General features: G+C 71.1%; 51 protein-coding genes and 3 rRNA genes (2 of these 54 running past the window's edge). 23 read left to right on the top strand and 31 right to left on the bottom strand.

Annotated elements, in window-relative coordinates; genetic code table 11:
• The 7 genes from K4G22_RS17125 to K4G22_RS17095 all read right to left on the bottom strand — a co-directional run.
• Window positions 1-119 carry the beginning of an ATP-binding protein gene (locus K4G22_RS17125; RefSeq protein WP_228081113.1) on the bottom strand. 439 nt of this gene lie to the left of the window's left edge, so only the first 119 of its 558 coding nucleotides appear in the window; the start codon lies at window positions 117-119; its stop codon lies off the left edge, out of view.
• Between the two features lie 400 nt (window positions 120-519).
• On the bottom strand, window positions 520-1908 hold the full coding sequence (locus K4G22_RS17120) for a dicarboxylate/amino acid:cation symporter (protein WP_425336709.1): 1389 nt from the start codon (window positions 1906-1908) through the stop codon (window positions 520-522).
• Between the two features lie 411 nt (window positions 1909-2319).
• Window positions 2320-2634: a DUF4229 domain-containing protein gene (locus K4G22_RS17115; protein ID WP_228081112.1), complete on the bottom strand. Its 315-nt coding sequence runs from the start codon at window positions 2632-2634 to the stop codon at window positions 2320-2322.
• A gap of 102 nt (window positions 2635-2736) precedes the next feature.
• Complete coding sequence (locus K4G22_RS17110; RefSeq protein ID WP_228081111.1) at window positions 2737-3312, bottom strand: GNAT family N-acetyltransferase; 576 nt, start codon at window positions 3310-3312, stop codon at window positions 2737-2739.
• 4 nt (window positions 3313-3316) lie between these two features.
• A complete protein-coding gene (mqnE, locus tag K4G22_RS17105) occupies window positions 3317-4483 on the bottom strand; it encodes an aminofutalosine synthase MqnE (RefSeq protein ID WP_228081110.1) in 1167 nt (388 codons plus the stop codon).
• Between the two features lie 54 nt (window positions 4484-4537).
• The gene (locus K4G22_RS17100; RefSeq protein WP_228081109.1) at window positions 4538-4999 is read right to left on the bottom strand and encodes an Lrp/AsnC family transcriptional regulator; all 462 of its coding nucleotides are present in this window, start codon (window positions 4997-4999) and stop codon (window positions 4538-4540) included.
• 68 nt (window positions 5000-5067) lie between these two features.
• Complete coding sequence (locus K4G22_RS17095) at window positions 5068-5760, bottom strand: UbiX family flavin prenyltransferase (protein ID WP_228081108.1); 693 nt, start codon at window positions 5758-5760, stop codon at window positions 5068-5070.
• Between the two features lie 181 nt (window positions 5761-5941).
• On the opposite strand from K4G22_RS17095, the gene K4G22_RS17090 reads away from it, so the two are divergent.
• From K4G22_RS17090 to K4G22_RS17080, 3 genes are read left to right on the top strand one after another with little or no spacing between them, the layout of a single operon-like run.
• Entirely contained in the window at window positions 5942-7165 is a 1224-nt protein-coding gene (locus K4G22_RS17090) for a hypothetical protein (protein WP_228081107.1), read from the top strand.
• Window positions 7166-7198: 33 nt separating this feature from the next.
• Window positions 7199-7852, top strand: a complete 654-nt coding sequence (locus K4G22_RS17085) for an O-methyltransferase (RefSeq protein ID WP_228081106.1) — start codon at window positions 7199-7201, stop codon at window positions 7850-7852.
• 50 nt (window positions 7853-7902) lie between these two features.
• Window positions 7903-8766 (top strand): Fpg/Nei family DNA glycosylase, encoded by an 864-nt coding sequence (locus K4G22_RS17080; RefSeq protein WP_228081105.1) that lies wholly within the window; start codon window positions 7903-7905, stop codon window positions 8764-8766.
• Between the two features lie 18 nt (window positions 8767-8784).
• On the opposite strand, the gene K4G22_RS17075 is transcribed toward K4G22_RS17080, so the two are convergent.
• On the bottom strand, window positions 8785-10305 hold the full coding sequence (locus tag K4G22_RS17075) for a protein kinase domain-containing protein (RefSeq protein WP_228081104.1): 1521 nt from the start codon (window positions 10303-10305) through the stop codon (window positions 8785-8787).
• Window positions 10306-10584: 279 nt separating this feature from the next.
• Between K4G22_RS17075 and K4G22_RS17070 the strand changes: the two genes are divergently transcribed.
• Window positions 10585-11601: a sigma-70 family RNA polymerase sigma factor gene (locus K4G22_RS17070; protein WP_228081103.1), complete on the top strand. Its 1017-nt coding sequence runs from the start codon at window positions 10585-10587 to the stop codon at window positions 11599-11601.
• Here the strand turns inward: K4G22_RS17070 and K4G22_RS17065 are convergent.
• Both K4G22_RS17065 and K4G22_RS17060 read right to left on the bottom strand, forming a co-directional pair.
• Window positions 11488-11829 carry an STAS domain-containing protein gene (locus K4G22_RS17065; RefSeq protein WP_228081102.1) on the bottom strand — a complete coding sequence of 114 codons (342 nt, stop codon included), beginning with the start codon at window positions 11827-11829 and terminating at the stop codon, window positions 11488-11490. The two genes, K4G22_RS17070 and K4G22_RS17065, sit on opposite strands and share 114 nt — an antisense overlap.
• Window positions 11830-11898: 69 nt before the next feature.
• Window positions 11899-12339, bottom strand: a complete 441-nt coding sequence (locus K4G22_RS17060; protein ID WP_228084119.1) for a GNAT family N-acetyltransferase — start codon at window positions 12337-12339, stop codon at window positions 11899-11901.
• 333 nt (window positions 12340-12672) lie between these two features.
• Here K4G22_RS17060 and K4G22_RS17055 point away from each other — a divergent pair, with 333 nt between their 5' ends.
• The 5 genes from K4G22_RS17055 (at window position 12673) to K4G22_RS17035 (ending at window position 19117) form a co-directional block, all read left to right on the top strand.
• Window positions 12673-13497 carry a DUF8175 domain-containg protein gene (locus K4G22_RS17055; RefSeq protein ID WP_228081101.1) on the top strand — a complete coding sequence of 275 codons (825 nt, stop codon included), beginning with the start codon at window positions 12673-12675 and terminating at the stop codon, window positions 13495-13497.
• The gene (locus K4G22_RS17050; protein WP_228081100.1) at window positions 13487-14776 is read left to right on the top strand and encodes a hypothetical protein; all 1290 of its coding nucleotides are present in this window, start codon (window positions 13487-13489) and stop codon (window positions 14774-14776) included. The genes K4G22_RS17055 and K4G22_RS17050 overlap by 11 nt, the downstream gene beginning before the upstream one ends.
• Window positions 14773-16326 (top strand): SCO6880 family protein, encoded by a 1554-nt coding sequence (locus K4G22_RS17045; RefSeq protein WP_228081099.1) that lies wholly within the window; start codon window positions 14773-14775, stop codon window positions 16324-16326. Before K4G22_RS17050 ends, K4G22_RS17045 begins: the two co-directional genes overlap by 4 nt.
• 139 nt (window positions 16327-16465) lie before the next feature.
• Window positions 16466-17875, top strand: a complete 1410-nt coding sequence (locus K4G22_RS17040; RefSeq protein ID WP_228081098.1) for an ATP-binding protein — start codon at window positions 16466-16468, stop codon at window positions 17873-17875.
• Between the two features lie 9 nt (window positions 17876-17884).
• Window positions 17885-19117, top strand: a complete 1233-nt coding sequence (locus K4G22_RS17035) for a hypothetical protein (RefSeq protein ID WP_228081097.1) — start codon at window positions 17885-17887, stop codon at window positions 19115-19117.
• On the opposite strand, the gene K4G22_RS17030 is transcribed toward K4G22_RS17035, so the two are convergent.
• The 4 genes from K4G22_RS17030 to K4G22_RS17015 form a co-directional block, all read right to left on the bottom strand.
• Window positions 19114-19611: a GNAT family N-acetyltransferase gene (locus K4G22_RS17030; protein WP_228081096.1), complete on the bottom strand. Its 498-nt coding sequence runs from the start codon at window positions 19609-19611 to the stop codon at window positions 19114-19116. The genes K4G22_RS17035 and K4G22_RS17030 overlap by 4 nt on opposite strands.
• Before the next feature lie 139 nt (window positions 19612-19750).
• Window positions 19751-19867: ribosomal RNA gene (gene rrf, locus K4G22_RS17025) — 5S ribosomal RNA — on the bottom strand.
• Between the two features lie 55 nt (window positions 19868-19922).
• Window positions 19923-23035: ribosomal RNA gene (locus K4G22_RS17020) — 23S ribosomal RNA — on the bottom strand.
• A gap of 305 nt (window positions 23036-23340) precedes the next feature.
• Window positions 23341-24882 (bottom strand): 16S ribosomal RNA (locus K4G22_RS17015).
• Together the 16S, 23S and 5S rRNA genes form the textbook arrangement of a ribosomal RNA operon.
• A 520-nt stretch (window positions 24883-25402) precedes the next feature.
• On the opposite strand from K4G22_RS17015, the gene K4G22_RS17010 reads away from it, so the two are divergent.
• The 6 genes from K4G22_RS17010 (at window position 25403) to K4G22_RS16985 (ending at window position 32091) form a co-directional block, all read left to right on the top strand.
• Window positions 25403-26212: an ABC transporter permease gene (locus K4G22_RS17010; protein WP_228081095.1), complete on the top strand. Its 810-nt coding sequence runs from the start codon at window positions 25403-25405 to the stop codon at window positions 26210-26212.
• A complete protein-coding gene (locus K4G22_RS17005; RefSeq protein ID WP_228081094.1) occupies window positions 26205-27008 on the top strand; it encodes an ABC transporter permease in 804 nt (267 codons plus the stop codon). The genes K4G22_RS17010 and K4G22_RS17005 overlap by 8 nt, the downstream gene beginning before the upstream one ends.
• A 70-nt stretch (window positions 27009-27078) precedes the next feature.
• Complete coding sequence (locus tag K4G22_RS17000; RefSeq protein ID WP_228081093.1) at window positions 27079-28077, top strand: ABC transporter ATP-binding protein; 999 nt, start codon at window positions 27079-27081, stop codon at window positions 28075-28077.
• A 101-nt stretch (window positions 28078-28178) separates the two neighbouring features.
• Window positions 28179-28979, top strand: a complete 801-nt coding sequence (locus tag K4G22_RS16995) for an ABC transporter ATP-binding protein (RefSeq protein WP_228081092.1) — start codon at window positions 28179-28181, stop codon at window positions 28977-28979.
• Window positions 28976-31531: an ABC transporter permease gene (locus K4G22_RS16990; protein ID WP_228081091.1), complete on the top strand. Its 2556-nt coding sequence runs from the start codon at window positions 28976-28978 to the stop codon at window positions 31529-31531. Before K4G22_RS16995 ends, K4G22_RS16990 begins: the two co-directional genes overlap by 4 nt.
• An 86-nt stretch (window positions 31532-31617) precedes the next feature.
• On the top strand, window positions 31618-32091 hold the full coding sequence (locus tag K4G22_RS16985; RefSeq protein WP_228081090.1) for a hypothetical protein: 474 nt from the start codon (window positions 31618-31620) through the stop codon (window positions 32089-32091).
• A gap of 870 nt (window positions 32092-32961) precedes the next feature.
• Here K4G22_RS16985 and proC read toward each other — a convergent pair.
• The 5 genes from proC to K4G22_RS16960 form a co-directional block, all read right to left on the bottom strand.
• Complete coding sequence (gene proC, locus K4G22_RS16980; RefSeq protein WP_228081089.1) at window positions 32962-33777, bottom strand: pyrroline-5-carboxylate reductase; 816 nt, start codon at window positions 33775-33777, stop codon at window positions 32962-32964.
• Window positions 33778-33892: 115 nt separating this feature from the next.
• Window positions 33893-34675 carry a class I SAM-dependent methyltransferase gene (locus K4G22_RS16975; protein ID WP_228081088.1) on the bottom strand — a complete coding sequence of 261 codons (783 nt, stop codon included), beginning with the start codon at window positions 34673-34675 and terminating at the stop codon, window positions 33893-33895.
• Window positions 34676-34878: 203 nt separating this feature from the next.
• Window positions 34879-35166 (bottom strand): hypothetical protein, encoded by a 288-nt coding sequence (locus K4G22_RS16970; RefSeq protein WP_228081087.1) that lies wholly within the window; start codon window positions 35164-35166, stop codon window positions 34879-34881.
• A complete protein-coding gene (locus K4G22_RS16965) occupies window positions 35163-35507 on the bottom strand; it encodes an ArsR/SmtB family transcription factor (protein WP_228084118.1) in 345 nt (114 codons plus the stop codon). The genes K4G22_RS16970 and K4G22_RS16965 overlap by 4 nt, the downstream gene beginning before the upstream one ends.
• A gap of 183 nt (window positions 35508-35690) precedes the next feature.
• The gene (locus tag K4G22_RS16960) at window positions 35691-36224 is read right to left on the bottom strand and encodes a hypothetical protein (RefSeq protein WP_228081086.1); all 534 of its coding nucleotides are present in this window, start codon (window positions 36222-36224) and stop codon (window positions 35691-35693) included.
• A 131-nt stretch (window positions 36225-36355) separates the two neighbouring features.
• On the opposite strand from K4G22_RS16960, the gene K4G22_RS16955 reads away from it, so the two are divergent.
• Window positions 36356-38533: a protein kinase domain-containing protein gene (locus K4G22_RS16955; protein ID WP_228081085.1), complete on the top strand. Its 2178-nt coding sequence runs from the start codon at window positions 36356-36358 to the stop codon at window positions 38531-38533.
• Between the two features lie 138 nt (window positions 38534-38671).
• On the opposite strand, the gene ilvD is transcribed toward K4G22_RS16955, so the two are convergent.
• Together ilvD and K4G22_RS16945 are read right to left on the bottom strand one after the other, a co-directional pair.
• Window positions 38672-40513 carry a dihydroxy-acid dehydratase gene (ilvD, locus tag K4G22_RS16950; RefSeq protein ID WP_228081084.1) on the bottom strand — a complete coding sequence of 614 codons (1842 nt, stop codon included), beginning with the start codon at window positions 40511-40513 and terminating at the stop codon, window positions 38672-38674.
• Window positions 40514-40629: 116 nt separating this feature from the next.
• Window positions 40630-41514 carry a DUF3109 family protein gene (locus tag K4G22_RS16945; protein WP_228081083.1) on the bottom strand — a complete coding sequence of 295 codons (885 nt, stop codon included), beginning with the start codon at window positions 41512-41514 and terminating at the stop codon, window positions 40630-40632.
• Window positions 41515-41551: 37 nt separating this feature from the next.
• Here K4G22_RS16945 and K4G22_RS16940 point away from each other — a divergent pair, with 37 nt between their 5' ends.
• Entirely contained in the window at window positions 41552-42484 is a 933-nt protein-coding gene (locus K4G22_RS16940; protein ID WP_228081082.1) for a Ppx/GppA phosphatase family protein, read from the top strand.
• 16 nt (window positions 42485-42500) lie between these two features.
• Here K4G22_RS16940 and K4G22_RS16935 read toward each other — a convergent pair whose 3' ends face one another.
• Both K4G22_RS16935 and K4G22_RS16930 read right to left on the bottom strand, forming a co-directional pair.
• Window positions 42501-43238 (bottom strand): ABC transporter permease, encoded by a 738-nt coding sequence (locus K4G22_RS16935; protein WP_228081081.1) that lies wholly within the window; start codon window positions 43236-43238, stop codon window positions 42501-42503.
• A gap of 2 nt (window positions 43239-43240) precedes the next feature.
• Window positions 43241-44083, bottom strand: coding sequence for an ABC transporter ATP-binding protein (locus K4G22_RS16930; protein WP_228081080.1), 843 nt, complete (start codon window positions 44081-44083; stop codon window positions 43241-43243).
• 73 nt (window positions 44084-44156) lie between these two features.
• On the opposite strand from K4G22_RS16930, the gene K4G22_RS16925 reads away from it, so the two are divergent.
• Both K4G22_RS16925 and K4G22_RS16920 read left to right on the top strand, forming a co-directional pair.
• Window positions 44157-44993: a sugar phosphate isomerase/epimerase family protein gene (locus tag K4G22_RS16925; RefSeq protein WP_425336708.1), complete on the top strand. Its 837-nt coding sequence runs from the start codon at window positions 44157-44159 to the stop codon at window positions 44991-44993.
• Complete coding sequence (locus K4G22_RS16920) at window positions 44990-45664, top strand: TetR/AcrR family transcriptional regulator (RefSeq protein WP_228081079.1); 675 nt, start codon at window positions 44990-44992, stop codon at window positions 45662-45664. Before K4G22_RS16925 ends, K4G22_RS16920 begins: the two co-directional genes overlap by 4 nt.
• A gap of 22 nt (window positions 45665-45686) precedes the next feature.
• Here K4G22_RS16920 and K4G22_RS16915 read toward each other — a convergent pair whose 3' ends face one another.
• Window positions 45687-47297 carry a BACON domain-containing protein gene (locus K4G22_RS16915; RefSeq protein ID WP_228081078.1) on the bottom strand — a complete coding sequence of 537 codons (1611 nt, stop codon included), beginning with the start codon at window positions 47295-47297 and terminating at the stop codon, window positions 45687-45689.
• A 139-nt stretch (window positions 47298-47436) separates the two neighbouring features.
• Here K4G22_RS16915 and radA point away from each other — a divergent pair, with 139 nt between their 5' ends.
• Both radA and disA read left to right on the top strand, forming a co-directional pair.
• On the top strand, window positions 47437-48834 hold the full coding sequence (radA, locus tag K4G22_RS16910) for a DNA repair protein RadA (RefSeq protein WP_228081077.1): 1398 nt from the start codon (window positions 47437-47439) through the stop codon (window positions 48832-48834).
• Window positions 48835-48879: 45 nt separating this feature from the next.
• Window positions 48880-50004, top strand: coding sequence for a DNA integrity scanning diadenylate cyclase DisA (gene disA, locus K4G22_RS16905; RefSeq protein WP_228081076.1), 1125 nt, complete (start codon window positions 48880-48882; stop codon window positions 50002-50004).
• 213 nt (window positions 50005-50217) lie between these two features.
• Here disA and K4G22_RS16900 read toward each other — a convergent pair whose 3' ends face one another.
• Window positions 50218-51018, bottom strand: coding sequence for a hypothetical protein (locus tag K4G22_RS16900; RefSeq protein ID WP_228081075.1), 801 nt, complete (start codon window positions 51016-51018; stop codon window positions 50218-50220).
• 133 nt (window positions 51019-51151) lie between these two features.
• On the opposite strand from K4G22_RS16900, the gene K4G22_RS16895 reads away from it, so the two are divergent.
• Complete coding sequence (locus K4G22_RS16895) at window positions 51152-52084, top strand: HhH-GPD family protein (RefSeq protein ID WP_228081073.1); 933 nt, start codon at window positions 51152-51154, stop codon at window positions 52082-52084.
• On the opposite strand, the gene K4G22_RS16890 is transcribed toward K4G22_RS16895, so the two are convergent.
• On the bottom strand, window positions 52060-52761 hold the full coding sequence (locus K4G22_RS16890; RefSeq protein WP_228081071.1) for an NADPH-dependent F420 reductase: 702 nt from the start codon (window positions 52759-52761) through the stop codon (window positions 52060-52062). The genes K4G22_RS16895 and K4G22_RS16890 overlap by 25 nt on opposite strands.
• 116 nt (window positions 52762-52877) lie before the next feature.
• Between K4G22_RS16890 and K4G22_RS16885 the strand changes: the two genes are divergently transcribed.
• On the top strand, window positions 52878-53261 hold the full coding sequence (locus tag K4G22_RS16885) for a winged helix-turn-helix transcriptional regulator (RefSeq protein WP_228081069.1): 384 nt from the start codon (window positions 52878-52880) through the stop codon (window positions 53259-53261).
• 186 nt (window positions 53262-53447) lie between these two features.
• Here the strand turns inward: K4G22_RS16885 and K4G22_RS16880 are convergent, their stop codons facing one another.
• The 5 genes from K4G22_RS16880 to K4G22_RS16860 form a co-directional block, all read right to left on the bottom strand.
• Window positions 53448-53897, bottom strand: a complete 450-nt coding sequence (locus K4G22_RS16880) for a GNAT family N-acetyltransferase (RefSeq protein WP_228081067.1) — start codon at window positions 53895-53897, stop codon at window positions 53448-53450.
• Window positions 53890-54750: an alpha/beta hydrolase family protein gene (locus tag K4G22_RS16875; RefSeq protein ID WP_228081065.1), complete on the bottom strand. Its 861-nt coding sequence runs from the start codon at window positions 54748-54750 to the stop codon at window positions 53890-53892. Before K4G22_RS16875 ends, K4G22_RS16880 begins: the two co-directional genes overlap by 8 nt.
• Window positions 54751-54850: 100 nt before the next feature.
• A complete protein-coding gene (locus tag K4G22_RS16870; protein ID WP_228081064.1) occupies window positions 54851-55435 on the bottom strand; it encodes a DNA-3-methyladenine glycosylase I in 585 nt (194 codons plus the stop codon).
• A 51-nt stretch (window positions 55436-55486) separates the two neighbouring features.
• Complete coding sequence (locus K4G22_RS16865) at window positions 55487-55708, bottom strand: hypothetical protein (protein ID WP_228081063.1); 222 nt, start codon at window positions 55706-55708, stop codon at window positions 55487-55489.
• A gap of 154 nt (window positions 55709-55862) precedes the next feature.
• Window positions 55863-56115, bottom strand: the final stretch of a protein-coding gene (locus K4G22_RS16860; RefSeq protein ID WP_228081062.1) for an ATP-dependent Clp protease ATP-binding subunit. The gene runs 2270 nt beyond the window's last position; the window shows 253 of its 2523 coding nt (coding positions 2271-2523); its start codon lies beyond the right edge, outside the window; its stop codon occupies window positions 55863-55865.

Raw genomic sequence — 56115 nt, 5'->3', positions numbered from 1 at the left:
ATCAGCGCGATCGACCGGAAGCGGTAGCCGCTGGACGGCACCCCCAGCTCCACCGGCTCCACCGGCTCCACCGGCATCGACAGCGCGATCAGTTGGGGCGGCCCTCCCAGGTCTCTCATGTCCGGCGACGTCATCGGTCTCCCCCTCCAGCGGCCGGCTCCGTGAACAGTCGTCGCCCACCGGCTCCGGGGAACCAGCGGGAATCAGCTAGTAACCAGTCAAGAGCCGACACACCCCTTTAGGGAACGAGCACAAGGGGGTTCACGCGCACATCGGGGGGGTTCACGTGATGCATGGGATGCGGGTGCGTGCTCCCCCGTGTCCCCCGTGTCGCGCTGTGCTTTTTTGAGGTTTCCCGGGGTTGCCCGAGGTCTCCCGAGGTCTCCCGAGGTTGCCCGGGGTGCCCCGGGGCTTTCCTGCCCGGGGCCGTGCCCCCCTGTGGGACCCAGGTGGCACGCCGAACGGCCCCGACCGGCAACGGATGTGCCGGCGGGGGCCGTTGGGTGAGGTGGTGCCGCGTCAGCCGGTCGGCTGTTTCGGCACGGGGGGCGCGGGGGGCGCGTCGGCCGCCGCGTCGTCGAGGTCGCTGATCTCGAAGCTGGTGGCCGAGTCGTACTTCTCCCGGTCCAGGATCCCCTCCTGCGAGGCGACGATCACCGGCACCACGGCCTGGCCCGCGACGTTGGCCGCGGTCCTGATCATGTCCAGGATCGGGTCGATCGCCAGCAGCAGGCCCACGCCCTCCAGCGGCAGGCCCAGCGTCGAGAGCGTCAGCGTGGTCATCACGGTGGCGCCGGTGAGGCCCGCCGTGGCGGCCGAACCGATCACCGAGACGAAGACGATCAGCAGATAGTCCTGCACATCGAGGCTCACGCCGAAGATCTCGGCCACGAAGATCGCCGCCAGCGCCGGGTAGATCGCGGCGCAGCCGTCCATCTTGGTGGTGGCGCCGAACGGCACCGCGAAGGACGCGTACTCCTTCGGCACACCGAGACGCTCGGTGACCTTCTGGGTCACGGGCAGGGTGCCGACCGAGGAGCGCGACACGAACGCCAGCTGGAGCGCGGGCCAGGCGCCCCGGAAGAAGCGCACCGGGTTGACTCCGCCGGCCCGGTAGAGCAGCGCCGGGTAGACGACGAAGATCACCAGCAGCGAGCCGACATAGACGCCGGCCGTGAAGGTCGCGTAGTCGCCGAGCAGATCCCAGCCGTAGTTGTTGACGGAGCGGCCGATCAGGCCCAGGGTGCCGAGCGGCGCCAGCCGGATGACCCACCAGAGCGCCTTCTGGAGCAGCGCCAGCGCGGTCTCGCCGAAGGTGATCAGCGGCGCGGCGCGCTCGCCGAGCTTCAGCGCGGCGATGCCGACCACGGCGGCGATGAACACGATCTGTAGCACGTTGAGTTCGGCGAACGGGGTGACCGGGTCCGAGGGGATGATGCCGGTCAGGAAGTCCAGCCAGGAGCCCTCACTCTGCGGCAACTCACCGTCGGCCGGGGTCAGCTCCGAGCCGGAGCCCGGGTTGGTGACCAGGCCGATGGTGATGCCGATGGCCACCGCGATCAGCGAGGTGATCAGGAACCAGAGCAGGGTGCGGGCCGCCAGCCTGGCCGCGTTGGAGACCTGCCGCAGGTTGGTGATGGAGACCGCGATGGCGAAGAACACCAGCGGCCCCACGGCCAGGCGCAGCAGCTGGACGAAGATGCCGCCGATCTCGTCGAGGGTCCGGCCGAGCCAGTCGACGGACCACTCGCGGGCCACCCAGCCCAGCACCAGCCCGAGGACCAGGCCGGCCAGGATCTGTGCCCAGAAGGGCGGCAGGGTTATGCGCCGCCGGCCGTCGGTGGCGGACCCGGGGGACCCCGAGGAATCGGGCGCGGGAGAGGAGGGGGAGGAAGGGGGGGAGGACACAGGAACGCTCCGGTCGGGGGTGAAGACGGGGGATCGAACAACGATCGTGCTCAGGGATGTCAGCCGCGCGGGAACACCACCCCGCGCCGAGGCGGGGAGTCGTCGGATCGCACGGGGGCGCCGAACAGTTCGGGGATGCGAGGTGTCAGCGACAGGCCGCGGTGAGACAGCGGCAGAGATCGATGTGCAGACGCGCGACAAGCGGAACGCTCACCAGGGGAGCGGGCGCGGCTGCGGTCTTCATGCGGAGCACGCTAGCACCCCTCCCCCCATACGTCATGGTCATGCACACTCCGGACTTCCCGCCGGCCGGCGGGTGCCCCTGGCCCGCAGGTGCCAACGCCCCACCGGGGAGGGCAATTCCCTGGTGGGGCGCGGTGGGGTGGGGTGAGAGGGATCACGTCCGCCGGGTCAGGCGGCGTCGTCCTCCATGTCCCGGTTGGCGTTGAGCCGGGCCTTGGCCCGCTCGACCCTGGGCACCAGCTGACGCGACATCTCGTCCCGCTGCCCGCGCAGCAGCACCAGGCTGAGCGGCGCCGAGACGACCAGCGAGAGCAGCACCAGCCACAGCGGGTTCGCCGTGCCGACGGACTCGGGCACCACCCCGACGTAGGCGAGCACCGCGAGCACCGCGAAGCAGCCGGCGAAGACGGCCAGCCGCAGCCCGGTGTAGCGCAGGGTCGCGGACCACGAGTGGCCGCTGGTCGTCGTGGTGGAGCCGGTCATGTCCTGTCCCCTGTCATCCTCGTGCTTCCTTCCGCCCTCGAAGCGGCGCGTCACCGGCCGGCGCCGGCCCTCGACTGTTCCTCGGCTGTTCCTCGACGATGGTCACCCCAGGGGAAGCCACAGCGTGACGTCGTCCCGGTAGTCGTTCTCGCCCACCCTGATCGCGTCCGGCACCCGGCCGACCTCCTGGTAGCCGCAGGAGGCGTAGAACGCCTCCAGGCCGAGACCGGAGCGGCACGTCAGCCGGATGCCCATGACGTCGGGGTCGATCGCCCGGGCCGCCGAGGCGGCGGCGGCCATCAACTCCCGCCCGGCGCCGCGCCCCTGCCAGTCCGGGTGCACCATCACGGTGCTCAGCCACAGCCAGTGGCCCATCAGCCGGTGGCTGTTGCGGCGCAGGAAGGCGGTGGCGACGGGGGTGCCCCGGTCGGTGACGCCGATCAGCAGCCGGGTGGTGCCCTCGGCCATCCCCACCAGATGCTGGCGCAGTGCCGGCCGCACCTCCTCGGGGGTGACCGTCGGCACGAAGCCGACCGCGCCGCCGGCGTTGACCACGTCCGCCCAGAGCGCGGCGACGGCCTCGGAGAGCGCCGCGGTGGGGGCCGGGTCCAGCACATAGCGGGGCCAGCCCTCGCGCGGACCGCCGCGGGCGGGGGCCCTGGCCACTGTCTCGGTCATGACCTCACACCCGCATCGGCTGGGGTGCGTCGCGCCGCCCCGGGTCCGGCCCGTCGTACTCGCGCACCACCTCGTAGCGGGTGTTGCGCTCCAGCGGGCGGAACCCGGCGTCCCTGATCAGCTCCAGCAGATCGTCCCTGGTGAGCTTGTCAGGGGTGCCGAAGTTGTCGGCGTCATGGGTGATCTTGTACTCGACGACCGAGCCGTCCATGTCGTCCGCCCCGTGCTGTAGGGCGAGTTGGGCGGTCTGCACGCCGTGCATCACCCAGAAGACCTTGACATGCGGCACGTTGTCGAAGAGCAGCCGGGAGACGGCGAAGGTGCGCAGCGCCTCGGCGCCCGAGGCCATGGTGGTCCTGGCCTGGAGCCGGTTGCGGATCTTGCCGTCCTTCATGTCCACGAAGTCGTGCTGGTAGCGCAGCGGGATGAAGACCTGGAAGCCGCCGGTCTCGTCCTGTAGTTCGCGCAGGCGCAGCACATGGTCGACGCGGTGCCTGGGCTCCTCGATATGCCCGTAGAGCATGGTGCAGGGGGTCTTGAGGCCCTTCGCGTGCGCCAGCCGGTGGATGCGCGACCAGTCCTCCCAGTGCGTCCGGTGGTCGACGATGTGCTGTCTGACCTCCCAGTCGAAGATCTCCGCGCCGCCGCCGGTCAGCGACTCAAGGCCGGCGTCGATCAGCTCGTCGAGGATCTCGGAGGCGGACAGCCCGGAGATCGTCTCGAAGTGGTGGATCTCGGTCGCGGTGAACGCCTTGAGGGAGACCTCGGCCGGCAGCGTCTCCTTCAGCGCGCGCAGCGATCTGGGGTAGTAGCGCCAGGGCAGGGTGGGGTGCAGGCCGTTGACGATATGCAGCTCGGTCAGCCCGTCGCCCTCCATCTCCTTGGCCAGCCGGACGGCCTCCTCGATGCGCATGGTGTAGGCGTCCTGCTCGCCCGGCTTGCGCTGGAACGAGCAGTAGGCGCAGGAGGCGGTGCAGACGTTGGTCATGTTGAGGTGGCGGTTGACGTTGAAGTAGACGACGTCGCCGTTCTTCCTGGTGCGCACCTCGTGGGCCAGCCCGCCGAGCCAGGCCAGGTCGTCGGCCTCGTAGAGAGCGATGCCGTCCTCCCGGGACAGCCGCTCCCCCGCTCTGACCTTCTCCTCCAGCTCCCGCTTGAGCCCCACGTCCATGCCCTGTGCCTCCTGGGTGCGGTCTCGTGTGTGCTGTGTGCCGTTCTCCCGAGGTTACGCCTCGCCGTCCTGCGGCAGCTCGCCGACCCTGTTCTCCCACTTGGTGGAGAGCACGATGGTGGAGCGGGTGCGCGACAGGCCCTTGGTGCGCGAGAGCCGCCGGATGGTGCGTTCGAGGCCCGCCACGTCGGGGGCCCTGACCTTCAACATGAAGGAGTCGTCGCCGGCGATGAACCAGCAGTCCTCGATCTCCGCCAGCTCCCGCAGCCGGCCGGCGACCTCCTCGTGGTCGACCGCGTCGGAGAGCTGGATGCCGATCAGCGCCGTGACGCCGAGGCCGAGCGACGCCGCGTCCACCGTGGCGCGATAGCCCGTGATCACCCCGGCCGCCTCCAGCCGGTTGATCCGGTCGGTGACGCTCGGGCCCGAGAGGCCGACCAGGCGGCCCAACTCGGCGTAGGAGGCTCGGCCGTTCTCGCGCAGCGCCTGAATCAGCTGCCTGTCCACCGCGTCCATCGTCGCAGAGCCTTCCTCGTCCCCAGGTCGATTACACAGATGAATCTAAGGCATACACCCCACCTGACCTAAGAGTGGCCGGCTGAGCGGGCCGCGCCGCCCAGCTCGCCCCGCCAGCGCCGATACAGGGAGTGCTCCACTCCGGCCGCGTCCAGCGCCCGCCCGGCGACGAAGTCCACCAGCTCCTGCAACACCACCGCGCCCGCGTAGAACGCGGGGGACGCCGGCAGCACCACGGCACCCGCCTCGTCCAACGCCACCAGCTGCCGCAGCGTCGGCCCGTTCAGCGGCGTCTCCCGCACCACCACCACCAGCGGCCGGCGCTCCTTGAGCGTCACCGCAGCGGCCCGCTGGAGCAGGTCCTTGGAGAGGCCGAGCGCCACCCCGGCCACCGAGGCGGTGGACGCCGGCACGATCAGCATCCCCCGCGCGGGATAGGAGCCCGACGAGGGCCCGGCCGCCAGATCCCCCGCCGACCAGTACCGCACCCGACCCAACTCCGGCGCGTAGGCGTCGCGTTCGCCCCCCGCGCCACGGGAGAGCCAGGCCGCGAGATCCGCCTCCCAGTGCCCGTCGCGGAAGGAGATGCCCGTCTCGTCCCGCAGCGTCAGCCGCGCCGCTCGGCTCACCACCAGATCGACGGACTCCCCCGCGGCCAACAACCCCCGCAGCACGGCCGCCGCATACGGCGTGCCCGAGGCCCCCGACACCCCCACGACCCAGGGCCGACGCCCGCCGTCGGCCGGCTCTCCGTCATCCATGCCCCGAGGCTAACCGGCCCCTCTGACAGCCGCCCGAGTTGGGGCATCTTGTCCTACAGGCAACGAGCTGCTTACCAGACGGTGACGCATCGGCCACAGACGGCGCCCCGCTGATCGTTCGGGAAACGGGGCATGGACACTGGATCCCAAGGCCACCCCGGTTGGTCTCGTCCTTGCCCCCGTGGACAGGAGTGCCGACATCAGTACCCGCACCCGCACCCGTGACAACCTGCGGCGACTGGCCGCCCTTGGCGGCGTAGCACTGCTCGCCACCGGGACCGCGGCCTGCCAGGTGGCCGAGAGCGCGGGCGCCGGCTTCGCCGTCTCCGACGCCAAGGACGAGCTCCTCTCCCGCGAGGCCGTCACCCTCAGCGCCTCCCTGGACGCCACTCCGGAGGAGGTGCGCGCCTATCTGGCCCGCTCGGCGGAGCTGGCCGCCGACGCGGGCGGAGCGGGCGCCGCTGGCGAACCGTCGGCGCACGAGGCGAGACTCCTCGCCGACCTGGAGCTGACCCTCTCGGTCGGCGACCCGGAGGAGGAGACCCGGATGCGGGACCTCGCCCCCGGCGACCCCCTGAACAGCTCGCTGACGGTCAACTTCGGCGGCAGGGACGTGGTGGGGCTCAAGCGGGTCGAGGACCTCACCTATCTGCGGGTCGGCGCCGAGGCCCTCGTCCAGGACGTCTACGGCGGGGACGAGGCCACCGTCGCCAGGGCGGAACGTTTCGCGCAGGACGCCCGCCGGCTGCCGGCGCCGCTCGCCGCCGCCGCCCGCGCGCTGCACGGCGACTGGGTCGAGGTCGACCCCTTCCAGTACCCGGCCTACGCGGAGACCCTCGGCGAGCAGGGCGGCGTCACCCCCGAGATCGCCTCCGACCTCGCGGGATCGATCGAGGACGGCAGCGTCCTGCTCCGGCCCGAGACCCAGTGGGAGCTGGCCGACCAGCTGGAGAACGCGCTCAGCGAGGGTGCCACCACCCAGCACGAGGGCGAGGCCCGCGGCGCCGAACGCGTCACCCTGCGCATGTCGGCCGAGCAAGCACACCGCGCGCTCGCCCCGCTGACCGACCTGCTCAACGAGCAGACGCGGCGCTTCGGCCTGCCGCCCGTGGTGGCCGAGCCGACCGACCCCGCCGCCGAGGTGACCGCCGCGCTGGCCATCCGCAACGGCGTGCTCGCCGAGGCCACCTTCGACCTGGGCCAGTTCGGCGGCCCCGACGCCGGCTCGCTCCCGCTGCGGCTCTCCCTCGCCGGCGGCGCCGCGCTCGCCCTGACCGCCCCCGAGTCGGCGGGCCCCGTCTCCCCCGACGACCTCACCGTCGCCCTGCTCTACCTCCAACTCCGCGAGCAGCAGCGCGCCGAGGACGAGGACCGCGCCGACCTGCCAGGGCCGATGCAACCCTGACACCCGGCCGGAACCGGACGTAGGGTGCCCGGCATGGACATCGTCAACCCCGCCCTGAACGACTACCTGTTGGCGCACGCCACCCCGGCCGACGAGGTGCTCCGCGACCTGGCCGCCGAGACCGCCGCCGCCCTGCCGGAACACCTGAGCATGCAGATCACCCAGGACGAGGGCACCCTGCTCACCCTGCTGACCCGCCTTACCGGCACCCGCCGCGCCCTGGAGATCGGCACCTTCACCGGCTACTCGTCGATCTCCATCGCCCGCGGCCTGGCCCCCGGCGGCACCCTGCTGGCCCTCGACGTCAGCGACGAGTGGACGTCCATCGCCCGCCGCTACTGGGAGCGCGCCGGCGTCGCCGACCGCATCGAGCTCCGGCTCGGCCCGGCCGCCGACAGCCTCCGGGCGCTGCCGGAGACGGAGACCTTCGACTTCGCCTTCATCGACGCCGACAAGGTGGGCTACCCCGTCTACTACGAGGAGACGCTGCGCCGGCTGCGGCCCGGCGGGCTGATCGTGCTGGACAACACGCTCCGCTCAGGCCGCGTCGTCGACCCGGACGCCCAGCACCCGGCCGACCAGGCGATCCGTGAGATCAACGACACCGTCGCCGCCGACCCGCGCGTCGACGCGGTGCTGCTGTCGGTGCGGGACGGCGTCACCCTGATCCGCAAGCACACCGACTGAGGCGGACCACTCACCTTCGGTTACGACAAACCGGGCATATCCTGGAGTTCATGCCCGAGCTACCCGAAGTCGAGGCACTGCGTGCCTTTCTCTCCGAGCACCTCCTGGGACGGACCGTCGCCAGCGCCGTCCCCGTCGCCTTCCACAGCCTGAAGACCTACGACCCGCCCCTGACCAGCGTCGAGGGGCGGACCGTCACCGCGGTCGAACGCCATGGCAAGTTCCTCGACCTCGCCTTCGACAACGGCCACCACCTGCTGGCCCATCTGGCCAGGGCCGGCTGGCTCCGCTGGCGGGACGCCCAGCCCACCGCGCCCCCCAAGCGCGGCAAGGGCCCGCTGGCGCTCCGCGTCGTCCTCACCGACGGTGCCGGCTTCGACCTCACCGAGGCCGGCACCCAGAAACGCCTGGCGATCTCCTGCGTGCGGGACCCGGCCGAGGTGCCGGGTGTGGCCCGCCTCGGCCCCGACCCGCTGGCGCCCTCGTTCACCGCCGCCGAGCTGGGGAACCTGCTGCGCGGCGAGAAACGCAGGCTCAAGGGCGTGCTCCGCGACCAGAGCGTGCTGGCCGGCATCGGCAACGCCTACTCGGACGAGATCCTGCACGCCGCCCGCATGTCGCCGTTCCTGATCGCCGCCCGCCTCGACGAGACGGAGGTCACCCGGCTCCACGAGGCGCTGCGCGCCACCCTGGCCGGCGCCGTCGAACGCGCGCACGGCGTGGCCGCCGGGCGGCTCAAGGCCGAGAAGAAGACCAACCTGCGGGTGCACGGCAGAACGGGCGAACCCTGCCCCGTCTGCGGCGACACCATCCGCGAGGTGGCGTACCACGACTCCTCGCTCCAGTACTGCCCGCACTGCCAGACGGGCGGCCGGCCCCTGGCCGACCGGCGGCTGTCCCGGCTGCTCAAATAACGCCACCCGCCCGCCGGCCTATGCCTCCACCAGCACGCCGTGCGATTCGGCGATCTCGGCGAGCCCACCGGGGAAGCCGCTGCTGCTCGCCGAGAAGAGCCAGCCCTCGTCGTCCCGCACCAACTCGCCGACCGTGACGCCCAACACCCCGGCCGGCCCGCGCGGGAAGCCGTAACACAGCAACTCCGTCTCCGCCCCGGCGTCCAGCAGCCGCAGATGCGGCTGCTCCACCCGGAACAGATCCCCGCCATCGGCCGACTCCCCGTCCAGCGACAGCGCGAACACCACCCGCCGCGCCCCCTCGGGCAACTCGGGCAGCCGCACCGAGAACAGCGCCTCCGCGTCGTCACCCCCCAACCGGACGCCCACCCCCGAGGGCTCCGGATTGTTGTAGAAGACGAAATGATCGTCCGACAACACCTGGCCGTCCTCGTCCACCACCAGCGCGCTGGCATCCACATCGAGGCCGTCCGCCACCCGCCAGCCCACCCCCACCGTGAACTCCGACGCCCCCGGCAGCACATCGCCCAGCCGCATCCGCTGCCCGGTGGCCAACGGCAGCCGGCCCCCGTCCGGATGCGGACAGCTGGCCAACAGCACCGAACGGGGATCGACCCGCGTCGGCTCGTAGCCGAGCGCCCCGGCCACCGGGCTCGCCGGCACCGCGACCGAGGCGACGGCGGTCAGCGACAACGCCCGCAACCGCTCGGCCACCTCCGTCGCGCTCGCCGGCCGATCCTCGGGACGCTTCGCCAACAGCGCCAGGACCAGCCGATCCCACTCCGCCGACACCCCGGCCCGCCGCTCGCTCGGCGGCTCCGGATCGCTCTCCATCTGCTGCCGCAACAGCTGGTACAACGACGGCCCGCCGAACGGCGCCCGGCCGGTGACCAGCGCGTAGAGCACACAGCCCGTCGAGTACAGATCGCTGCGGAACTCCACGGTGCCACCCTCGATCTGCTCGGGCGACATATACGAAGGAGTGCCCACCACCACCCCCGTCGACGTGAGCCTGGCGTGGTCGGTCGACTCGGCCAACACGGCGGCGATCCCGAAGTCCAACACCCGCGCCAGCCCGTCGGGGCCGACCATCACATTGGCGGGCTTGAGATCGCGGTGCACCACACCCGACTCATGGGCCACCGCGAGCGCCCGACAGATCTGCTCCCCCCACCGCGCCACCTCGGCGAGCGGCGGCAACTCCTGCGCCAACACCTCGTCCAACGACCGGCCGTGCAACCGCTCCATCACCAGATAGAGCACCGTCTGGCCCAGTTGATCGCCCTCGAAGACCGTCTCCCCCACATCGTGCACCGTGACGATGAACGGACTGGAGAGGCCGGCCAACAACTTCGCCTCCCGCTCGAACCGCTCCCTCGCCCTGGGATCACGGCCCACCGCGCCCGACCCCACCAGCTTGATCGCGACATGGCGCTCAAGCCGCAGATCCAGCGCCTCCCACACCGTCCCCATGGCGCCCTCGCCCAGCTGCCGGCCCAGCCGATACCGCCCGTCGATGATCCGCTCCCGCGTCACCACGCACCCCCCTGCCCGTTCACCCGATCGGCCCGGCCCACACATCGCTACCGCTACTTTATTCGGCGCCGGCGATCAAAGCCCATGGGCGGGGAAACCGCCCCCACACCGATACCGGGCCGCCACCGGGCGGGCTCGCCGCCACGTCGAACCGCCGTTGTCAGTGCCCCTGGCTACGCTGACCGCAGCTTGACCCAACCGGTCACCGACGGACCGGCCGCGCTCCCCCGAGGACCCCGGCCGACCAGCGCGAACCGCCCCCGACAGGCCAGGAGCCCAACGATGAGCACACAGGCGAGCACCGCCCCGCAACCCACCACCGAACCCCCCTCCGCCCACGAGCTGGAGCAGTACCGCAGGGAGTTGACGGGCTACTGCTACCGCATGCTGGGCTCCGCCTTCGAGGCCGAGGACGCCGTCCAGGACACCATGATCCGCGCCTGGCGCTCCCTGGACCGCTTCGAGGGCCGCTCCTCCCTCCGCTCCTGGCTCTACCGCATCGCCACCAACGTCTGCCTCACCGCGCTCAGCGGCGCCGGCCGCAGGGCCCGCCCGATGGACCTCACCGAAGCCACGCCCACCGCCGCCATCACCCTGGGCCCGCCCCTCCCCGAGACCGCCTGGATCGAGCCCATGCCCGACGCCCGCGCCATGCCGAGCCCCGACGAACACGCGGAGACCAAGGAGTCCATCCGGCTGGCCTTCGTCGCCGCCCTCCAACACCTGGCGCCCCGTCAACGAGCCGTGCTGATCCTGCGGGAAGTGCTCAGCTGGCGCGCCAGCGAGGTCGCCGAACTGCTCGACACCTCCGTCGCCTCGGTGAACAGCGCCCTCCAGCGCGCCCGGGCCACCCTCGCCAAGAGCGGCGTCTCCGAGTCCGCGCCCAGCGAACCGCTCTCCGAGGAGAACCGCGCGCTGCTGGCCCGCTATCTCGACGCCTTCGAACGCTACGACATGGACTCGCTGACCGCCCTGCTGCACGAGGACGCCACGCTGTCCATGCCGCCCTACGACATGTGGATGCGCGGCCCCGCCGACATATCCGCCTGGATGCTCGGCCTGGGCGCCGGCTGCCGCGACTCCCGCCTGATCCCCACCCAGGCCAACGGCTGCGGCGCCTTCGGCCAGTACCGCCCCGACCCGGACGGCGGCTTCAGCCCCTGGGCCCTCCAGGTCATCGAGACCTCAGCGGGGCGGATCACGGGCATCAACGCCTTCCTCGACACCGCCCATCTCTTCCCCCTCTTCGGCCTCCCCGACCACCTGCCCCAGACCGAGCCAACCGAGGAGACCGACTAACCGCTCGTCAGCGCCGACAAAGCTCAGCCCGCAGCCAAGGCGCTTCGCGGTCAACCGCAACCGCGCCAGCGCGCCCACCGCCTCGGGCCCGCCGGCGCCCAGAGCCGTGGCATCCACCGTGACCCGGCGCGCACCACTGGCCCGCACCACCGCCGCCAACCGATCACACAGCCCGGGCACATCCGCGCCACGCACGGGTCCCCGCACCACGAACACCACATCGCCCATCGCCGGTCTCCCTTCCGCAGACACAGACCGACCCCGCGGGCGGAACTCATCGCGCCCCGACCGCGCGGCTCAGCGCGGCAGCGGCTTCACCCACCGCTGCCAATGGGCCTCCGGGCCGTATCCGTTGGCCGACCAGGCGGCGTGCGCCGACTCGTTCCGCCACAGCACCATCGCGTCCGCCCGCCGACCCCCCAGGGCGGCGAACCGCGCCTCGGCCGCCGCCAACAGCGCCGAAGCCACCCCGCGCCGACGCCAGGCCCGAGCCACCGCCAACCGATAGAGATGACAGCGCCACCCGTCGAACCCGGCGATCACCGTACCCACCAACTCACCGCCGCACTCCGCCAGCAACAACGCCTCCGGATCCCGTTCCACCAGCCCGGCCACCCCCGCCACATCGTCACTGACGCTGGTGCCCTCGGCCGCCGTCCGCCAGAACTCCAACACCCGCGCCACCTCAGCCACCCCGGCCGCGCGGATCTCCACCCCGGCTCCCCCGTTCCCACCCATCGCACCGACCCCGCTCGTCTCACTGCTCTCACCGGTCTCAGCCATGGCCGCATCCCAACACCGCGCCGGCACCGGTGGCCAGCGGATATCGCCCACCGCGAGCACCCCGTCCGCGCCGCGATCCCAACTCCCGTACGGCCAACGGAGGATCACGTCCGAGCAGGCCACACCGGCGGCAACCACCGACCGCCGGGCGCCCACCGTCACGCCGGCGCACGGAACGCCGCCGAACCAGCGGAGATCAACTCCGCTGCGAAGGAGCGGAACGTCAGTGGAGGGCGCTAACGTCATGTGAGGAGGTAATAGACTCGCTGCTGTTGAGGGGGCGCGAACATGAGTTACGGCGACGACTACGAGGACGCACACGCCCGCCGCACCCCCGCCCAGACCAGAACACGCCTCCCCGACCAGCCAGAACCCACCACCCGCAGGACCTCACCGTCCCCGGGCCGCAACACGGTCACCATCGTGGGAGTGATCGTCCTCCTCGTCGCGGCCATCGTCTTCGCCAACCAGGCCAGGGACGACAGCGGCGGCCAGTCCTCGGACGACGACCAGGGCAGCCAGGCCCAACCCACCTCCCCCACCGGCGAACTCCCCGTCGAAGGCGCCACCAACGGCATCCCCTCCGGCTTCCCCCAGACCGAACAGGGCGCCGAGAGCGCAGCCGCCAACTACGCCGTAGCCCTCGGCGGCACCGGCATGTTCAACCCGACGGAACGCGAGGCGATCGTGAGCACGATCAGCTCCGCGGGGACCGTGGAGCAACTCCTCGCCTCCTACGGCGCGGACTACAGCGAGGCCCTGAACGCCGACATCGGCCTGAACAGCGAGGGCGTCGCGCCCGAAGGCAGCACCTTCGTCAACCGCACCCTGCCCATCGGCAGCAGCGTCGAGGCCTACAGCGCGACCACCGCCGAGGTCTCCGTCTGGTGCTCCGGCCTCTTCGGCATTGCCGGCCTCGACTCCCTGAACCCGGTGCGCACCAGCTGGTTCACCATGCGGCTCACGCTGGTCTGGGAGGGCTCGGACTGGAAGGTCGTCGACACCCAGCAGTCCGAGGGCCCCACCCCCGTCAGCGGGGACAACCGCGTCTCCGGCGCGGAGGAGATCGCCGAAGCGGTAGAGGAGTACGGGGGGTTCACCTATGCGCGCTGAGACCCGGAGGCGACTCGCCGCCCTCGCCCTGGCCCCGGCTGGCCTGCTCGCCGCCGGCCTCGCCACCGCCCCGGCGGCCCACGCCGACGAGGAGGAGAACCCCGAGTGCGCACTGGTCTCCGGTGCCGCAAGGGACTACTGCGAGGGGGACGGCGGCGGTGGCGGGGAGGGGCAGGACGGGGGTGGGGGGTCGGGGTCGCTCAACGACTCGCTCGATCCGCTGTCCTCGCTGGCGCGCGGCTGCGCCGACGCCGCCGCCTGGATCGTCAACGAGCTGTCCGACCTGGTCTCCGCCACCACCAACGTCGACTTCACCAACGCGTCGTTCCTCCGCCAGTACGCCGTGGTCTTCGCCGCCTCCACCGTCCTCACCCTGATCCTCTGGCTGCTGGCCATCGTCAAACGCGCCATCCGCGGCGTCCCGTTGACCACCGCCGTCTCCGAGGCCATCGGGTTCCTCTGGCTCACCGTGATGGCGTCCGCCTTCACCCCGCTGATCCTCTACGCCGTCGTCTCCGCGACAGACGGCGTCACCGACGCCATCGTCGCCGGCACAGGGGACAACTCGGACGCCTTCTTCGGCGACTTCGCCGCCGCGCTGGAGGCGGGTGAGAGCATCGGCGGCGGCCCCATCATGCTGATCGTGGTCTCGCTGATCTCCATCCTGGCCGCCGGCGTGCTCGCGCTCGAACTGGTCATCAGAGCCGCCATGTTGTACGTCGGCGCCCTGCTGGGCACCGCCGTCTACGCGGGCCTGGTGGACAAGAACCTCTGGAGCCACGTCAGGCGTTGGGCCGGCATCATGATCGCGATCATCCTGATCAAACCGGTCATCGTGATCGTCCTCGGCCTGGCCGCCGCCCTCACCACCGCCGAGGGCCCCACCGCCACCTCGTCGATCATCTCCGGTCTGGCCATCATCCTGTTGGCCATCTTCGCCTCGGCCATGATCTACCGCTTCGTCCCGGGCTTCGGCGACGAGATCGTCAGCCACCGCCAGATGCGCCAGGACACCTCAAGCCGCGCGGCGAAGGCCGCCATCTCCAGCCCCGCCACCATGCTGCGCCAGGGCATGAGCACCCACGGCACCCGGGAGGGCGGTGGAGGCGGCGCCGCCGGAGGTGGCGGCGGAGGCGGCGGGGGCGGCGCCCGCCCCGCCAACCCGGTGGCCGGAGGAGTCGCGGCGCACAGTACCCGTTCGGGCCAAACCGGGTCATCATCGTCTTCGGAAGCGGGCAACCGCCGAGCCAATCCGGGGAATCGAGGGGATAGCCGGTGACCGCCCCACCCCAGACGTTCACCCGTCGCCGCACCTACCTCATCGGCCGCGCCCGCCCACAGGCCATCGTCGGCCGCAACCGCGAGACCGGCGAGATCGCGCTGATCGTCGTGGGCGCGTTCCTCGGGATGATGAGCGGCATCCTCATCCCGGCCCTCACCGCCAGGATCGTCGGCCTGGCCGGCTTCCCCATGCTCGCCCTGGCGGCCGTCTACGTCCCCTACAACGGCCGCACTTTCTACAGGTGGTTCGAGATCAACCGCTCCTTCCGCCGCCTCCTGCGGCGTGGTGCCACATACCGTTCCGCCGCCTCCGAGGCGGGCACCCTCATCGACGGTCGCGAGGTCGCGATCGGCGCCCCGCCCGGCGTCGGCCCGGTCCAGTGGGTGGCCGCCCCGTTCGGCCCCGACGAGCTGGCCGTCCTGCTCCACACCGACCGCCGCACCATCACCACGGCCATCGAGATCGAGGGCCCCGGTGTCGGCCTCAGGGACAGCGAGGACCAGGAAGCCCTGGTCGAACGTTTCGGCACGCTGCTGAAGCATGTGGCCAACGGCGACGGCCATGTCACCCGGCTGCAGATGCTCGCACGCACCCTGCCCGCCGATCCGGACGCCCACGCCAACGACGTGCGGGAGCGCGGCGACCATGGGGCGCCTGCCTGGATCCAGGACTCCTACGACCAGTTGCAGTCCATGGTGTCCACCTCAAGCGAGCAGCACCGCGCCTACCTGGTCGCCTGCATGAACCACTCGCGGGAGCTGAGCAACGAGGCCAGCACCATCGCGAAGGCGTCCAAGGCGCAGCGCGGACAGCGCCGCCTCTCCCAGGACGAGGCGCTCGCGATCGTCATGGCGCGCGAACTGACCGACATCTGCGCCCGGTTGACCGAAGCCGACATCCGGGTGCGGCAGCCGCTCGGCGAAGCCAGGCTCGCCTCCCTGATCCACTCGATGTACGACCCCGACCATCCCATCGACCACATCCAGGCGATGTCCAAGCGCAACGCCTGGCCCGCCGAGTTGGACGCCCGCGAGCCCACCTTCCTCCAGGCGAAGACCCGCGAGTCCGGCACCCGCGATCCCTGGTGCCACGCCACGGCCTGGGTCAAGGAGTGGCCACTGACCCCCGTCGGCGTCAACTTCCTGGCCCCGCTGCTGGTCCACACCCCCGACGTGATCCGCACGGTCGCCGTCTGCATGGATCTGGAGCCGACCGAGCTGGCCATCGAGCGGATGCTCACCGAGAAGACCAACGACGAGGCCGAGGCCTCCCGCGCCGCCAAGATGAACCGCACGGTCGACCCCCGCGATGTCGCCGCGCACAGCCGCGTCGACCAGCGCGGCGACGATCTCGCCTCCGGCGCCGCCGGCGTCAACCTCGTCGGCTATCTGACGGTCTCCTCGCCCGATCCCGAGTCGCTGGCCCGCGACAAGCGGACCATCCGTGCCTCGGCCGGCAAGTCCTATCTGAAGCTGGAGTGGTGCGACCGCGAGCACCACCGCGCCTTCGTCAACACCCTGCCCTTCGCCACCGGCATCAGAGGGTGACCCATGGCCGACTCCCCACCCCGCACGCGCCGATGAACGTCCCGGTCCCCGATCGCTCCCCAGTCCCCGATCCCCCCATCGGACCCGACGAACCCGCCGCCCGACCACGGCGGGTCCGCACGGTGAAGGAGGTGCCGCCATGCCGCCCCGCGACCCACTGAACGCCATCACCGAGGCGTTCACCAGCCTGCTCTTCGGCAGGACCGAAAGCACCCGGCTACCGGTACGCACCTCCACCGGACAGGCCCAGGCCGTCTATCTCCCCACCGCCGCCCCGGGTCTCGGCGACTCCGGCGTGATCATCGGCCGCGAGGTGTACTCGGGCAAGGGCTATATCTACGACCCCTTCCAGCTCTACGGCCAGCAGCTCCCGGCCCCGCACTGGCTGGTGCTCGGCGAGTCCGGCAACGGCAAGTCGGCCCTGGAGAAGACCTATGTGCTGCGTCAGCTCCGGTTCCGGGACCGGCAGGTGGTGGTCCTCGACGCGCAGGGCGAGGACGGCGTCGGCGAATGGAACCTCATCGCCCAGGAGTTGGGCATCACGCCCATCCGACTCGACCCGATGGCCGCCCTCGACGGCGACATCCGCCTCAACCCGCTCGACCCGGCGATCACTACCACCGGCCAACTCGCCCTGCTCCGCACCATCATCGAGGTGGCCCTCGGCCGCTCCCTCGACGAGCGCGCCGGCTTCGCCCTCAAGGTGGCCCACGCCTACGTCAACCAGACCATGGTGGACCGTCAGCCCATCCTGACCGACATCGTCGAGCGCCTCCGCCACCCGCTGCCGGAAGCGGCCGACGTGATGAACGTGGCCCTTGAGGACGTCCGGGCCTGGGGCCTCGACGTCGCCCTGGTGCTCGACCGGCTGGTCGACGGCGACCTGCGCGGCATGTTCGACGGCCCCACCACGGTCGGCATCGATCTGGACGCGCCGCTGATCGTCTTCGACCTCTCCCACATCGACCGCAACTCCATCGCCATGCCGATCCTGATGGCGATCGTCGGCATCTGGCTGGAGCACACCTGGATCAGGCCCGACCGCAGAAAGCGCATCTTCCTCGTCGAGGAGGCGTGGCACATCATCAACTCGCCCTCGGTCGCGCAGCTCTTCCAACGCCTGCTGAAGTTCGGCCGCCGGCTCGGCCTGTCCTTCGTCGCCGTGGTCCACCACCTCTCCGACGTGGTGGACGGCGCCGCCGCCAAGGAGGCCGCCGCCATCCTCAAGATGGCCTCCACCCGCACCGTCTACGCCCAGAAGTCCGACGAGGCCAGAGCCACGGGCCAGGTCCTCGGCCTCCCCCGCTGGGCCGTCGAGATCATCCCCACCCTCACCCCCGGGATGGCGGTCTGGGACGTCAACGGCAACGTCCAGGTCGTGAAGCACCTGGTCACCGAGGCGGAACGGCCGCTGGTCTTCACCGACCGGGCCATGACGGAGTCCTCCGCCGCGCTGGAGGCCGCAGCCGTCGTCGAGGCCGACGACCCCTTCGAAGCCGAGACGGAGGCCCGGGTGATGTCCTTCGAGAAACGCCAGGGCGTGGGGTAGGCGGCGGCCATGTCCCAGCACGAACAGCCATCGGCTCCGCCACCGCCGTCGGGCCCGCAGCGACGCGGGGGCGGGGTGCCGGACACCCTGCTGCTCGGCGGGCTCGGCCTGCTGGTCAGCCTCGCCGCGCTCACCTGGTCGGCGACCGGCATCGGCGGCTGGCTGCGCCACGGCAGTTGGCCGGACGGGGTCTCGTTCCTCCGCACCGGCCAGGCGCTGAAGAGCTTCCTCACCGCCCCCAGCGACATTCCCGACGCCTGGACGGCCGCCGACCCCACCACGCTGCCGAGCGCCAGCCTGCTCTGGCTGCTCTTCTTCGCCCAGGTGGTGGTGCTCTTCTCGCTGGTCCTCTGGCTCTCCGTCAGCTGGACCCGCTGGCGCGCCAGGCGCGACGCCCGCGGGATCGTCCAGGCGATCCCGCCCGAGCCCGAGCCTGCGGACCGGCCCACCGCCCCCGTCGAACAACGCCCGGCCGCCCAGGAGTTCAGCCGGCCGCAGATCCCCACGCCGGCGTCCGCGCCGCCCCCCAGGGCCGATCCGGTGGGCGCCGTCCTGGACGCCCCCGAGGGCCTGGTCGTGGCCGATCCCGAGGGCACGCTCTGGGCGAAGACCGCCAAGCAGCGCGGTCGACGCGGCCCGGTGCACGTCTACGACCCCGGGCATCTCACGGAGGCCCCGGTCCGCCTGCGCTGGGCACCCCAGCGGGACTGCGCCGAGATGTCACACGCCCGGGAACGCGCCACCCGGCTGCTGGACCCCGTCCGCCCGCGGGAGCCCGTCTTCCAACTCGACGCGGAGACCGCCGAGACGCTGCTGCGCTGCTATCTGCACGCCGCCGCCCTGGCCGGGGAGCCGTTCCAGCAGATCCCGCGCTGGGCGAACGGCCGGTCGCCGGGCGAGCCGGGCAAGATCCTGCGCACCCATCCCGGCGCCGCGGGTGGGGCGGCCATGGAGTTGGAGAGCACGCTCACCGTCCACCCCGGGCGCAGGGACGCCGCCCTCCGGCTGATCGGCGAGGCGCTCCGGCCGCTGGACCAGGTCCATATCCGCCAGTCCTGTTCCCCGGGGCGGGTTGACGGCCTGGCGTTGGACAACCTCACCAACGAGGGGGCCACCCTCTATGTCGTCGGCGCCGGCGCCGACACGGCCGGCCTCCGAGCGGCCCTGGTCCACGCGGTCACCAAGGCCCAACCGGCACTGACCCTGATCGGCCACGACGGCACCGTCTCGGGGCCGCGTTAGGGCCGCCAGGACCGGGGGCGGCGGTAGACCAACTCGTAGGCGTACAACGACGCGTCGCGAGGGTCCGGCGAGGTGCTGCCGGTGGGGCGGAACCCCAGATTCCGGTAGAACCGCGCGGCCCTGGCGTTGTGCTGATGCACCCGCAGCCGCACGTCGAGGTCGCCGGCCCAGTCCATGGCGGCCCGCATGAGCTGCGCGCCCAGGCCGGTACCGCGATGCTCGGGCGCCAGATAGACGCCCATCACCTCGGCGTACACACCGCCGGTGTCGATCTTCACCATGCCCACCCAGCGGCCGTCGTCGGTCTCGCCGACGAAGGTCACGACCTCACCGCCCGAGGCCCGTCGTTCCCAGTCACCCCTGGTGAGTTGCTCGGCCTCCTCATAGGGCTCGAAGAAGGCCATGGGCGCCACCGCGTCCCGCAGCGCGGCCAGGCGCAACTCCCGCAGCTGCTCCCAGTCCTCACGCCGGCTCTGTCGAATGCGGTACGCCATGCGGTGATGTTGCCACCGGCGACAGCGCTTCGCAACGCGTGTCCACATTCCCGGAAAAGAGGAAACAAAAAAAGAGGTGGGGTTCAGCGGCCGAAACCGGTGAACCCCACCTCTACTACTCATACTTCACTCAAAAATTGTCCGGCGGCGACCTACTCTCCCACACGGTCCCCCATGCAGTACCATCGGCGCTGAAGAGCTTAGCTTCCGGGTTCGGAATGTAACCGGGCGTTTCCTCTCCGCCATGACCACCGGAACCCTATAAAAAGGCGTGGCCAAACAACGAAAATTCACAGTGGACGCGAGCATCTATGGACAAGCCCTCGGCCTATTAGTACCGGTCAACTCCACCTATCACTAGGCTTCCATCTCCGGCCTATCAACCCTGTGGTCTACAGGGAGCCTTACCCCATCAAGTGGGTGGGAGTCCTCATCTCGAAGCAGGCTTCCCGCTTAGATGCTTTCAGCGGTTATCCCTCCCGAACGTAGCCAACCAGCCATGCCCTTGGCAGAACAACTGGCACACCAGAGGTTCGTCCGTCCCGGTCCTCTCGTACTAGGGACAGCCCTTCTCAAGACTCCAACGCGCGCAGCGGATAGGGACCGAACTGTCTCACGACGTTCTAAACCCAGCTCGCGTACCGCTTTAATGGGCGAACAGCCCAACCCTTGGGACCAACTCCAGCCCCAGGATGCGACGAGCCGACATCGAGGTGCCAAACCATCCCGTCGATACGGACTCTTGGGGAAGATCAGCCTGTTATCCCCGGGGTACCTTTTATCCGTTGAGCGACGGCGCTCCCACAAGCCACCGCCGGATCACTAGTCCCTGCTTTCGCACCTGCTCGACCCGCCAGTCTCACAGTCAAGCTCCCTTGTGCACTTACACTCACCACCTGATAACCAACCAGGCTGAGGGAACCTTTGGGCGCCTCCGTTACTCTTTAGGAGGCAACCGCCCCAGTTAAACTACCCACCAGACACTGTCCCCGATCCGGATCACGGACCCAGGTTAGACATCCAGCACGATCAGAGTGGTATTTCAACAATGACTCCACCCAAGCTGGCGCTTGAGCTTCACAGTCTCCCACCTATCCTACACAAACCGAACCGAACACCAATATCAAGCTATAGTAAAGGTCCCGGGGTCTTTCCGTCCTGCTGCGCGAAACGAGCATCTTTACTCGTAATGCAATTTCACCGGGCCTATGGTTGAGACAGCCGAGAAGTCGTTACGCCATTCGTGCAGGTCGGAACTTACCCGACAAGGAATTTCGCTACCTTAGGATGGTTATAGTTACCACCGCCGTTTACTGGCGCTTAAGTTCCCAGCTTCGCCACACCGAAATGTGACTAACCAGTCCCCTTAACGTTCCAGCACCGGGCAGGCGTCAGTCCGTATACATCGCCTTACAGCTTCGCACGGACCTGTGTTTTTAGTAAACAGTCGCTTCTCGCTGGTCTCTGCGGCCACCCCCAGCTCAGACAGCAAAGTGTCATCACCAGAAGAGGCCCCCCTTCTCCCGAAGTTACGGGGGCAATTTGCCGAGTTCCTTAACCATAGTTCACCCGAACGCCTCGGTATACTCTACCTGACCACCTGAGTCGGTTTAGGGTACGGGCCACCATGAAACATCGCTAGAGGCTTTTCTCGACAGCATAGGATCATCCACTTCACCACAATCGGCTCGGCATCAGGTCTCACCCACAATGTTGCACGGATTTACCTGCACAACGGGCCACACCCTTACCCCGGGACAACCACCGCCCGGGCTGGACTACCTTCCTGCGTCACCCCATCACTCACCTACTACCCCCTCGGGTCACCGGCTCCACCACTCTGGATCACCTCGAAAGGATCACCAGCGGCTTCACGGGCTTAGCATCAGAAGATTCAGCGTTGGCGCTCCATAGCGGGTACCGGAATATCAACCGGTTATCCATCGACTACGCCTGTCGGCCTCGCCTTAGGCCCCGACTTACCCTGGGCAGATCAACTTGACCCAGGAACCCTTAGTCAATCGGCGCACACGTTTCTCACGCATGTATCGCTACTCATGCCTGCATTCTCACTCGTGAACCGTCCACAACACGTTTACACGGCTGCTTCACCCAGCACACGACGCTCCCCTACCCACCACACACAAGTGCAGTGACACGACTTCGGCGGTGTACTTGAGCCCCGCTACATTATCGGCGCAGAATCACTCGACCAGTGAGCTATTACGCACTCTTTCAAGGGTGGCTGCTTCTAAGCCAACCTCCTGGCTGTCTCTGCGACTCCACATCCTTTCCCACTTAGCACACGCTTAGGGGCCTTAGTCGATGCTCTGGGCTGTTTCCCTCTCGACCATGGAGCTTATCCCCCACAGTCTCACTGCCGCGCTTAAACTTACCGGCATTCGGAGTTTGGCTAAGGTCAGTAACCCGGTAAGGCCCATCACCTATCCAGTGCTCTACCTCCGGCAAGAAACACACGACGCTGCACCTAAATGCATTTCGGGGAGAACCAGCTATCACGGAGTTTGATTGGCCTTTCACCCCTAACCACAGGTCATCCCCCAGATTTTCAACTCTGGTGGGTTCGGGCCTCCACGCAGTCTTACCCACGCTTCACCCTGCCCATGGCTAGATCACTCCGCTTCGGGTCTAGGGCATGCTACTCAAACGCCCTCTTCGGACTCGCTTTCGCTACGGCTCCCCACCAACAGGTTAACCTCGCAACACACCGCAAACTCGCAGGCTCATTCTTCAAAAGGCACGCAGTCACGACACAGCAAGCAAGCTCACTGTGCGACGCTCCCACGGCTTGTAGGCACACGGTTTCAGGTACTATTTCACTCCGCTCCCGCGGTACTTTTCACCATTCCCTCACGGTACTATCCACTATCGGTCACCAGGGAATATTTAGGCTTAACGGGTGGTCCCGCCAGATTCACACAAGATTTCTCGGGCCCTGTGCTACTTGGGAAACACACAAGAGAGCCACCATGATTTCGCCTACGGGGGTCTTACCCTCTACGCCGGGCCTTTCGCATGCCCTTCGACTACCACAATGGTTTCTTACTCTCCGACCGTCCGGCAGAACGACCAAGCACGCTCCCACAACCCCGCCTGCGCAACCCCTGCCGGGTATCACACACAAACGGTTTAGCCTCATCCGGTTTCGCTCACCACTACTCCCGGAATCACTGTTGTTTTCTCTTCCTGCGGGTACTGAGATGTTTCACTTCCCCGCGTTCCCTCCACACCGCCTATACATTCAGCGGTAGGTGACAGCCCATAACGACTGCCGGGTTTCCCCATTCGGACACCCCCGGATCACAGCTCGGTTGACAGCTCCCCGGGGCCTATCGTGGCCTCCCACGTCCTTCATCGGTTCCTGGTACCAAGGCATCCACCGTGCGCCCTTAATAACTTGGCCACAGATGCTCGCGTCCACTGTGCAATTCTCAACCAACAACCAGTCCACCAAAAGAAACCCCCCATCAAGGGAGCCCCTCCTGATACTGGAAACCGAAGACACCAACCACCCAACAGCGGCCGTGCCCTCAGACACCCAACAACGTGCCCGACACCCCTCATGCCTTCCGGACCGCGTTCCACACCCATCACAAGGACGAGTAGTACTAGCAGGCCGAAAAACCCGAAGAGCGCCGAATAGTCAATGTTCCACCCATGAGCAACCACTCCAGGACATTCGCCCGAAGCTGGCCATATGCTCCTTAGAAAGGAGGTGATCCAGCCGCACCTTCCGGTACGGCTACCTTGTTACGACTTCGTCCCAATCGCCAGTCCCACCTTCGACAGCTCCCTCCCACAAGGGGTTAGGCCACCGGCTTCGGGTGTTACCGACTTTCGTGACGTGACGGGCGGTGTGTACAAGGCCCGGGAACGTATTCACCGCAGCAATGCTGATCTGCGATTACTAGCGACTCCGACTTCATGGGGTCGAGTTGCAGACCCCAATCCGAACTGAGACTGGCTTTTTGAGATTCGCTCCACCTCACGGCATCGCAGCTCATTGTACCAGCCATTGTAGCACGTGTGCAGCCCAAGACATAAGGGGCATGATGACTTGACGTCGTCCCCACCTTCCTCCGAGTTGACCCCGGCAGTCTCCCGTGAGTCCCCATCACCCCCGAAAGGGCATGCTGGCAACACAGGATAAGGGTTGCGCTCGTTGCGGGACTTAACCCAACATCTCACGACACGAGCTGACGACAGCCATGCACCACCTGTACACCGACTCAAAGAGGGCTACTGTCTCCAGCAGTTTCCGATGTATGTCAAGCCTTGGTAAGGTTCTTCGCGTTGCGTCGAATTAAGCCACATGCTCCGCCGCTTGTGCGGGCCCCCGTCAATTCCTTTGAGTTTTAGCCTTGCGGCCGTACTCCCCAGGCGGGGAACTTAATGCGTTAGCTGCGGCACAGACAACGTGGAATGCTGCCCACACCTAGTTCCCACCGTTTACAGCGTGGACTACCAGGGTATCTAATCCTGTTCGCTCCCCACGCTTTCGCTCCTCAGCGTCAGTATCGGCCCAGAGACCCGCCTTCGCCACCGGTGTTCCTCCTGATATCTGCGCATTTCACCGCTACACCAGGAATTCCAGTCTCCCCTACCGAACTCTAGCCTGCCCGTATCGACTGCAGACCCGGGGTTAAGCCCCGAGCTTTCACAACCGACGTGACACGCCGCCTACGAGCTCTTTACGCCCAATAAATCCGGACAACGCTTGCACCCTACGTATTACCGCGGCTGCTGGCACGTAGTTAGCCGGTGCTTCTTCTGCAAGTACCGTCACCCACCCAAAAAGGCAAGGCTTCTTCCCTGCTGAAAGAGGTTTACAACCCGAAGGCCGTCATCCCTCACGCGGCGTCGCTGCATCAGGCTTTCGCCCATTGTGCAATATTCCCCACTGCTGCCTCCCGTAGGAGTCTGGGCCGTGTCTCAGTCCCAGTGTGGCCGGTCACCCTCTCAGGCCGGCTACCCGTCGTCGCCTTGGTAGGCCATCACCCCACCAACAAGCTGATAGGCCGCGGGCCCATCCTGCACCGAAAAACTTTCCACCAACCACCATGCGACAGTTGGTCATATCCGGTATTAGACCCAGTTTCCCGGGCTTATCCCGAAGTGCAGGGCAGATTGCCCACGTGTTACTCACCCGTTCGCCACTAATCCCCGGCCGAAACCGGTTCATCGTTCGACTTGCATGTGTTAAGCACGCCGCCAGCGTTCGTCCTGAGCCAGGATCAAACTCTCCGTGAATGTCTTAGAAAGGCATCTCACGAAGGATGCTTGAACATCCTCGCAAAAATACAACAAAATCTGGCATTGACTTTTGGCACGCTGTTGAGTTCTCAAGGAACGGACGCTTCCTTCGAACCTCTTCCGAGGCCCTCCGGGCTTTCCCTTCGGTGTTCCCGACTCTATCACGCTCGATTTCTCGAACTCGACCTCCGTCGGGAGGAGTTGAGCTTTTCGCCCTCCGGCGTGCTCGTAACCGTAGAGCATTACTTCGGCCGATCCAAATCGGCGTTCTGTGTGCTCATCTCCGGGCAAGCTCGAAGGACCTTACGGATCGGCTCCCGCAGTGTCAAGTTGGGCCCGGTGCGGGGGTCCTGCCCGGTGGTGGGCGGGTCAGGGACGGGGTCCACCGGCCGGTGAGGGGCCCCGACAGCCGGGGAAAACCCGTGGTTGGTGCGGGGACAACACCCTTAGACTCGCGCGTCTTTGTGGTTTTTCGGCCCAATGGAACAGCGGGGCCGAGCAAGCGGAGGAGTTCGTCATGCGCCGGTCGGCGCTCTACCTGGCCGTCGCCGGATACGGGTTCCGGCGTTACGCCACCTATCGGATCGCCACCGCCGCCGGCGTCTTCACCAACACCGTGTTCGGCTTCATCCTCGCCTATGTCTTCACCGCCCTGTGGTCCGAGCGCCCTCGGTTGGGCGGCTACGACGAGGCGCAGGCCCTGACGTTCGTCTGGGTGGGGCAGGCCCTGCTGGCTTCGGTGGCGCTGTTCGGCGGTGGGGTGGAGGGGGAGTTGCAGGAGCGGATCAGGAGCGGGGACGTCGCGATCGACCTCTACCGTCCCGCCGATCTCCAGCTCTGGTGGCTGGCCTCGGACCTGGGGCGGGCCGGCTTCCAGCTGCTGGGGCGCGGGGTGGTGCCGTTGGGGGTGGGCGCGCTGGCGTTCGAGCTGGCGCTGCCGGCTGATCCGGTGGTGTGGGCGCTGTTCCTGGTGTCGGTGGCGCTGGCCCTGGTGGTCAGTTTCGCGCTGCGCTTTCTGGTGGGTCTTTCGGCGTTCTGGCTGCTGGACGCGGCCGGGATCGGTGCGGCGAACACGGTGCTGTCGACGTTCTTCTCGGGGATGTTGCTGCCGCTGACGGTCTTCCCCGGGCTGTTCGGCGAGGTGGTGCGGTGGTTGCCGTGGGCCGGGATGTTGCAGGTGCCCGCGGATGTGCTGTTGGAGCGGCGGGTCGGGCTCGGCGTGCTGTCCGGGCTGCTGTTCCAGCTGGCCTGGGCGTTGGTGGTGCTGCTGGTCGGCCGGTGGGCGCAGTCCGTGGCCATGCGTCGGGTGGTGGTTCAGGGTGGTTGAGGGACTGCGGGCGTTCGGGTTGGTCGCCTGGATGTGGATCCGTTCGTCGTTGACCTATCGGACGTCGTTTGTGATCTCGACGCTCGCCAATGTGGCCATCACCTTTCTGGACTTTGTCGCTGTCCTGCTGATGTTCAGCCATATCGAGACGCTGGGCGGCTTCGGGCTCCCGGAGATGGCGCTGCTGTACGGCAGTGCCAGCCTGGCGCTGGGGGCGGCCGATCTTCTGCTGGGCAACATGGAGCGGGTCGGCACCCGGATCAGGGACGGTTCGCTCGATGTGCTGTTGGTGCGCCCGGTGTCGGTGTTCGCGCAGGTGGCGGCGGACCGGTTCGAGCTGCGGCGGATGGGGCGGGTGTTGCAGGCCGTCGCGGTGCTGGCGTGGGCGCTGCCCCGGGTGGACGTCGACTGGTCGTTCGGGGCCGTGGCGCTGCTGGTGGTGACGCTGGTCTCGGGGGCGGTGATCTTCGGGGCGATCTTCACCCTGGGGGCGGCGTTCCAGTTCTGGGCGCAGGACGCGACGCAGGTGCTGAACGCGTTCACATACGGCGGCAACACGCTGCTGCGGTATCCGCCGACGATCTTCGGCAGGGAGTTGGTGCGGGGGGTGACCTTCGTGGTGCCGCTGGCCTTTGTGAACTGGCTTCCGGTGCTGCGGCTGGTGGGTCAGGACGATCCGTTGGGGCTGCCCGGGTGGGTCGACTTCCTGTCGCCTCTGGTGGCGTGCGCGCTCTGCGGGCTGGGCGCGCTGGCGTGGCGCTCGGCGGTGCGGAGTTACCGGAGTACCGGGAGTTGACCCGGGATGCGCGGGATTGCCAGAGAGTCTCCGGTGGAGTGCCCGGAATTCATCAGAAAGGGGACAGGGAATGAGCGATGCGCTGATCGAGGTCGACCGGCTGGAGAAGGTCTTCATGGTGCGGCGACGGGCCGGGCGGCTGCGTCGGACGCGGAGCGAGGTCCGGGCCGTCGACGGGATCTCGTTCGAGGTGCCGCGTGGGGAGATGGTGGGCTATATCGGTCCGAACGGCGCCGGCAAGTCCACCACGATCAAGATGCTGACCGGCATTCTGACGCCCAGCGGCGGGCGGCTGCGGGTGGCGGGGATCGATCCGGCGCGGGATCGGACGGCGTTGACGCGGCGGATCGGCGTGGTGTTCGGGCAGCGCACCACGCTCTGGTGGGATCTGCCGCTGCGGGACTCCTACGCGCTGGTGCGCCGGCTGTACCGGGTGGAGGCGGCGCGGTTCCGGCGGAACCTGGACCGCTGTGTGGAGCTGCTGGAGCTGGGTGAGCTGCTCGATGTCCCGGTGCGGCAGCTGTCGTTGGGGCAGCGGATGCGCGCGGATATCGCGGCGGCGCTGCTGCACGATCCCGAGGTGCTGTATCTGGACGAGCCGACCATCGGGCTCGACGTGGTCAGCAAGACCAAGGTGCGTTCTTTTCTGCGCGATCTGAATAAGGAAGAGGGCATGACGGTATTGCTCACCACTCATGACCTGACCGATATCGAGCAGCTCTGTCGCCGCGTGATGGTGATCGACCATGGCCGGCTGATGTACGACGGGGCGCTCGGGGGGTTGCGGGAGATCGGGCAGAGCGAGCGGACGCTGGTGGTGGATCTGGCGCGGGAGGCGCCGCCGGTGGCGGTGGCGGGCGCCCGGGTGGTGCGGGTGGAGGGGGCGCGGCAGTGGCTGGCCTTCCCCGCCGGCGCGAGCGCCGCGCCGCTGGTCTCGCAGGTGGCGGCGGCCTATCCGCTGGTGGACCTCTCGCTGCGGGAGCCGGACATCGAGGAGGTCATCGCCCGGATGTACGCGTCGGGAACGGCGCCGGAGGCGGGGGCTGGCGGGGGCTCGGGGGTGGGGTAAACCCCCGCCTCGATACGGCGACACACACCATCGAGACTCGCTCCCCCGAACGGCAGTGTTGCGTGCGGTAACAACGTGCGCATCCAGCGGAGGCGAGTTCGGTGACATCGGCGGTAGTGGGCCCGAGGATCGGGAACGGCGGAGGGACGCGAACGGCCGTGGCCGCGCGGGCCGCCATGGTGGTGAAGTCCTACGGAGCCGGCGAGACGCGGGTGGCGGCGTTGGACGGGGTGAGTGTGGATGTGGAGCGGGGGGTGTTCACGGCGATCATGGGTCCTTCGGGGTCCGGTAAGTCGACGTTGATGCACTGTCTGGCCGGGTTGGACACGGTGACCAGCGGCCGGATCTGGGTCGGGGACAGTGAGATCACCGGTCTGAAGGACAAGAAGCTGACCCAGTTGCGGCGGGACCACATCGGGTTCATCTTCCAGGCGTTCAACCTGCTGCCCACCCTGAACGCCATCGAGAACATCACGCTCCCGATGGACATAGCGGGCCGCAAGCCCGATCGCGAGTGGCTGGATCGTGTCGTCGCCACCGTCGGTCTGGGCGAGCGTCTCAAGCACCGTCCCAACCAGCTCTCCGGCGGACAGCAGCAGCGCGTGGCCGTCGCCCGCGCCCTGGCGGCCCGACCCGACATCATCTTCGGCGACGAGCCCACCGGAAACCTCGACTCCCGCGCCGGCGCCGAAGTCCTCGACTTCCTGCGCCGCTCCGTCGACGACCTCGGTCAGACCATCGTCATGGTCACCCACGACCCCGTCGCCGCCGCCTACGCCAACCGCATCATCTTCCTCGCCGACGGCCAGGTCGTCGACGAGATGCGCGACCCCACCGCCGACCGCGTCCTCGACCGCATGCGCAACTTCGACGGCCCCAACGGACAAGGACGCACCTCGTGACCGTCCTCAAAACCTCACTCCGCAGCTTCTACGCGCACAAATGGCGCATGGTCCTCTCGGCCATGGCCATCGTCCTCTCCGTGGCCTTCGTCTGCGGAACCCTCGTGTTCAGCGACACGATGAACAGGACGTTCGAGCGGTTCTTCGGCTCGATCACCTCGGACGTGACCGTGGCGGCCGAGCAGGAGGAGCACGCGCAGGCGACCGGCCGGGAGCCGGCGGTGTCCGCCTCGCTGGTCGACGAGGTGCGGTCGGTGGACGGCGTGGCCTGGGCGGAGGGCACGGTGGCCCAGGGCGGGATCACCGTGGTGGACGCCGAGAACGAGAGCCTGGACGCCGACAGCGGCGCGCCCACCCTGGGCGCCGACTGGGGCCCGGTGATGCAACGTTCGATGGAGTTGCTCGCCGGCCGGGCGCCGGCGGGGCCCGACGAGGTGTTGGTGGACGCGGACACCGCGGACCGGCACGGGGTCGCGATCGGCGATCCGCTGACCGTGGTGGCGGCCACCGGCAGCCACCCGGTGACCGTCAGCGGGCTGGTCGAGTTCCAGGGCAGCAACCCCGGGGTCGCCTATCTGCTGTTCGAGCCGTCGGCGGCGCGCACGGCGCTGCTCGGCGACGCGGACGCGGTCACCTCGATCCATGTGGACGCGGCGGCCGGGGTGGGCGACGCGGAGTTGCGGGAGCGGATCGCCGGTGATCTCGGCGCCGGCTACGAGATCAACACCCGCGCGGAGAACCGCGACGAGGCCATGAAGGAGGTCGGCTTCCTGGACGTCCTGCGCTACGCGATGTTGGGCTTCGCCGGCATCGCCGTGCTGGTGGGGATCTTCCTGATCGTCAACACCTTCTCGATGCTGGTCGCCCAGCGCACCCGCGAGATCGGCCTGATGCGGGCCATCGGCACCAGCCGCCGGCAGGTCAACCGATCCGTGCTGATCGAGGCCCTGCTGCTCGGCGTCGTCGGTTCGGCGATCGGGGTGGGGGCCGGGATCGGTCTCGCCATGCTGCTGATGGCCGCCATGAGCGGGATGGGGGTGAATATCGAGGGCAGCGAGTTGACGGTGACCGCGACCACGCCGGCGGTGGGGCTGGCGGTCGGCGTGCTGGCCACGTTGATCGCGGCGTGGCTGCCGGCCAGGCGGGCCAGCCGGGTCTCGCCGATGGCCGCGCTGCGGGAGGCCGGCACGCCCGGCGACGCGCGCGCCGGCCGGATCCGCGCGGCGGTGGGACTGCTGTTGACGGCCGCCGGTGGCGTCGCCCTGGTGGCCGCGGCGAGCGCCGACGAGGCGTCGGACGGCGGCTCGCTGCTGGCGCTCGGGCTGCTGCTCACGCTGCTGGGCTCCGTGGTGGTGGCACCGCTGCTCGCCTCCCTGGTGGTGCGGGTGCTGAACGCGATCATGCTCGGGATCTTCGGCTCCGTCGGCCGGCTGGCCGGGCGCAACGCACGGCGCAACCCCCGGCGCACCGGCGCGACCGCCGGCGCGTTGATGATCGGCCTCGCGCTGGTCAGCGGACTCTCGGTGGTGGGCTCCTCGGTGGTCGCCTCGGCCTCCGACCAGTTGGACCGCACGGTCGGCGCGGACTTCATCGCGGACAGCTTCGGCCAGCCGTTCGTCGAGGAGGCCGCCGAGGCGGTGCGGGGAACCCCTGGGCTCGAACATGTCACCGACTACACCGGGGTGTGGGCGACGGTGACCACGCCGGACGGCACGGCCGAGGAGCGCGAGCTGGTCGCCGCGTCCCCCACCTACGCCACGGATGTGCGGTTCGAGACGATCGAGGGGGAGCTGGCCGACGGGTTCCAGCCCGGCGCGATCGCCGTGCCCGAGGGCCTCGCCGACGAGCACGGGCTCTCGCTGGGCGACGCCCTGACGGTGGCCTTCGTCGAAGGCGGCACGACCGAGCTGACCGTGGCGGCGATCACCTCCGAGGACACCGTGATCGACCAGGGCGCGGTCTATCTGGGCATCGACACCGCCCGGGAGCAGCTCGGGGAGCGGATGCCGCTGAACCTCGCGATGTTCGCCAAGGCGGAGGAGGGCCAGGAGGCGGCGGCCTACGCCGCGCTCCAGGAGCGGCTCGCGCCCTTCCCGCAGTACGACGTGGCCAACCAGGCCGACTACAAGCAGCAGTTGGAGGACGAGATCGGCTCGCTGCTCAACCTGGTGTACGGGCTGCTGGCGCTGGCGATCATCGTGGCCATCCTGGGCGTGGTGAACACCCTGGCGCTCTCGGTGGTGGAACGCACCAGGGAGATCGGCCTGATGCGGGCCATCGGTCTCTCCCGCCGCCAGCTGCGCCGGATGATCCGCCTGGAATCCGTGGTCATCGCTGTCTTCGGCGCGCTCCTCGGCCTCGGCCTCGGCCTCGCCTGGGGCATCGCGGCGCAGCGGGTGCTGGAGTCGACGGGCTTCAGGGTGCTGGAGATCCCGTGGGCGACGATGGGCGCCGTCTTCGTCGGCGCGGCGGTGGTCGGCCTGGTGGCCGCCCTCCTCCCCGCCTTCCGCGCCGGCCGGATGAACGTCCTGCGCGCCATCGCCACGGACTGATCCCATGGCGGGCGGCGGGTGCGACCTCGCCGCCCGCCCGGCCGATGGGACAGGATGAGGGCTTCGCACGGAGGGAGACGGCCGGAGTGGGTTACGTACTGCACGCGCTGATCGCGAGGGACGAGCTGCTGCGCACCACGTCGCGGGACATCCCCGAGGCCCGGGTGGTGCCGCTGTGCCAGGGTCTTTCGCTGGTGCCGATGACGGACGCCCTCTTCGACGCGGTCACGGACGGCGGCGTCGGCGAGCTGGGGTTCCGGCGGCTGCCGGGTGGCTTCGGCGGGCCGCTCGCCCGGTGGTCCGCCGGGGGGCCCGTCGCCTATGCGGAGGCCGAGTACTTCGGGGGCACCGGCGAGCAACGAGCCGCCGTCTGGGCTGATGGCGCGCTGGCACTCGGCCCTTGGGAGTCGTCGCCGGATCCTGGGCTTCCCGAAGCGATCAGCCCGATCTCCCGAGCGCTGCGCCGGCTGGGCGCACGAAGCGACCCGGGCGAGGACGAGTTCCAGACCGTGGGCCTGAACCGCCGTCGCGACACCGACGCCTGGCTCTCCCCCGACTGATCGCCTCCGGCGGCTGCGGCACAGCGCGTCGGTTGCCGCCGGCGGGTGGCGGTCGCCGCAGGCGCACCCGCCGACCGCGTGGCGGTGCGCCGAGCAACCGGCACAACGCCCGGAGAGTGTCCGGCCAGACGGCACCGCCCGGTGGCCCCACACGGGACGGAACGGTACGCCTGCGGCGACCCGCGCAGCGGACCCACCGCCACCGCGCCACGAACCCCCGGAGACAATCCGCGCGCACCGTCACAACACCGCCACCCGGCCGGAGGCAACCGGCGGACAGCGCCGCACCCGGCCGGAGGCAACCGGCGCACAGCACGCCGAGCGTCACCACACCACCAACCGCCGAGGCCAAGCCGCGCACGGCGCACCAACCCCCGCAGGCAACCCGCACGCAGCGCCACAACCCACCGGACGCAACCCGCAAGCGCACCAACCCACCGGACGCAACCCGCACAGCACGCCCACCGTCACCACACCACCAACCGCCGCAGCCAAGCCGCGCACGGCGCACCAACCCCCGCAGGCAACCCGCACGCAGCGCCACAACCCACCGGACGCAACCCGCAAGCGCACCAACCGCCGGACGCAACCCGCACAGCACGCCGAACGTCACCACACCACCAACCGCCGCAGCCAAGCCGCGCACAGCGCACCAACCCACCGGACGCAACCGGCGCACAGCACGCCCACCGTCACCACACCACCAACCGCCGCAGCCAAGCCGCGCGCGGCGCGCCAACCGCCGGAGGCAAGCCGCGCCGCGGAACACCAACGCCAACCCGCGCACCCACCGTCACCACACCACCGACCGCCGGAGGCAACCGGCGCGGCGCGCCCTGCGCGCCGTGCGCCGCGGGCAGCGGGCAGCGCTCAGCGCTGGGTGGGGGCGGTGCCGAGTTCGTGGCTGCGGTCGCGGGCCGCTTCGAGGGCGGCGATCAGGGCGGCGCGGACGCCGTGGTTCTCCAGTTCGCGGATGGCGTTGATGGTGGTGCCGCCCGGCGACGTGACCGCTTCGCGGAGGGTGACGGGGTGTTCGCCGCTGTCGCGCAGCATCACCGCGGCGCCGACGGCCGCCTGGACGATCAGCTCGTGCGCCTTGTCACGCGGGAGGCCGAGGAGGATGCCGGCGTCGATCATGGCCTCGACCAGGAAGTAGAAGTAGGCGGGCCCAGAGCCGGAGAGCGCGGTGGCGGCGTCCTGCTGGGACTCGGGGAGCCTGAGGGTCTTGCCCACGCCGTCGAAGATGGATTCGGCGAGCGCCAGATGTTCCTCGGTGGCGTGGCCGCCGCCGGAGATCACCGACATGCCCTCGTCGACGAGCGCCGGCGTGTTGGGCATGACCCGGACCACCGGCGTGCCGGGGGTGAGGTGGGACTCGACGGTGGCGGTGGTGATGCCGGCCGCCGCGCTGATCACCAGCCGGTCGGCCGAGGTGTGCGGCGCGAGCTCGTCCAGCAGGGCCGGGAGGTCCTGCGGTTTGACGGTGAGGATCAGGGTGTCGGCCAGCTTGGCGGCCTCCGCGTTGTCGACCGGCGTGACGCCGTGCCGGGCCCGCAGTTCCTGGGCGCGCTCGGGGCGGCGCGCGGTGACGAGCACCTCGGACGGGCCTCTGCCTGCCTTCAACAGCCCGGTCAGCAGCGCTTCGCCGATCTTTCCGGTGCCGATGACGGCGATCTTCCGGGACATCGCGTGGCTCTCCCGCTTCGTGCGCTCGGTGACGGATGGGGGGTGGCGCGTCCCCCACGGATCGCCGTCATCCTCGCACCGTGTCGCGCGCGGCGCGCGACCGTCCGGGTTTCGGTCACTCGCCCCGGGGCGTCGGGCGTTCGGGCCTGGGCAGGTAGGTGAGCCGGACCGTGTAGGGCTCGACGATCCGGCCCTCGGGGAAGAGCGCGCCCAGGATCTCCGCCTCCCGGGCCAGCACCGGCCGGCTCTGCTCGGGGTCGAGGACGGCGAACGAGGAGTGGGTCGCGAGGTTCTTGAGGTGGGTCGCCAGCGGCACGGTCCGCTGCCAGGACGTCTCGCGGTAGACCGGGCGGAGCGCGGGCTCCAGGGCGGTGAGGTGGTCGGCCACGGTCCTGGTGATGTCGCCGACGTGGTGCGAGGGCAGCGCCTTCGTCAACCGCGCGGCCTGTTCGTCGACCCAGGCGACCGTCCGGTCGGGGCGGTTCCACCAGAGCGCCAGCGCGCCGCCGCCGCGCAGCACCCGCAGCGCCTCGGGGAGGGCCACCTCGGGGCGGGTCCAGTGCCACGCCTGGGCGTAGGTGATCAGGTCGACGGACGAGTCGGCGAACGGCAGGGCGTCGCCGTTGCCGCGCACCAGGGTGGCGTCCCGGTTGGCCGCCCGCAGTTGGGCGGCCATCTCGGCGCCCGGCTCGACGGCGGTGACCCGCGCTCCGCGATCGAGCAGCGCCCTGGTGGCCTTGCCGGTTCCGGCGCCGACGTCCAGCACCCGCAGACCGGTCAACGGACGGCCGAGCAGTTCCTCGATGGTGTCGTAGTGGTGCGGCGGGTAGTCAGGACGGGCGGCGGCGTACTCGGCTGCGACGGCGTTGAACGAGCTGGCGAAGTCTGTTGTCCGCATGGGGATCAGCCTCCCCCACCGCCACCTCCGGCACCAGGGTCACGGGTGGTGGAGCTGTCCCGGGGACGGGGATGCTCCCTGGGGAAACCGTCGTTGCCGTACTGGCCCTTGGGCGGGCCTGGCCGCAGGAGCCTGACCAGCCGGTGCAGCGTGCGCATGTGAACTCCCTGTCGGGGGCGGATGGATGGGCTGAGGGACGGGGGTCACTCGACCTCGCGCATCATGCGCTCCATCGAGTTGAGGGACCTGCGGGTCTCGGCCAGCTCGTCGCTGTAGCGGCGGAGGATCTCGGTGTTGTCCTCAAGGAGGTCGGCGTACTTGACGCTCAGCCGCTTGTACTCCTCCTCGCGGGCGGCCAGCATCCTGGCCCGCCAGGTGGCGGCGACCTGCCAGACGACGACGATCATCAGGACGAAGACGCCGCCCGTGCCGAGGGCCGCCGCCCAGACGCCGGCGGCTCCCGCGTCCTGAGCGACGATAAGGTCGTTCACTGCGTTTCCTCTCTCTGCACGCCCGTGGCGAGTGTCTCGACCGCACCGGCGATGCTCTCCGGGCTCAACTGGTAGACGAACGCGGTGACTTCGTAGAACCTCATGGCCTTGCCCTCGGCCGAGAGCTCCAGCGAGCCGACGACGAGGCCGGCCGCCTCAAGGCGTTGCAGGTGCATATGCAGCAGAGGGCGGCTGATCCCGGTCTCCCTGGCCAGCCGGCTCACGTAGTTCCGCTCTCGGACGAGGGAGGCGATGATCCGCAGCCGGTGCGGGTTGCTGAGGGCGCTGAGCACCTTCAGCAGGTGGTCGCCGTCGGGGGCGGCGTCGGCGTTCTCTCGCACGCCTTCCTCCTCGGCGCCGTGGCCGCGGGCCAGGTCGCTCACTGGTCTCGTTCCGTGTTCGTACTCGCAGCGTTCCAGCGGCGCGCGGGACGCGTCAATAAAAACTGACACATGCCAGGGGCGGCTAAGGGGGAACCCTGAGCCCGCCCCTGAGGGCCGGGTCCCGGACCGTGCGGGGTGCGGTCAGGCCCGCCCCCTACGGCGCCGCGCCGGGTTGCCGGAGCGCTTGCCGACGAGCTTGCGGTGCCGCTCCAGGGCCGCCTCGTACTCCGCGCGCAGCAGCCGTTCGCCCGGCGCCTCCACGGTGCTGCGCAGCGAGTAGGCGAACAGCACCCCGATGAAGCCGACCACGTTGATGCTGCGGAACGCCGAATCGTCGACGCCGCTGTCGAGTTGTGGCTTGGTGAAGCGCAGCCACTGGCGGGTGAAGGCGAGCACGGTGCAGATGGCGAAGGCGATGACCACCAGGACGCCGAGCCAGCCCGGGGTCTCCACGCCGGTGAGCCCGCTGTACCCGACGATCAGCACCAGCGCGCCGGCGACGGTGAGCGCGGTGCTGCCGAGGGTCAACACCGCTCGGCGCAGCCGGTAGCCGCGGGAGCGGTCCACCCAGCTGGTGCCGTAGAACCTGATCGGCTCGGGGCGCGGCGCGTCCTCGGACACGGGCGCGCGTCCGGACGCGGACGTGGGCTGGGGAGGCTGCGCAGACTTGGACATGTGGTCGATTATCTCCGCCGACGCGCGCTGAGTTCACCCCACCCGCGCCAGTACGCTGTCCCCGGCGGAACCACGACAGACCCGACGTACCACGTACGGAACGGGACCAAGGCACTTCGGGGGGAGTCACCATGGCGGACGGTGGTGGTGAGGGCGCGCCCGCGCGCATCGGCGCCTATGTGCTGGAACGCCGCCTCGGCAGCGGCGGGATGGGCGTCGTCCATCTGGCGCGCACGGTCGCCGGGCGGCAGGTGGCGATCAAGGTGATCCGCCGCGAGTACGCGGAGAGCGAGGACTTCCGGGCCAGGTTCCGGCGCGAGGTGGCGGCGGCCCGGCGGGTGAGCGGCGCGTTCACCGCGCCGGTCGTCGACGCCGATCCGGACGGCGATCCGCCGTGGCTGGCCACGCTCTATGTGCCGGGCGGCTCGCTCACCGAGCGGATAGACCGCGAGGGCCCGTTGACCGCGCGGGAGGCGGCCAGGGTGGGCGCCGAGCTGGCCGAGGCGCTGCTGGACATCCACCGCTGCGGTCTGGTGCACCGGGATCTGAAGCCGGGCAATGTGCTGCTCGCCGAGGACGGGGTGCGGGTGATCGACTTCGGCATCTCCCGGGCCCTGGCCGACAGCCACCGCCTCACGGAGGACGGCGCCGTGCTGGGCTCGCCGCCGTTCATGGCGCCCGAGCAGCTGACGGGCGACGGGGAGGCGACGGAGGCGGCCGACGTGTTCGCGCTGGGCGCCGTGGTGGCCTACGCCGTCACCGGGCACAGCCCGTTCGAGGCCGGCCGGCTCCCCGGCGGCGATCCGCTGGCGGTGGCCTACCGGGTGGTGCACGAGGAGCCCGATCTCGACGATGTGCCGGACTCGTTGCGGGGGCTGGTCAGCCTCTGCCTGGCCAAGGACCCGGAGCAGCGGCCCGAGGTGTCGGCCGTGCTGCGGATGGCGGCCTTCGCCGACACCAGGGCGCAGGCCGCGGTGGTGCGTTCCTCACAGGTGTGGCAGGCCGGCCGGCAGGAGCGGGACACGGGGGAGCGCGGGGGCGCGAACGAGAGCGCGTCTGATCGGACGCCCACCGCGCCCGGGCGCCGTCCACGCCGGCTCGGGCGGCGGCTGGCGCTGACGGCGGTGGCCCTGGCGACGGTCGGGGTCGTGGCCACGGTCGGTCTGCTGAACGCGACGGGTGACGACGGAGGGACCGAGCAGCCGTCGGCCGAAGGCCCCGCCGATCCGGCGCCCGACGAGGCGCCGGCGCCGTTCGTCCCCTGGGAGGTCGACCTCTACGACTGGGGCATCGAGGACGCGGCGACCAGCGGCGTCCGCTGCGAGCCGGCCCCGGAGCGCGGCGTGCTCTGCTCGGCCGCGGGTCGGCTGACGATCATGCTCAACGAGGACGGCTCCGAGCGCTGGCTGCACCGCGGCCCGCGCGACGGTGTGCTGGGCCCCGGCGCGACGCTGGTGGACGGCGCGGTGATCACCCAGTCGGAGACGGGCCTCGCGGCGCTTGATCCGGACGACGGGGAGCCCCTCTGGGAGATAGACGCCCCCGAGCTGGGCCACATCCTGGCGGTCGGCGAGCGGGCGCTGGCGCTGCGCAACGGCGACAGCACGGTGCGCTTCTACGCGGTGGACTCGCCCGAGCCGCTGGGGCGTTGGGAGGTTCCGGGCCGCTATGTCACCGATCTGCTGTCGGGGGGCGACCGCTTCCTCGCGGTCAGCAGGGAGGACGAGTCGGGGTTCGCCCCGCAGATGACCCTGCTCTCCTCCGCCGGCGCCCCGGTGTGGCCGACGCCCGTGCCGCCGCCGGCCGAGGCGCTGGGGACGCTGCACCCGGTGGGCATGGACGCGGACGCCGCGTACTTCGAGGAGTGGGATGCCGACATCCCGGTGATCAACAGGGTGCACCGGCTGGATCTGACCAGCCGCGCGTGGACGTCCGTCGAACTGCCGGAGCCGACCGAGCCCCGGACGGTCATGGCGGACGGCGTGATCTACGCCTCGACCATGGGCGGCACGGTGATCGCCGTCGACCCGGCGGCGGGCGAGGTGCTGTGGACGGTGGCGACGGCCGTCGAGACGGCGTCCCTGCCGGCGGCGGTCGACGGCGTGCTCTACCTCTCCGACGCCGAGGGGGCGCTGCACCGGCTCTCGGCCGCCGACGGCAGTCCCCTGGACACCGGCGAGCCCCACCCCGGCTCCCCCGGCATCGGCAGCGGCGGCTCCGCCCCACCCCCGGCCATCGGCGACGGCGTGGCCTATGTGCCCACGCTGGGCAACACCCTCTACGCGACGCCGCTGAACGAAGCGGACTGAGCGGGCACGCGCCGCGCCGGGACGGCGCGCGGGCGCCCGGGAAACCGACCGGCCGAACCACAACCGACCTCGGCTACGCCGATCCACGACCAGCCCGCCAGGACCAACCGGCGGAGCCGGTCGCGGCGCGGACGGGCGTCAGCCCTCCAGCTTGGTGACGTCGCGGATGGCGCCCTTGTCGGCGCTGGTCGCCATCGCCGCGTAGGCGCGGAGCGCCAGGGAGACCTTGCGTTCCCGCTGCCTGGGCGCGTACCGGCCGCCGAGCTCGGCGCGGCGCGCGGCCAGCTCCTCGTCCGGCACCCTGAGCTCGATGGAGCGGTTGGGGATGTCGATACGGATCGGGTCGCCGTCGCGCACCAGCGCGATGGTGCCGCCGGCCGCCGCCTCGGGCGAGACATGGCCGAGCGAGAGCCCCGACGTACCACCGGAGAACCGGCCGTCCGTGATCAGCGCGCACTTGGCGCCGAGGCCCCGGCCCTTGAGGTACGAGGTCGGGTAGAGCATCTCCTGCATCCCGGGGCCGCCCTTGGGGCCCTCGTAGCGGACGACGACCACGTCGCCCTCCTTGACCCGCTTGGTGAGGATGGCCTCCACGGCCTCCTCCTGGGACTCCACCACCACGGCCGGGCCCTCGAACGTCCAGACCGACTCGTCCACGCCGGCCGTCTTCACCACGCAGCCGTCCTCGGCGAGGTTGCCGTGCAGGACGGCCAGGCCGCCCTCCGCCGAGTAGGCGTGCGCCACGTCACGGATGCAGCCCCCGGCCGCGTCGGTGTCCAGGGTGTCCCAGCGCTCGGACTGGGAGAACGCCTCGGCGGACCGGACGCAGCCGGGCGCGGCGTGGAACAGCTCCACCGCCTGGGCCGAGGGCGAGCCGCCCCTGATGTCCCAGGACTTCAGCCAGTCGGCGATCGAGTCGCTGTGCACGGTGTGCACGTCCTCGTTGAGCAGCCCGGCGCGGTACAGCTCGCCCAGGATGGCGGGGATGCCGCCGGCCCGGTGGACGTCCTCCATGTAGTAGCTGCCGTTGGGCGCGACCTTGGAGAGGCAGGGCAGCTGCCGGGAGAGCGCGTCGATCTCCTTCAGCCCGAACTCCAGGCCGGCCTCCTGCGCGGCGGCCAGCAGGTGCAGGATCGTGTTGGTCGAGCCGCCCATCGCGATGTCGAGCGCCATCGCGTTCTCGAACGCCGCCCGGGAGCCGACGGCGCGCGGCAGCACCGTGGCGTCGTCCTCCTCGTAGAAGCGGCGGGTGATCTCCACCACCGTGCGCCCCGCGTCCTCGTAGAGCGCGCGGCGGGCGGTGTGGGTGGCCAGCACGGAGCCGTTGCCCGGCAGGGAGAGGCCGATGGCCTCGGTGAGGCAGTTCATCGAGTTGGCCGTGAACATCCCGGAACAGGAGCCGCAGGTGGGGCAGGCGTTCTCCTCGATCCTGGCCATGTCCTCGTCGGAGACGGAGTCGTTGGCCGCCTCCGACATGGCGCTGATCAGATCCAGCTTGCGCACCGTGCCGTCGACCAGCGTGGTGGTGCCGGACTCCATCGGGCCGCCGGAGACGAAGACCGTCGGGATGTTCAGCCGCATCGCGGCCATCAGCATCCCAGGCGTGATCTTGTCGCAGTTGGAGATGCAGATCAGGGCGTCGGCGCAGTGCGCCTCGACCATGTACTCGACGGAGTCGGCGATCAGGTCGCGGGACGGCAGGGAGTAGAGCATCCCGCCGTGGCCCATCGCGATGCCGTCGTCCACGGCGATCGTGTTGAACTCGCGGGGCACCCCGCCGGCTTCCTTGATCGCCTCCGAGACGATACGGCCGACCGGCTGGAGGTGGGTGTGGCCCGGCACGAACTCCGTGAAGCTGTTGGCCACGGCGATGATCGGCTTGCCGAAGTCCTCCCGAGCTACCCCGGCGGCGCGGAGCAGGGCACGGGCGCCCGCCATGTTGCGGCCGTGGGTGACGGTGCGGGACCTCAAGCTGCCCATGATGATGGCCTCTCCTCGCGAGACGTGCGGCTACCCACCCGAGGCTACGCCTCGCGCCCGCCTTCCGGGACGGTCTTCCCGGCATCCGAGACGGCGGCCCGGAGAGACCCGGCAGGTCACACCGGGGGCGCGGCCACCGGATCCGCGGGGTGCGGAGCGAGCAACGGCAGTTGACGGGCGCCCGGCGGGGTGGTGGCGAGCGCCGCGAGCCTGGCCTCGCACAGCTCGACGAGCTGGTCGTAGCCGGCCTTGCCCATCAGCTCGACCAGCTCGGCACGGTAGCCGATGTAGAGCGGGTCCGAGGCGCCGTGCGCCGCCGGCGCCCCCGTGCACCACCAGTGCAGGTCGTGCCCGCCGGAGCCCCAGCCCCTGCGGTCGTACTCGCTGATGGAGACATAGAGCAGCTGCTCGCCGTCCGGCTGCTCGACCCACTCGTAGGTGCGGCGCACCGGCAGCTGCCAGCAGACGTCGGGCTTGGTCTCCAGCGGCTCGCGCCCCTCGGCGAGCGCCAGGATGTGCAGCGCGCAGCCCTCGCCGCCGGCGAAGCCGGGGCGGTTGAGCAGCACACAGGCGCCCTGGTGGCGGCGGGTGCGGCGCTCGCCGTCCTCGTCCAGCTCCACCCAGCCCTCGCGGGAGGCGCCCTCGGCGTGGAACTCCCAGCTCTCCGGGGTGAGTCGGGCGACATGCTCGGCGACCCGCCGCTCGTCCTCCTCGTCGGAGAAGTGCGCGCCCAGGCTGCAACAGCCGTCGCTGGCCCGCTCGGGCTTGATGCCCTGGCAGCCCCGGCCGAAGACACAGCCCCAGCGGGAGGTCAGCCACGTCAGATCACAGCGGAAGACCTGCTCCGCGTCGGACGGGTCGGGGAACTCGACCCAGGCTCTCGGGTGGTTGAGCGCCACCTCCTCGCCGGCGGCGCGGCGGGCCGCGCCGTCCCACACCGTTACGCGCCCTTCGCCCGCGGTGGAGCTTCTGCCCGGCTTCGCCCTCTTCGTCTTCGCCACAACGCCCAGAGTAAAGGGCGGGGTAGCGTTGACGGTCATGAGACTCGGAGTTCTCGACGTGGGTTCCAACACGGTTCACCTACTGGTGGTTGACGCGCATCCCGGGGCGCGGCCGTTGCCCGCCTACTCGCACAAGGCGGAGCTGCGGCTCGCCGAGCTGTTGGACGACGACGGCGCGATCAGTCCGGCCGGCGTCGACCGGCTGGTGGCCACGGTCGGCCAGGCGCTTGAGGTCGCCGAGGAGCACGGCGTCGCCGATCTGCTGCCGTTCGCGACCTCGGCGGTGCGCGAGGCGGGGAACGCGGACCGGGTGCTGTCCCGGGTGGCGGCCGAGACGGGGGTCGCGCTCCAGGTGCTCTCCGGGGCGGACGAGGCGCGGCTGACCTTTCTGGCGGCGCGGCGCTGGCTCGGCTGGTCGGCCGGCCGGCTGCTGCTGTTCGACATCGGCGGCGGCTCGTTGGAGATCGCCTTCGGTCTCGACGAGGCGCCGGACGCGGCCGTCTCCCTGCCGTTGGGCGCCGGTCGGCTGACGGCGGCCAGGCTGCCGGGCGATCCGCCGGACGCGGCGGATGTGCGGGCGCTGCGCCGCGATGTGCGGACGCAGGTGGCGGGCGTGGTCGGGCGGTTCAGCCGGCTGGGCGCCCCTGACCGGGTGGTGGCCACCTCCAAGACGTTCAAGCAGCTGGCCAGGATCGCGGGCGCGGCCCGCTCGGCCGAGGGCGAGTTCGCCAGGCGCGAGCTGAGCCGGGCGGATCTGCGGGTGTGGAGCCAGAAGCTGGCCGAGCTGCCGGTGGCGGAGCGGCGGGAGCTGCCGGGGGTCTCGCCGGGTCGGGCCCACCAGCTGCTGGCCGGGGCGCTGGTGGCCGAGGCGGCGATGGACCTGTTCGGCGTGGAGTCCCTGGAGATCTGCCCCTGGGCGCTGCGCGAGGGCGTCATCCTCCGCCGTCTCGACCGGATGCGCACGGCCTGACCGCCGCCGGCCCGCGTCAGGCGGTGCGGCGGCGCAGCGTGGCCGCGCCCAGCGCGAGCACCCCCAGGGCCACCCCGCTGACCACCACGACGTCCCGCACGTAGTCCCCGGTGACATCGGCGCTGCGCAACACCTCGTTCATGCCGTCGACGGAGTAGGACATCGGCAGCACGTTGGAGGCGTACTCCAGCACCGGCTGCATGCTGTCGCGGGGCGCGAACAGGCCGCAGAGCAGCAGTTGCGGGAAGATCAGCGCCGGCATGAACTGCACGGCCTGGAACTCCGAGGCGGCGAAGGCCGAGACGAACAGGCCGAGCGCGGTGCCGAGCAGCGCGTTGAGCAGCGCGACGACGAGCAGCAGCCAGGGCGAGCCCGCGATGTCGAGATCCAGCAGCCACAGCGCGACGCCGGTGGCCAGCGTGGCCTGGAGCACGGCGAAGACGCTGAACGCCAGGGCGTAGCCGACGATCAGATCGCCCTTGCCCAGAGGCATCACCATCAGCCGCTCCAGCGTGCCCGAGGTGCGTTCGCGGAGGGTGGCGATCGAGGTGACCAGGAACATCGTGATCATCGGGAAGATGCCCAGCAGGGATGATCCGATGAAGTCGAAGGCGCCCGGGTCGGAGTCGAAGACGTAGTACAGCAGGACCAGCAGGAGGACGGGCAGCAGCAGCAACATCGCGATGGTGCGTGGGTCGTGGCGCAGCTGGGCCAGCACCCGGCGGGTGGTGGCGAGGGTGCGGGTGAGGCTCATCGTCAGGACTCCCTCGTGGCCGGTCCGGCGTCCTCGCCGGAGCTGTCGGCGCGGTCGGCGCGGTCGGCGCTTTCAGAGTTGTCGGCGCGGTCGGCCTCGACCAGCGCCAGGAAGGCGTCCTCGACGGCGTCGGTGCGGGTGCGGCGCCGCAGTTCCTCGGGGGTGCCATCGGCGAGCAGCCGGCCCTCGCGCATCAGCATCAGCCGTTCGCAGCGGTCGGCCTCGTCCATCACATGCGAGGAGATCAGCAGCGTGGTGCCGCGTTCGGCGGCGAGCCGGTGGAACAGGGCCCACAGCGAGCGCCGCAGCACCGGGTCGAGGCCGACGGTCGGCTCGTCGAGCACCAGCAGCTCGGGGGTGCCGAGCAGGGCGGCGGCCAGCGAGGCCCGGGAGCGCTGGCCGCCGGAGAGGTCGCCGGCCAACGCGTCGGCGTGGCTGGTCAGATCGACGTCGGCGAGCACCCGGGACACCTCCTGGCGCCGGGCGCCGCTGACGAGGCCCAGGATCGACGCGAAGTAGTCGAGGTTCTGGCGGACCGTCAGGTCCAGGTAGACGGACGGCGCCTGGGTGACATAGCCGAGGCGGGGCCGGAGCGCGGCGCTGCCCGCCGGCCGACCGAGGACCTCCAGGGTGCCGCTGACCTTGTCCTGGGCGCCGACGACGGCCCGCATCAGGGTGGTCTTGCCGCACCCCGAGGGGCCCAGGAGTCCGGTGACGGCACCGGCGCGCACCGTGAAGTCCAGCCCGCGCAGCACCTGCCGCTCGCCGCGCCGGACGCGCAACCCCGAGGCGCGGATGGCGGGTTGGGGTTGGTCGACCAGCCCGTGGTCGGTTTTATTAATCATGCGTTTAATTATTCTCCCGCCAAGGGCCCGTGGTCAAGCCATCACCCGCCGCACGGCGCGTAGGCTGGTCTTCGTGGCAGATCAGGTACCTGCCGGAGGGGCGAAGGTCGGGCTCTCGACGGCCTCCGTCTATCCGGAGAACACGGCCGCGGCCTTCGAGATAGCCGGCAGGCTGGGCTACGACGGCGTCGAGGTCATGGTGTGGACGGATCCGGTGAGCCAGGACGTGGAGGCGCTGCGCCGGCTCTCCGACGAGCACCGGGTGCCGGTGCTGGCCGTGCACGCGCCCTGTCTGCTGGTCACCCAGCGCGTCTGGTCGACCGACCCGTGGCGCAAGCTGACCACCGCGCGCGCCGCCGCCGAACGCCTCGGCGCCGACACGGTGGTGGTGCACCCCCCGTTCCGCTGGCAACGCGCCTACGCGCGGGGCTTCGTCGACGGCATCCGGCGGCTGCACGAGGAGAGCGGGGTGCGCTTCGCGGTGGAGAACATGTACCCGTGGCGCTACCGCGACCGCGAAATGCTTGCCTACGCGCCCGGTTGGGACCCCACGGAAGAGGACTACCCGGCGTTCACGCTCGATGTCTCGCACGCCGCCACGGCGCGCGGCGACGCCCTGGCGATGGCCGAGCTGATGGGCGAGCGCCTCGGCCACCTGCACATGGGCGACGGCTCCGGCTCGGGCAAGGACGAGCATCTGGTGCCCGGCCGCGGCAGCCAGCCCTGCGGCCCGGTGCTGGAGCGGCTGGCCCGCGCCGGCTACCGGGGGCATGTGATCGCCGAGATCAACACCCGGAGGGCCGTCTCCGCCAGGGAACGCGAGGCCGACCTCGCCGAGACGCTGGCCTTCATCCGCCTCCACCTCGCCGGCTCGACACCCGCGCGGACCGACGAGGAACCGGCCCGATGAGCCCCGCGGCCCCACGCCGCCGGGGCCGTCCTTCCCGCGCGGAGCAGGACGACGGCACACCGGGCGCCCGGGAGCGCATCCTGGCCTCGGCGCGCGACGAGTTCGCGGCGCGCGGCTACGACAAGGCGTCCATCCGCGCCATCGCGCGCGGCGCCGACGTCAACCCGGCGCTGGTCCATCACTACTTCGGCACCAAGGAGCAGGTCTTCGCAGCCGCGGTGGTCGAGGCCATCGAGCCGGCCGCGCAGGGCCTGGCGGACCAGCGGGCGGCGACCGAGCTGGCCGGGCCGACCGAAGCGCCCGAACCGGCCGATTTCGGAGAGCGTTTCACCCGGATGTTCTTTGGCATCTGGCAGAACCCGACCAGCCGGGGACCGATGCTGGCCGTGATCCGATCGGCGATGCACAACGAGACCGCGGCCACGATCTTCCGGCGGCTCCTCACCCGGCGGATCCTCACCGAGCTGGCCGGCCAGCTCACCGCGCCCGACGCCGAGTTGCGCGCCGAACTGGCCGCCACCCAGCTGGTCGGCGTGGTGTTGGCCCGCCATGTGCTGCGCATCGAACCGCTGGCCAGCACGGAGAGCGAGGAGCTGATCCGCCGGCTGGCGCCCGTGGTGCAGTACCACCTGTTCGCCGAACCCGGCACGCCGCTGCCGGCCCGGCGGTAGCCGCGTCGTTCGGGGGCGCCCGCTACTCGGGAGCCGGCGCCGGCTCCTCCGGGTCGGGCTCCTCCCCCGGCTGGCCGGGCTCCTCGGGGTCGGGATCGCCCGGATCCGGCGGCGGCTCCTCCCCGCCGGGCTCCTCGCCGACGCCTTCCACGGTGACGACCATGCCGCCCGGCGCGATGCTGATCCGCCCCTGCCAGGGCCCGGCCGGCTGCCGCGCCCGATCGACCAACACCTCGATCACCAGCGTCTCGCCTGGCCACAGCGTGCCCGACGAACGGCCGAGCAGCAGCCAGCCGACATCGCTCCGCGCCGTCCAACTCACCGGCGCGCCACCGGAGACCGTCAGCGTGAGCAGGGTGCCCGACTCCGTCGTCACCGCCTCGACCGCGAGCTGCCCCGGGGCGGCGGAGGCCGGCTCCTCGGCCTCGGGGGTGTCCGTGGCGGCGCCCTCGTCGGCGGACGCCTCGGCGTCCTCGCGCTCAGGCCGCGCCGCGTCGTCGCTCTCCGCCTCCCGCGCCGGCGGCGCCGAGCCCCGGCCCGCCCGCTCCCCCGCCGGCTGCCGACCGCCGTCGCCCGCCCGCTCGGCCGGCTCGTCGGGGACGCTGGCCGACATGCCTTCGAGCCCGGCCGCCTCCCCCGTCACCGGCGCGCCCCGATACGCCGCCCACAGGGCCAGCACCGGCGCCGCCAGCACCGTGGCCACCACCGTGCCCGTGACCGCGCGCCCGCGCAGCCGCTCCCGGCGCGCGACGCGGTCCTTCTCCGGCACGGGGAAGCCCAACCTGTCCCAGCGCGGGCTCGGTTGGGAACGCGCGCGGCGCACGGCGAGCCGCGCCGCGTGGACCAGCGGACGCGGCGCGCCCACCACCGCGAGCCTGGGCCCCGCCGGGGACGCCGTGCCCGGCCAGCCCAGGCCGGCCATGGCGCGCTGCGCCACCAGCCGGCAGGCCGGGCACTCGTCCACATGCCGCACCAACTCCCGCCTGAGCCGGGGCCCGAGCAGCATCCGCCGGTCGTCCCCCGAGAGCGTGGCGACGGCGGGGCAGGGCGCCGAGTCGACGGCGGCGAGCGCCGCCCTGGTGCGCTCCACCTCGCAGCGGGCGGTGGTCAGCAGCGCGTCCGCCGCGTCGTCGGCCAGCCGCAGCACCCGGGCGACCTCGCCAGCCGAGAGCCGATGCCGGGCCGCGAGCTCCAGCGCCTCCCGCTGCTCAGCCGTGGTACCGGCCGCCTCGGGCCAGGCCAGCTGCGCCAACTCCCGCCGCCGCTGGGCGTCCTCGCCGACGGCGCGCGGCCCTGGCGGGCCGCTCTCCTGGCGGCGCTCGCGCTGGAGCGCGAGCCGGCGCAGACAGCACCAGCGCGCCAGCGCGTAGAGCCAGGGGCGCGCGAGCTCGGGCGCCCCCGGGCGCCGGCCCCGCTCGTGCTGCCGCTCGGCCAGCGCCAACGCCTCCCCGAGCGCGGCGATGGCCGCGTCGTGCTCGCACATGATGGACAGGCAGTAGGTGAACAGCCCGTCGAGGCTGGCGTCGGCGTAGGCCGCGGGGCGCGCGGCGCGCCGGGAGACCTGACCACGTGCGGTGGCGTGCTGGGGGCTCCTCCTGGCCAGTGGGGAGGGCTGTGCGCGGCAGCTGGTCATCACCCGGTGACGGTAGGCGCCCGGCGGCCACCCGGCGGAGCGAGGCGCCCCAGGTTCCCCCCAACGGGTGACGATCGCGGCCCCTGGCGCGAGGTTGATGGTCCATGGGATGTCAGTGGGCGGCGGTAGCGTTCCGCCCATGGCTCGAAAAACAGACCGCCCGGCGTACCGCTGTAGCGAGTGTGGCTGGTCCACGGGGAAGTGGCTGGGCCGCTGCCCCGAGTGCCACGCCTGGGGCACGGTCGAGGAGGTCGGCGCCACGCCGGCGGTGCGCACGGTCCCGGCGGCCCGGGTGGCGTCGCCCGCGCTGCCGATCGGGCAGGTGGACGGCGCGGCCGTCGCCGCCCGTTCCACGGGCGTCCCCGAGCTGGATCGGGTGCTCGGCGGCGGGCTGGTGCCGGGCGCGGTGGTGCTGCTCGCCGGCGAGCCGGGCGTGGGCAAGTCCACGCTGCTGCTGGATGTGGCGGCCAAGGCCGCGTCGGGGTCGCACCGCACGCTCTACATCACGGGCGAGGAGTCGGCGGGCCAGGTCCGGATGCGGGCCGATCGGATCGGCGCGCTGGCGGACGATCTCTACCTCGCCGCCGAGACGGATCTGGCCTCCGTGCTCGGCCAGTTGGACGCGGTGAAGCCGTCCCTGCTGGTGCTGGACTCGGTGCAGACGGTCGCCTCCGGCGAGGTGGACGGCGCGCCGGGCGGGATGGCCCAGGTGCGGGAGGTCGCCGGTGCGCTGATCCGGGCTTCCAAGGAGCGCGGCATGTCCACGGTGCTGGTCGGCCACGTCACCAAGGACGGCGCGATCGCCGGGCCCCGGCTGCTGGAGCATCTGGTGGACGTGGTGCTGCACTTCGAGGGCGACCGACACGCCCGGCTGCGGCTGGTGCGCGGGGTGAAGAACCGCTACGGCGCCACGGACGAGGTGGGCTGCTTCGAGTTGCACGACGAGGGCATCACCTCGCTGGCCGACCCGTCCGGGCTCTTCCTCACCCGCCGGGACGAGCCCGTGCCGGGCACCTGCCTCACGGTCACCCTGGAAGGCCGCCGCCCGCTGGTCGCCGAGGTGCAGTCGCTGACGGTCGACAGCCAGATCCCGTCCCCCCGGCGCACCACATCGGGCCTTGAGACGTCCCGGGTGTCGATGATGCTGGCCGTCCTCGAACAGCGCGGCCAGATATCGGCGCTGGGCAAGAACGACATCTACACCGCCACGGTCGGCGGCGTCCGGCTCTCCGAGCCCGCGGCGGATCTGGCGGTCGCCCTGGCCCTGGCCAGCGCGGCCAGCGGCACGCCGCTCCCCCAGAACCTGGTCGCCATCGGCGAGGTCGGCCTGGCCGGCGAGGTGCGGCGGGTCACGGGCGTGCAGCGGCGGCTCGCCGAGGCGTCCCGCCTTGGCTTCGGCCACGCGCTGGTGCCGACCGACTCGGGCGAGGTGCCGGCCGGAATGCGGGTGCTTGAGGTGGCGAATATCGGGGAGGCGCTTCATGTGCTCCCGACCCATCGCGCGGAGTCCTCAGGGCGGTCGAGGGCACGCCGGTAGACTCAACGGCGCTAGAAGCGCGGTTTCGTCCCCCCGGAGGATTGCATGGCAGCCAGCGACCGGCCGGCGAGTCCCGGCAGGGCCGGGAGTGGCTCGGGAACGGACGGTCTGCTGCGCGCCGCGCTGAGCGCGGTCGCCCCGGGCACCCAGCTCCGTGACGGCCTGGAGCGGATCCTGCGGGGCAACACCGGCGGGCTGATCGTGCTGGGCGTCGACCGCACCGTCGAGTCGCTCTGCACGGGCGGCTTCGTGCTGGACGTCGAGTTCACCGCCACCCGGCTGCGCGAGCTGTGCAAGCTGGACGGCGCGGTCATCGTGGACCGCGACATCTCCCGCATCGTCCGGGCCGGCGTGCAGCTGGTGCCCGATCCCAGCATCCCGACGGAGGAGACGGGCACCCGGCACCGCACCGCCCAGCGGGTCTCCATCCAGACGGGGTACCCGGTGGTCTCCGTCAGCCAGTCGATGCGCCTGATCGCGCTCTATCTGGAGGGCCAGCGGCGTGTGTTGGAGGACTCGGGCGCCATCCTGTCCCGGGCCAACCAGGCGCTCGCCACGCTGGAGCGGTACAAGCTGCGGCTCGACGAGGTGGCGGGCACGCTCTCCGCGTTGGAGATCGAGGACCTGGTCACGGTGCGGGACGTCGCGGCGGTGGCGCAGCGGCTGGAGATGGTCCGCCGGATCGCCGTCGAGATCGCCGAGTACGTGGTGGAGTTGGGCACGGACGGGCGGCTGCTGTCGCTCCAGCTGGACGAGCTGATCGCCGGCGTGGAGCCCGAACGCCAGCTGATCGTGCGGGACTACCTCCCGGAGGCCGGCGGCAAGCGCTCCCGCAAGGTCGGCACCGCGCTCACCGAGCTGGACTCCCTCGGCCATGCCGAGCTGCTGGAACTGCCGCTGGTGGCTCGGGCGTTGGGGTACAGCGTCGCCCCCGAGTCGCTGGACACGGCCGTCTCCCCGCGCGGCTTCCGGCTGTTGGCGAAGATCCCCCGGCTGCCCGGCCTGGTCATCGACCGCCTGGTGGACCACTTCGGCGGCCTCCAGAAGCTGTTGGCCGCCAGCGTCGACGATCTCCAGGCGGTGGACGGCGTCGGCGAGACCAGGGCCCGCTCGGTCCGCGAGGGCCTCTCCCGACTGGCCGAGTCCTCCATCCTCGAACGCTACGTCTGAGCGGCGCGCCACCCGCGTCGCAGCTGTTGTCCCCGCACCACACCGGATCGCCCGCCGCCGCCGAGCCGTTGGTCACCGCGCGTGTCGACCTCCTGGAGCGCCATCACCGGGACGGCGGGTTCCTGGTGTCCGGGCAGACGGTGCCGACGACGGCGGGCGGCGTCGCCCCGGCACCGCCGGGAACCAGGTGCGGCCGGCCGCGCCGATGGGAGGCTAATCCGCTTCCAGCCGGAACGACGTCTGGACCACGGGGAAGCCGGCGAGCTCGGCCTCCGCGAGGTAGGTGCCGGGCTCGGCGGCCTGGCCCTGGCCCGCGTCGCAGTCGGCGACGGAGTGCCGCAGGTCCCAGATGACGGTGTGGTCGGCGGTGCCGCCCGCCGGCACGGCGGTCGGCAGGCTGCCGGCGGTGTCGGGGCACTCGGCGGACGAGAACACCTGGTCGTCCTGGTCGTCCGCCAGGGTCAGCGTCAACGCCTCGTGGCCGAGGTCGAGTCGGCAGGCACCATCGCCGCCGTTCTGCGCGGTCAGCCGCAGTTCGGGGCGCTGTCCCGGGTCGTAGGCGTTGGCGTCGCTGCGCAGCGAGAGGGTCACCGCGCCCGCTTCGCACGCCGGCAGACCGGAGGGATCGCCGCCCGCGTCGCCGTCGCCGTCCCCTTCGGTGCCGCCTGAGTCGCCGTCGGCACCGTTCCCCTCGCCGTCCCCCTCATCGCCGGGCTCGCCGTCGCCGTCGGGCTCGCCGTCGGAGTCGCCGCCACCGTCCGCGTCCTCGTCCTCGTCCCGGCCGCCGGGGCGTTCGTCGATCAGGGATTCGGAAGGGGTGGGACCCGGGGTGATCGACTCGGCGGGGCCCTTGCCGTCGTCCTGGCCGGCCGTGTTGCCGCTGTCCCCGCCGGTGGAGCGTATGGCCCAGAAGACAAGCAGCGCCACCACGGCGACCAGCAGCAGCACAACGCCCCTACGGCGCCAGTAGATGGCGGAGGGCAACGGGCCGACCGGAGTTCGCAGTGATCCCACGAGGGAACCTTACGAGACTTCGGACACACCCGAATGCCCGCCCTCGACTTGCGAGGACACCGTTACGTATCAACACGCGCGAAGCACCGTCCGCTTTGTGCCGTGCCCCGGCCATGCCAGGATCGCCCTTGCCATGACTGCGACGACTGCGACTGAGACAGCGCCGGGCGAAGCGGCTCCGGAAACGGACCCCCTGGCCCTCCACACGCCGGTGATCGAGTGGTTCCACCACAACGCCCGTGACCTGCCCTGGCGACGGCCCGAGGCCGGCGCCTGGGGCGTCATGGTCAGCGAGTTCATGCTTCAGCAGACCCCCGTCAGCCGCGTGCTGCCGGTCTACGAGGAGTGGCTGAAACGCTGGCCACGCCCCGCCGACCTGGCCGCGGAGGCGGCGGGCGAGGCGGTGCGCGCCTGGGGCCGGCTCGGCTACCCGAGACGGGCCCTGCGCCTCCACGGTGCCGCCGCCGCCATAGCGGAACGGCACGGCGGCGAGGTCCCGACCGACCACCACCAGCTGCTGGCGCTGCCGGGCGTCGGCGAGTACACGGCGGCGGCCGTGGCCTCGTTCGCGTACCAGCAACGGCACGCGGTGCTGGACACCAATGTGCGACGGGTCTTCGCCCGCGCCGTCACCGGAACCGAGTACCCGCCCAACGCCACCACCGCCGCCGAGCGCAAGCTGGCCCGGATGCTGCTGCCCAACGAGGCGTCCACGGCGGCCCGTTGGGCGGCGGCCACCATGGAGCTCGGCGCGCTGCTCTGCACCGCGCGCTCCCCCGAGTGCGGCCGGTGCCCCATCGCTGAGCTGTGCGCCTGGCGGGGCGCCGGATCCCCGAAGCACCAGGGCGCGCCCCGCCGGGGCCAGACCTATGTGGGCACCGACCGGCAGGTGCGCGGCAAGCTGCTGGCGGTGCTCCGCGACGCGGCGACCCCGGTGCCCCGCGCGGTGCTCGACCGCGTCTGGCACGATCCGGAGCAGCGGGCCAGAGCGCTGGGCGGCCTGGTCAGCGACGGCCTCGCCGAGCGCCTTCCCGACGGCCGCTACCGGCTGCCGGGCACGGACTGATCCCCAGCGGCCCCAGGAGCCGCGGGTGGGCCGGAGGCGTGGCTCAGCGGCGGAAGCATCGCCCTGGCGTCCTCGTCCGCGCCCACCCACAGGCCGATCACCAGCGCGGCCGTCGCCTCCAACAACCCGGCCCTGGCCAGGCTCCCGCCGGCCAGGGGGACACAGCCGAGATCGCGGACCAGCCGGCCGGCCGTCTCCAACGCCTCCGGATCGTCCCCGCACAGCGGGACAGCGAGCGGGACCCCGTCGAAGACCGGCGGGGTCATCCGCCAGACGTCCTCGTGGCAGAGGTTGAAGCCCTTCACCACCCTGGCCCCAGGCGCCGCCCGCGCGACGCGGGCGGCCATCGACGGGCCCCCGTCCGAGGCCAGCACGAAGCCGGGCGCCACCTCGTTGACGCAGTCGATCAGGGGCCGCCCCGCCAGCGCTCCCTCGCCAGCGCCGGCAGCGGCCAACACGTCGAGCGCGCCCTCGGCGCGGACAGCCAGCAGCACCACCTCGCCGAACGCCGCGGCCTCGGCGAAGTCGCCGGCCCGCGCCGCCGGCCCCAGCCGGGCGGCCAGCGCCGCCGTCCGCCCCCGGTCGCGCCCGCTCACCAGCAGCCGATGCCCGGCCCGCGCCCACTGGCTCCCCAGCGCCTCTGCCATCCGGCCGGCGCCCAACACACCGATGTCCACGGTTCGATCGAGCTCCTTGTTTCGGTTCGGGACCAACTCTCGGCGAGACTAGGCAGGCCGATGGGCACCTCGTGGTAACCGTCGCGGTGGCACCCTGGGATCGAGGGAGGGGCCCGATGCCCGACTTCATGGCGGACTGCCCGGCCAGGCTGGCGTTCGACCTGCTGGGAAACACCTGGAGCGGGGTGGTGGTCTGGGCGCTGCGCGAGGGGCCGCGCCGCCCCGCCGAGCTGCGACGGCGGATCGGCGGCATCAGCGGCAAGGTGCTGCACGAGACGCTGCGCCGGTTGGAACGCGACGGGTTGGTGGCCCACGAGCGGTTCGCCGAGGCGCCGCCCCGGGTCGACTACCGGCTGACGTCGTTGGGGCGCGGCCTGCTGCCCGCGCTGGACGCGGTCGGCGACTGGGCCCACCGGCACGGCCCCGAGGTGCTCGCCGCCCAGGACGCGGCGGAGGCCCAACCCGGGGCCGGGGGCGACGCACCGGCATCGCCGTGCTGAGCGGCGCGGACAGGGGATCACGCCACCTCGGCGGCAGCCTCGATCGCGGCGCCGGCGATGTCCACGCCCACGCCTCGGACCCGGCCGACCCGCCAGGAGGGGCCCGTGGCCCGGGGCCTCCGGCGGACTCGCCGACGGCCCACGCGGCCGTGCCGCTGCCGGCCTGAGCGCCCAGGGACGCGCGCCTCAGCCGGGCGGGTCGGCGGCGGCCAGAGGCCAGTTCACCACCGTGCACGGCCCCTCGAAGCTGCCACCGGCCGAGCGGTAGGTCGCCAGGGCCGGCTCGTTGTCCGTGTCGACCGCCACCCACATCCCGTGGCAGCCCCGCTCGCGCGCCAGCTCGGCCAGCGCCTCCACCAGGCCGCGCCCCACGCCGCGCCGCCGGTGGGAGGGCGCCACGCCCAGTTCGTGGAGGAACATCTCGGTGCCCTTGTCCGGGTGCGTCATCTCGACGCCCGTGACCATCCCGACCGGCCCCTCGGCGCCCTCGGCGTACGCCAGCAGCAGATGGTGCCCGGGGGAGGCGAGAAAGCGCTCCGCCCAGGCGGGCCTGGGCCGCTCGTCGTAGAGCGGACCGGCGGACAGCACCTCGTCCACCGTGCGGGCCGTGCCGATCCACCAGCCGTGCTCAGCCATGCGGGGGCTCCTCTCCGGCCGCCAGCAGGGGGGCGAAGAAGGCCGTGAGGGCCTCTCCCACCACGCGGGCGGCCGGCAGCGGCGGCGCGGGCTCGACGCCGGGGCGCTCGGCCAGCGGATGCGCCAGCTCCGGCACCCGGAGCAGCCGCACCGCCGCCGGCCGGGCGTGGTGGGCACGCAGCGCCGACACCAGCTCGGCGGCGTCCCGGCGCAGCGCCGGGTAGTCGAGCTCGCCGCTGACCACCAGCAGCGGCGCCCCGCCCGCTCCGGCGGTGATATCCCCCGCCCTGGCCACGAAGTCCAGCCGGTCGGCGGCCTCCTCGGCGGCTGGCCTGACGGGCTGACGCCGGCCCGTGGCGCTCTCCACCAGGTCGACCACGGAACGGGCCCTGATCCCCGCGTTGATCACGGCCGCCGCCCGCACCGGCACGTCGCCGGCGGCCAGCACGTTGAGCGCGACCGCGCCGCCGAGGGAGCCGCCCACCACCGAGATCGGTCCCTCGTCCAGCGGCAGCCGGGAGCGCAGCGCCGCGAGGGCGCCCCCGAACTCCTCGGTGGCCTGGTCGACCACCGGAGCCAGATAGCCGAGCACCGTGTTGTCCCTGGTGCGGGCGATGGCCGCCGACATCCCCTCGGCCGGCTCCCTGGCCCCGCACCAGGGCATCCCCAGATGCACCCGCCAGGCCGGCAGCTCGACCAGCGGCAGCGCGGCGGCGAACGCGGCGTCCGTGCGGGGCGCGTCCATCATGTGCCAGGTGACCAGCAGCGGAGCGGCGGCCGGCGCCGGGACGGCCGGCGGCAGCGCCGTGAACGGCACGCCGGCCGCCGTGCCGCTGACGGGACTCGCGCTCATCCGGCCCACAGCTGCCCCCCTCTTCCTTCCCCCGGGCACCGACTCTAGGGCAGGGCCGTCCCCCGGACGGGGCGTCTTAGCCGAGGGCAGAGCGCGCCGCTCAGCCCCGCCTGGCGTGGCAGCCGGCCAGGTGGTCGTCCACCAGGCCGCACGCCTGCATCAGCGCATAGGCCGTGGTGGGGCCGACGAACCGGATGCCGCGCCGCTTCAGCTCCTTGGCCAGGGCGATCGACTCCGGCGTGGTGGCCGGTATGTCCGCCGTGCTGTGGGGGACGGGCCTGCCGGCCGGATCGGGGGCGAACGACCAGATCAGCTCCGTCAGCTCGCCTTCTGCCCACTCGGCGATCACCGCGGCGTTCGCCAGCGTGGCCCGGACCTTGAGGCGGTTGCGGATGATCCCCGGATCGGCGAGGAGCCTGGCCTCGTCGGCCTCGGTGAAGCGGGCGACCTCGGCGATCGCGAAGCCGGCGAAGACGGCCCGGAAGCCCTCGCGGCGGCGCAGGATCGTCAGCCAGGACAGGCCCGACTGGAACGCCTCCAGGGACAGCCGCTCGAACAGCGCGTCATCGCCGCGCACCGGGCGGCCCCACTCCTCGTCGTGATAGACCCGGTAGTCCTCGGGGGCCACGCCCCAGGGGCAGCGGGACACCCCGTCCGGGCCGGTGACGGCCTGCTTGTCTTCCATGCCGGCAGTCTGCCGCAGACCACTGACAGTCGGGCTCGGCCCCGAGCCGGCTCAGGGCACCTCGCGCAGATAGAGCGCCCCGCAGCTGTGGCAGAACGGCTCGGGGGTGCGGCCCCAGTCCTCCTCGGAGAGGGCTCTGGCGTCGGGGCGCAGCTCACGGCCGCACATGGCGCTCCGCTCCCCGTCCCGCACCATGTGCCAGGTCTTCACCGGCCAGGGCTGGGCCTGCTCCCCCTCCGTCTCCTGGTACTCGGCGCGCATCTCGTGCCGCATGGCCCCACACCTCCGCAAGCTCGCTCGGCGTCGCTGCTTCCATCGTGGGTGCCTTCCGCCGGGACGGCGAGCCGACGGGGCGAGCGGACGCGCGGGCGCCCCATGACCCGAAGGGGTCACGGGGCGCCCGCGCGTGTTCCGAGAGCGGTCCTGATCAGTCCTTGGAGAGCTTGGGACCGCCCTTGGCCGCCTGCTCCACCGGCGGGGCGTCCGGCAGCGAGGACTTCTCCTCACCCCGGAAGGTGAACTTCTTGTCCTTGCCCTCGCCCTCCGTGCCCACCACCACGATGTGACCGGGGCGCAGCTCGCCGAAGAGGATCTTCTCCGAGAGCACGTCCTCGATGTCGCGCTGGATGGTGCGCCGCAGCGGGCGGGCGCCCAGCACCGGGTCGTAGCCGCGCTTGGCC

Source organism: Streptomyces profundus (assembly GCF_020740535.1).
Taxonomy (GTDB): Bacteria; Actinomycetota; Actinomycetes; order Streptomycetales; family Streptomycetaceae; genus Streptomyces; species Streptomyces profundus.
This window is presented reverse-complemented; position numbering and strand designations above follow the sequence as displayed.

Excerpts from the sequence above, each read along its gene's own strand:
- K4G22_RS17095 (WP_228081108.1), bottom strand. The coding sequence starts at position 5,760 with ATGGATGACGGAGAGCCGGCCGACGGCGGGCGTCGGCCCTGGGTCGTG.
- K4G22_RS16935 (WP_228081081.1), bottom strand. The coding sequence starts at position 43,238 with ATGAGCCTCACCCGCACCCTCGCCACCACCCGCCGGGTGCTGGCCCAG.
- K4G22_RS16865 (WP_228081063.1), bottom strand. The coding sequence starts at position 55,708 with ATGCGGCACGAGATGCGCGCCGAGTACCAGGAGACGGAGGGGGAGCAG.
- K4G22_RS17000 (WP_228081093.1), top strand. The coding sequence starts at position 27,079 with ATGAGCGATGCGCTGATCGAGGTCGACCGGCTGGAGAAGGTCTTCATG.
- K4G22_RS16875 (WP_228081065.1), bottom strand. The coding sequence starts at position 54,750 with ATGAGCGCGAGTCCCGTCAGCGGCACGGCGGCCGGCGTGCCGTTCACG.
- K4G22_RS17060 (WP_228084119.1), bottom strand. The coding sequence starts at position 12,339 with ATGGGTGGGAACGGGGGAGCCGGGGTGGAGATCCGCGCGGCCGGGGTG.
- K4G22_RS17080 (WP_228081105.1), top strand. The coding sequence starts at position 7,903 with ATGCCCGAGCTACCCGAAGTCGAGGCACTGCGTGCCTTTCTCTCCGAG.
- K4G22_RS17065 (WP_228081102.1), bottom strand. The coding sequence starts at position 11,829 with ATGGGCGATGTGGTGTTCGTGGTGCGGGGACCCGTGCGTGGCGCGGAT.
- K4G22_RS17035 (WP_228081097.1), top strand. The coding sequence starts at position 17,885 with ATGTCCCAGCACGAACAGCCATCGGCTCCGCCACCGCCGTCGGGCCCG.
- K4G22_RS17055 (WP_228081101.1), top strand. The coding sequence starts at position 12,673 with ATGAGTTACGGCGACGACTACGAGGACGCACACGCCCGCCGCACCCCC.
- K4G22_RS17010 (WP_228081095.1), top strand. The coding sequence starts at position 25,403 with ATGCGCCGGTCGGCGCTCTACCTGGCCGTCGCCGGATACGGGTTCCGG.
- K4G22_RS16915 (WP_228081078.1), bottom strand. The coding sequence starts at position 47,297 with ATGACCAGCTGCCGCGCACAGCCCTCCCCACTGGCCAGGAGGAGCCCC.
- ilvD (WP_228081084.1), bottom strand. The coding sequence starts at position 40,513 with ATGGGCAGCTTGAGGTCCCGCACCGTCACCCACGGCCGCAACATGGCG.
- K4G22_RS16955 (WP_228081085.1), top strand. The coding sequence starts at position 36,356 with ATGGCGGACGGTGGTGGTGAGGGCGCGCCCGCGCGCATCGGCGCCTAT.
- K4G22_RS17070 (WP_228081103.1), top strand. The coding sequence starts at position 10,585 with ATGAGCACACAGGCGAGCACCGCCCCGCAACCCACCACCGAACCCCCC.
- K4G22_RS16930 (WP_228081080.1), bottom strand. The coding sequence starts at position 44,083 with ATGATTAATAAAACCGACCACGGGCTGGTCGACCAACCCCAACCCGCC.
- K4G22_RS17040 (WP_228081098.1), top strand. The coding sequence starts at position 16,466 with ATGCCGCCCCGCGACCCACTGAACGCCATCACCGAGGCGTTCACCAGC.
- K4G22_RS17085 (WP_228081106.1), top strand. The coding sequence starts at position 7,199 with ATGGACATCGTCAACCCCGCCCTGAACGACTACCTGTTGGCGCACGCC.
- K4G22_RS17050 (WP_228081100.1), top strand. The coding sequence starts at position 13,487 with ATGCGCGCTGAGACCCGGAGGCGACTCGCCGCCCTCGCCCTGGCCCCG.
- K4G22_RS17030 (WP_228081096.1), bottom strand. The coding sequence starts at position 19,611 with ATGGCGTACCGCATTCGACAGAGCCGGCGTGAGGACTGGGAGCAGCTG.
- K4G22_RS16975 (WP_228081088.1), bottom strand. The coding sequence starts at position 34,675 with ATGCGGACAACAGACTTCGCCAGCTCGTTCAACGCCGTCGCAGCCGAG.
- K4G22_RS16880 (WP_228081067.1), bottom strand. The coding sequence starts at position 53,897 with ATGGCTGAGCACGGCTGGTGGATCGGCACGGCCCGCACGGTGGACGAG.
- K4G22_RS17110 (WP_228081111.1), bottom strand. The coding sequence starts at position 3,312 with ATGACCGAGACAGTGGCCAGGGCCCCCGCCCGCGGCGGTCCGCGCGAG.
- K4G22_RS16940 (WP_228081082.1), top strand. The coding sequence starts at position 41,552 with ATGAGACTCGGAGTTCTCGACGTGGGTTCCAACACGGTTCACCTACTG.
- K4G22_RS16870 (WP_228081064.1), bottom strand. The coding sequence starts at position 55,435 with ATGGAAGACAAGCAGGCCGTCACCGGCCCGGACGGGGTGTCCCGCTGC.
- radA (WP_228081077.1), top strand. The coding sequence starts at position 47,437 with ATGGCTCGAAAAACAGACCGCCCGGCGTACCGCTGTAGCGAGTGTGGC.
- K4G22_RS16920 (WP_228081079.1), top strand. The coding sequence starts at position 44,990 with ATGAGCCCCGCGGCCCCACGCCGCCGGGGCCGTCCTTCCCGCGCGGAG.
- K4G22_RS16895 (WP_228081073.1), top strand. The coding sequence starts at position 51,152 with ATGACTGCGACGACTGCGACTGAGACAGCGCCGGGCGAAGCGGCTCCG.
- mqnE (WP_228081110.1), bottom strand. The coding sequence starts at position 4,483 with ATGGACGTGGGGCTCAAGCGGGAGCTGGAGGAGAAGGTCAGAGCGGGG.
- K4G22_RS17100 (WP_228081109.1), bottom strand. The coding sequence starts at position 4,999 with ATGGACGCGGTGGACAGGCAGCTGATTCAGGCGCTGCGCGAGAACGGC.
- K4G22_RS16885 (WP_228081069.1), top strand. The coding sequence starts at position 52,878 with ATGCCCGACTTCATGGCGGACTGCCCGGCCAGGCTGGCGTTCGACCTG.
- K4G22_RS17115 (WP_228081112.1), bottom strand. The coding sequence starts at position 2,634 with ATGACCGGCTCCACCACGACGACCAGCGGCCACTCGTGGTCCGCGACC.
- disA (WP_228081076.1), top strand. The coding sequence starts at position 48,880 with ATGGCAGCCAGCGACCGGCCGGCGAGTCCCGGCAGGGCCGGGAGTGGC.
- proC (WP_228081089.1), bottom strand. The coding sequence starts at position 33,777 with ATGTCCCGGAAGATCGCCGTCATCGGCACCGGAAAGATCGGCGAAGCG.
- K4G22_RS16960 (WP_228081086.1), bottom strand. The coding sequence starts at position 36,224 with ATGTCCAAGTCTGCGCAGCCTCCCCAGCCCACGTCCGCGTCCGGACGC.